We start from the raw sequence: 57,671 nt of genomic DNA, 5'->3' as shown, positions 1-57,671 counted from the left end.
GGCGAATTCTTCTCCAAGATGAGGCAGTTTGAAACTGTAACTGCGAAGATTCTTCTATTAGCCGAGCAGTTACTAACTCTACCTAAGCGAAAAACTTTGAAAACGGAGCGAAACGTTAAGTTTCCCCCTTTTACAAGCGACAAGAATTATAATAATTTATAGAAAGAAGGTTTTGGATGAACATTTCAGCGATTATCAAACTAACTGTATCAATGGCCCTTTTTGGCTCTATTGGATTTTTTACCATTCATACTGGCGTACCTGCTACCGAGCTAGTATTTGTTAGATGTATTTGCGCCACCCTCTTTTTAGGAGGAATGTGGCTGATCACAGGTGGTCATAAAACAGAGATATGGGATAAAAAAGAAATATTACGTACACTTCTATGCGGTGTCTTTATTGTCTTAAACTGGGTATTTTTATTTAAAGCCTTTGAAGAAATGTCAATTTCCATTGCCATTTCAATCTATAATTTAGCACCTATATTCGTATTAATATTTGGCGCATTGTTTTTAAAAGAAAAGATGACTATTCAAGCATTGCTAGCAACAGTAACCTGCTTTATCGGCAGTATGCTCATTATTGGTTTAAATAATTTTATGTCACTCTCTGAATTTATGAAATCAGGTTTTATTTGGGCATTACTGTCTGCATTGTTTTACGCGTTTACGATGCTCACAAGTAAAACAATCACAAAGCTTAGCTCCTATGCCTTAACATATATCCAAACCGCAGTCGGAATTATCATACTATTGCCATTTGTTAATTTTTCATTATTTGAGAGCTTAACGACAACAAACTGGCTATATATTTTAGGAACGGGCTTTATTCATACAGGATTTGTTTACTATTTATTTTTTGATAGTATTCGTAGCCTTTCTACCATTCTAGTTTCAGTATTAGTATTTGTTGACCCGGTTGTGGCTATATTGCTTGATATGCTATTGCTTGATTTTATGCCGAGCTTCATGCAAACAGCTGGTATTGTATTAATTTTTGGTAGCATTTTTTACACAATTTACGTACCGAAGAAAAAGCGTGTGCCTCGTAGCGGAAGCGAAGCGTCAGCTACGGACCCCACCCACCTCTAAAGGTGAAAAGATGGAAAGGTGTAGTTCCTTTTCAGGTGATATCTAAACATCTACTGAAATAAGGAACTCAGTCTAAGTACTTGATGGAACGGTCGTGCTGAGCGACGGATAGAAAGGTCAAAGTGATGGATTGAGCCGCCAAAGTCGTGGATAACCTACCAGAGCGACGGAAAGCCCACGTCCTGTAGCAATTTTTCTGTGCGAAAGCGAAGCGACAGCAACATTTTATTTTAAAGGAGTTTTCCCCGTGAGTAAACTTTATGCAATTGGTGAATTATTAATTGATTTTACACCTACTGAACAAAATGCTTCCCTTGCTACAGTTGAGCAATTTACTAAAAATGCTGGTGGGGCTCCTGCCAATGTTGCCGCTGTTTGTGCAAAACTCGAGCAACAAGCTGCCCTCATTACACAGGTAGGTCAGGATGCTTTCGGAGATTTTCTCGTAGAAACGTTAAAAAAAGCCGATGTCGATACGAACTATATTGTTCAAACAGTTAAGGGTGAAACAAGTCTAGCCTTTGTTTCCCTGACAAGTGATGGAGGTCGTGATTTCTTATTTTATCGTCGCCACGCAGCAGACTTACTTTACAACAAAGAACAACTCCCACCTAATTTATTAACAGATCATGATATTGTTCATTTTTGTTCAGTTAATTTAGTGGAAAGCCCTATGAAACAAGCACATATGGCATTGATTGAACAGGCCCATCAGGTAGGTAGTCTTGTTTCATTTGATCCCAATGTTCGTTTGCCACTATGGAATGATGAGAAGGCATGTCGTCAAACCATTTTGGAATTTTTACCAATGGCCCATATCGTTAAATTGTCCGAGGAGGAACTTGTATTTTTAACAGCGATTGAGGATGAAGAAACAGCAGTCCATTCATTATTTCAAGGGAAAGTACAAGTACTCATAATTACTCGTGGCGCAGAAGGTGCAAGTCTTTATACTAAAAAGCTTCATGTAAAGGTGCCAACTGACAACATTCATGCGATTGATACTACTGGAGCAGGCGATGCCTTTATAGGAGCATTGTTAGCTATTTTTCTTAGCAAGCAGATTACAGCGATCAATCTAGTCGAATTTTGTAAAGAGCAGGCTATTCACCTTCTTACTTTTGCAAATCGATATGCAGGAGCTTCGACCGAAAAACATGGTGCCATTGCATCTTACCTTACTAAGCGTGAAATACTATTTAAAGACAATATGCTATTTTGAACATTTGGGATGAAAATGGGACTAGGCAGACTTCCTCTTAAATTATGAAAATAAATGACTAACCGACTCAATTAGCATATTAGATTACTTGAAAAGTCCAAAAGAAATCGAATAACATAATGGACATCTTCTTCCCCACGATAGCTTCTCAGGCACTGTTGTTAAGGAAATCTAGCAAAAAACAGGCTACTCAAAAAAATAACTTGGGTAGCCTGTTTTATTTGAAGGAGAGGATACACTTGAAATTAGATCATGTTGTTGAAGTTTTACTTGAAAGTCTAAAGAATGATCAATATATTGAAGCTGTATTTTTAAGAGGATCGATGGCTAGAGAGGAGCATGATGAATTTTCAGATATCGATATTTATTGCGTTGTGAATGAAGAAAATGTCGAAGCTTTTTTGCCCAATCGCGTCCAACATATTGAAGCTTATAAGAAAACATGTTTCGTTGATGATATCTATATTATTGCCCCTCAGCTATTAGTCGTATATGAAGATATGATTCATATCGATTTATTTACAGTAACGCTCTCAGAAATAAGTGAAAAAGATGCCATTAAAATATTATTTGATCCAAATGGAATCCTTACAGCTAAACAAAAGAATACTACTTTGTCATTAACTCCACTCGAATTTCAAGATGCTGTAGATGATACTGTCTGGTATTTGTATCAATATTATTGGAGTGCCCAACGTGGAAATGAGATTTGGAGTGTTCATTTACTGCGGAATAGTTTAGAACACTTCGCCAAAGTACTACTGCATAAATATTGTCCTGAGCGAGCTTTACTTGGACTTAAAACGTTACCTAATTCATTACCCACTGACCCATTACATGAAATAGTTGATATCATGAATTGTTTGAGCCTTGTAACTCATGAGGTGGCAGTAAAGAAATTAGTGAACGCCTTCAGCAATGAATCAGATTGGATTTTTGAAAATGTGCCGAATAAAGAAAAAATTAAGCCATTATGGAAAAAAATAAAAGCGCTATTACACTAAAACAAAATAGCAAACTAACATTGGTTTGCTATTTTTTAAAATGAAAAATAAATACCACTACACCCTATTAAATTGTTTTTTTCATTAAAATATGTGGGATGCCACAATCCATAAATTCTTCACCTTCACGCTTATAGCCTAATTTTTCATAAAAGCCCTTTGCATAAGATTGTGCGTTTAATTTATATTTTGTTAAACCTTTTTCAAGTGCTATTTCCTCTAAACTTTGGATAATCACTTTTCCTAAACCGAATTTGCGGAATTCTATTAATATACATATACGCTCTAGTTTGCCATAGCCATCTACAACTCGAAGTCTGCCAGTGCCAACAGGTTGTTCGTTATAGTACACAAGAATATGATCACATGCTGCATCTAGTGTGTCGAATTCATCAAATTCTTCTTCCTCAGGCACCTGTTGCTCCTCTATAAAAATTTTTTGACGAATGGCAAATGCTGTTTGTAAATCTTGTTCATCTGTAATTTTTTTCGTGTTCATCTTTATATTCCTCCCCGTTTTTTTTGCTGTTAGGGACGTACTCTCCGTTGGTAGAACTTTGTTTTCCTCCGCCAGTTAAGCCGTCTACTTCGCCGCTAAAACTGCTTTTTCCGCCGCTAAATTTGGCTATTGCGCCGCTATACTTCTTCTTCCGCCGCTAAATCCGGCTATTGCGCCGCTTAAACTTTTTCTTCCGCCGCTAAAGACGCTTTGCAGAACCTTCACCTGTAGATATGAAGTGAAATTTCCTTGCATGGATGATAATATATAGTATAGAGCATTTTTTATTGCAAATACAATAAATTTTTTCGGAGGCAATAAATGAAGGAAATTTTGCGAGATATCGGTGCGATTGCGCGGGCACTTGATTCCATCAGTAATATAGAGTTTAAAGAACTTGATTTAACAAAGGGACAATATTTGTATGTCACTCGCATCTGCGAAAACCCTGGTATTATTCAGGAAAAGGTAGCTGAACTATTGAAGGTAGATCGCACAACAGCCTCCCGAGCAATTCAAAAGTTGGAGACAAAAGGTTTTATAGAAAAGCGTAATGAAATGGGCAATAAGAAAAACAAACAGCTTTTCCCGACAGAGAAAAGTCTCAAGATTTATTCATTGTTAAAGCGAGAAGAAGACTACTCGAATGCTAGAGCATTAAATGGTTTTTCTCCTAAAGAAATTGACAGTATTCATGACTTATTAATACGTATTCGTCAAAATATTGAAACCGATTGGGAATATGTAAAGAAAGGTCATACACGAAATTATTAAAGGCGATTCCATGCGCTTCTGAGCATTTGGGATCGCCTTCCTTTGCGAAGAATACCTTTTTAGCAATCCATAAATGTCAAATTGTGCTCCCATCTTTTCACCAATATACTGTTGATTGATCAAAAGAATGGTAACGACCTTTATGCTCTGGTGTTTATTTAGAACGAATTGAACGACTAGAAAATATTTTAGGTGCTGATTTTTTGCAGGCCCCACATCGTCTCAATAGGCTTACGATTTATTGAAAAAAAACAGCACCTGATATTTTACGCTTTTGAACGTGGATCCATAAAATCGCGTAACGCATTACTAAGCATATACAAACCTAATACAAGTATTGTAATGGCTCCACCTGGTAATCTGCGATGTAAACCGCTGCTGCCTGCTCAGCTAAAATTTCCTGTGCACGATGATAATAGTCAATTTGTGTTGCCTGATCTCTTTCCTTTAAAACATTTTCCACAATTTTGTCGTATTCAGCATTTTTAAATTTGAAGAAGTTTTCACTTTCATTTGTTGAAATGTAATCATTTAAAATATCATAGGCAGAGGCACGGCCTGTTAAATCGATTGTTGTCATTTGATAGTCGCGACCAAAGTAAACTCGGTCTAGCCAAATGCCCCACTCTACTACTTCAATTTCCACATCAATACCGATTTCCTTTAAATTAGCCGCTACGATTTGCGCGATATTTGAATACATATCATTATGTGAAGACAGGTAATTTTTGTTTTAAAGCCATTAGGATAGCCTGCTTCTGCTATTAACGCTTTTGCTTTTTCCACATCTCGCTTATACTTATTTTCCAAGCCTTTCTTTTGATAGTCCCCCATCGCTGTGAACTGATTAATGGCAAGAAAATCAGAAAGAATATGTCACAGTTATTTCTTTATAATAAATACCAAGAGAAATTGCGCTGTGCAATTTCTCTTGTTGCTTGAACTGAAATTAATTATAACTCATCCTCGGTAACCTCATTATTATTTTTATTACCATTGCCTTTACCGTTGCCGTTACCATTCCCTGGCTTTACAACCAACACATCAAATGTTAGTGTGTGCTCACCATACTTTACCCTAATCGTCGTATTACCTTGACCTTTTCCTTTTACAGCCCCTGCTTTCACAGTAGCTATTTTATCATTCTCTACTTCATAGGTTGCAAGCTTTGTAACATCTTTTTCTGTTGTTTTACCATCAAAAGTAGTTACTTCAGTAATCTTAACTGGAACTTCTTTACCTATTCTAGTTTCAACCTGAACTTGGTCAATTTCTAGTGTTACTATTGGCTCTTTTACAACAGATGCTTTAACTGTAACATTTATAGGTACTTCATTATCACCGTATGAAACAGTAATTGTAGTCGTGCCTTCACCTACTGCAGTTACTAATCCATTTACTATTGTTGCTACATTTTCATTTCCAACAACATAAGTAGCTTTTGAAGTTACGTCTTCCTCTGTTGTATCACCTTTTGCAGGCGTTGACGTTTCTGTTACCGTAAGTTGAGCAGTTTCTCCAGCTGTTAAGTCTAGCTTAGTTGGATTTACAGAAAGTGCTATTACTGGTTCTACTACTTCATTTTCATATATCTTCGCTTCACCAACATTCCCGGCAGCGTCTTTAATGATTACTGATACAGCATTTGTTTCTGCTGTTACCGGGAATGTGAAGCTACCGTCTTGATTTAATTCAAAAGCAACTGGCGCTTGTACTTCGCCTTTTACCGTCGAAATATAGGAAGCTTTTAATTTATCATTTAAATTGTAATTTAAACCGTATAAATATAGCTCTTCATTGTAGTCGATGTACTTATCTTTTATCTGTCCTGTAGCGACACCTTCAGCAACTGAACCAGTAATTTCTGGTTTAGTCGTTTTCACGATAATTGGTCCAACATAATCGGAAACTACTCCTGATGCTGCAAGACCGGTGAAGTCAATTGTATACAGACCATCTGGAATCGTTGTGGCAGGTGCTGTTCCCCATGGTTTATATTGCCCACCAATATTCAGCGTATAAGAGCCTTTTCCTAGCGCAGTACCAGCATGTAGATAACCAATGTAGCCGTCTCCGTATTCTCCACCTTCCGGATTCATAATATCCCAAAGCTCAATATAGTTAGTTGTTACATCTCCAGTTAATGTGAATGACAGTACAGCTGAGTCTTTCACTCCATCTCCGTTAAAGGATAGATCTGTTTCTGTAATTTTAAAATCTTTAAGTTCAGTTACTGCCGCGCCGCCAAAGTCAGCTGCGAATGGCAATGAAATTTCTGTAGCTCCACTGCTGATGTAAATATACCCTAGTATTTCAGAGCCTTTTGGTGCCGTAGCTTGTGAAGCAGTTAATGTAATATTTAATACTTGCTCACCAACTAGATTAAATGTTGGCTGATCGACTGTAACAGTTGCATCACCAAATGTTTTTGTCACATCAATTGATACATTATAATTGCCGCCGTTCCCTTTAATATCTTTTACTAAAACTTGTTTCGTTACAGAAATATCCCGGTCTTTAAGGGATTGGGGACCGAAAGTAACTGTACCTTTCAAGTTTTCTGAAACTGCACCAGTTCCATCTAAAATTGCGCTATCAAGTGCATAGGCAAGAATTTCCGGATGAGCTGCTGCATAAGCATCTACACGTCCTGCACCTTGAGAAAACACATCGTATTTTGTTTTATCTATAACCTTTGCTGTATTAGAAAGCGCCACTTTTACATCGAACGCGTTCCAATCAGGATTTGCTTGTTTAACTAATGCAACAATACCTGTAATATGCGGTGTTGCCATAGAGGTTCCTGTTTTACGAGTATATGCTTCCCTATAATCTGCAGCAGGGAAATCTTTTTTATACATCGGAATCGTTGACATAATGTTTGTTCCAGGTGCACTTACATCTGGTTTAATATCAAAATTTGGTGTAGATGGTCCACGTGAACTTGAAGAGTTTACATCATCTCCCAGTGTCTTTGTGGAAGCAAATTTACTAAAGCTTACTTTTCCAGTTCTGCCTGCTAATGCAGCGCGAATTGCAGCGCCATCCGTTTGTGACATATCAAATGTTGGCAGAAAATCAAATGCATCACCAAGGAATGTGCCTGAAATGTTCGGTGCATTCGTTCCACCAGCAACGTTATGAATAATTGTTGCGACTGCTCCATTGGCCTTTGCATTCGCAATTTTATCAACGAATGCGATACTGCCACGGGAAATCAATGCCACTTTACCTTTTACATTAATTCCTTCGAAGTCTTTTACTTCCCCGTTTCCAGGAACAGCAACTAGGTCAAATTCTCCTTGAAGCTGTGTTGCTAAATTTTTCCCAAAAGTCGTTCCCATTAACGGAAGCTGTTTTGTTAAATTGTAGTTGCCAACTGTAACATTTACTTCCCCGTTATACATTGTTTCAGGATTTGTTGTGTTACCAACAGCAATTCCTAAACGTGCTGTTGCAGGCGTGCCCATTGTTCCGCGATTTGGACCTTCGTTCCCTGTTGCAATTACTCCGATTGTTCCAGCCATCATTGCATTATTAATAGCAAATGAGCCTGCATCCGTTTCAGAGTTAGCTCCCCCGCCAAGTGAAAGGTTGATAACGTCCATTTTTTCTTTTACAGCAGTTTCAATTGCTTTTACAATACCAGATGTAGCTCCACTTCCGTATGCCCCAAGAACACGGTAAGCATAAAGGTCTACTTTTGGAGCAATTCCTTTAATATCGAATTCGTTAGCTCCGATTGCTGCAATTGTTCCAGCAACATGTGTACCGTGAGAAGTATAGAACGAGCTTCCTTTTTCATTAAATTCAGGTGTTCCGACTGGACGCTCCGAAGGCAATGTTTCCGACGCATCGTCATCTGCCCGAGGCTTCGTGTAAGTTGCTGAGTTCGGAATGAAGTTTTTTCCACCTTTGTAAACTCCAACAAACTCGGGGTGCTCTGCATCAATACCAGTATCTAATACTGCTACTTTTATTCCTTGTCCTTCAATTCCTTCCTTCCAAAGCTGTTCGATGCCAAGGAAAGAATTACTTGTATTCATTCGAGCTTCTAATTGATCTTCCTTATTAAGTTCCGATGATTTCATCGACTTATCTTCTGATGCGTAAACAATTGCATCAGGTTCGATTAATGTAATTCCTTCTACTGTAAGCAATTTCGGGAGATCATTTGCTTTCACAGTTGCCGCAAAACCGTTTAAGACAGTATCAAATGTGTATCCTTGAGTCATCTGTACTTTTTTAGTAGCTAACTCTTTTTTAACTTCTGCTTGTTGTGCTTTTACATTTGAACGAACTTCATTTTCTCGGGCATTAGAGAATTTTTGGCCTTTGACTTGGCTCATTCCTTGCTCTAGTGCCACAGGCTTTTCAGATAAATGAACGATGACTGCAACATCTTGATTGCCTGATACATTTTGTAAGCTTTCGTGAAGAGTTGGTCCATCTTTAGACAAGCTTAGCTGTTCAGCGATAGCCGCCTTTAGTTGAATGATACTTTCACTTTGACTATCCTGCTTGAATAGTTTCGATTCTTCAGCACTAGCACTCGACAATGGAACCAATAGAGAAAGCACCATAAAGAAAGCTAGAATACTACTTAAGAACTTCGTAAACTTAAACTTTTTCAAATCTCATTTCCTCCTCTTCCTTTAATTGTCACACTTTTCAGTTTAGTGTGATATTTCCAATTTATCACAAGAGAACTAATCCGAATATATCGATATTTGAATATTCAGAAATATTGATAATTAGTATTAGTTTATCAAATATAGATTAAATCTATCTTCCTAGTAATTTAATAAAAAAGTAGAACTTTCAAACGAAAAAACGACTTACCGTAATTTATTAATTTTTTACTTTAGTCGAAGAAGAAGAAGATAGCCAAACCAGAAGTAACCAACTTTGAGAAAACAACCTAGTTTTAAAAACATTGTGCTACGACATTTGAAGATTTAAGACAAATTGGAACTTACTAAAGAAATGTAGTCATGCAAGCGACTTCCTTTTCGTCATTTTGCCAGCTGGAAAAGTGAAATTTAGGGTAATAAAAAAACCAGCGTCTCTGTTGAACTGCATTCATAACAGAGAGCTGGTTTATTTCTTTTATCCACATTATCGGGTCACTATTAAAATTTCTCTTTATTGCTGGCGAGACTCTGTCATTTGCTTCCAAACAGAACCTTTTGCTTCCTCACCCTGTTCGATGCGGGCAATCGCCATTTTTACTTGTAGCTTCACTTCAAACTCTTTATCTTCTGCAGCAGCCTTTAATGCTGCTAATGAATTATCAGTGCCGACCTCATATAAGTACATAGCTGCACGCCAACGAACAAGTTTATTTTTATCCTGTAATGCTTGTTGCATCACGTCTTCAAATTCCACAAAGCCGAGGTCACTCATACAATCTCCTGCAGTTCGACGGACCGCTGCACTTTTGTCCTGTAATGCCTTTTCCAAATATGGCACGACTACCACATCTTCAATCATTCCTAAATAAACGGTTGCCAGTCGACGGATAGACATTTGCTCATCTTGTAACGCCAAATCTAAAAGCGGTAAATCATCTAGCTCTGGATCTGCCATTTGGTCAAGCAATTGGAAACGTTTTTCCCATTCTGGTTGCTTAAACTGTTCAATTGTAATTTTTAGTTTAGCTGGCTTCTTAATAGTTTTCTCTGAATCATTAATCGTTGCAACAATCTCCGCTAAACGTTCCTCAGAATATGTCACATCGATTTCTTGTTTTACTGCTTCCGCAATTTCCTCAAGCTCTCCATAACGTACGCCATAGTCGATCCATTTACGTTGGAAAATATAATTTTCATCAACTGCTGTCTCAAGAATTTTATTGAAAGCTTCCACAAAGCGCTCACCACAGCTTACACGGTACTCACGTTGATTATCAAATACCTTTACTTGCAGTGGTACTTGCTTATAAAATTGCACATGAACGTACACTTCACCATAAAATTCATTGGCTACTTGTTCTTTGTTTTCTTCCTGTACGTCTTCACCTAACGCTTGGCGAATGCTTGCTAAAATACCTTCCCATGCATACTTTGCGTTACGCTCAACAGCGAAGAAATCTGCTACATGATAAACACCTTTAACACCTTCGATTGCTAAAATCGCTGCTACTTCACCAGTTGCTTCATCTTTATTATCTTTTGTAAAATTATAGCTTTTGCCAAAAGGTAACTCTGTATCAACGACAATCTTCATAGAATTAGGGCTTGGTGTCGGTTCAATTGTCATAATCTTCATGTCTATCGCTCCTTATCCATTTACGATTTCATCTAAATATGACCATCTTTCAATAAGGTGTTCATATTGTGCATTTAGCTCATCTAGCTTCGCCGTTAATTCCTGTAGCTTTGTAAAATCAGCACCAGCGTTGGCGATACCTTCTTCTGTCTTCATAATCGCTGTCTCTGTCTTTTCTATTTCATCAGCAATTGTTTCCCATTCTTTCTGCTCTTTAAAGGATAACTTTTTCTTGTCCGATTTAGGCTTTTCGGTCTTAGTTTTTTCGACTTTTGGCGACTCTACCTTTACAGCGGCTTCCTGTTCACGCTTTTGTAAATATTCACTGTAAATATCAAGCTTCTCATTAACATGCCCAAGACCATCTAAAATCCATAGCTTTTTTGCAATTCGGTCTAAGAAAAAGCGATCGTGGGATATGGTAATAACTACTCCAGGGAAATGCTCAATGAAATCCTCGAGTACACCTAATGTTTCAATATCCAAATCATTTGTAGGCTCATCCAGTAACAGTACGTTTGGTTGCTCCATTAATAATCGTAATAAATGCAGACGTTTACGCTCACCACCCGATAGTTTACCGATAGGTGTACCGTGTGCATGAAGTGGGAATAAGAAACGTTCCAGCATTTGTGCAGCCGAATAACGTACACCCTCCGCATCTGTGATATCATTGGAAGCTTCGCGGATATATTCAATCATGCGTTCATTTTCATTCATTTTTGGTAAAGTTTGTTTGAAATGCGCTAACTTCACTGTCGAACCAACTAGAATTTCACCAACATCAGGTGTAAGCTCTCCTGATAACATGTTCATTAATGTTGATTTTCCTACACCATTTGCTCCGATAATGCCAATACGATCGCCCTGTTGCAGTAAAAATGAAAAGTTTTCGAGAATTTTTTGATGGCCAAAAGCCTTTGAAATATTTTCAGCCTCTAAAACTTTCCGGCCAAGACGAGTTGTTGCTAGGCCCATGTCAAGAGAAATATCCTCCGATTTACGCTCTAAGTTATCCTCTAACTGCTCGAAGCGCTGGATACGTGCCTTTTGCTTCGTAGAACGCGCTTTCGCTCCACGACGAATCCATTTTAATTCTGAGCGATAGCGGTTGCGGTCTTTTTGTGCGGAGGCTGCTTTCATTTCCTCACGAATAGCACGTGCTTCTAGATAATCCCCATAATTCCCAGTATGTCGGTATAATGTTTGATCAGCTAGCTCGTAAATATGAGTAGACAGCTCATCTAAGAAGTAACGATCATGGGTAATAAATATAACTGCTCCCTTTAATCGTAACACCATTTCCTGCAGCCACTCTGTAGACTGCACATCTAAATGGTTGGTAGGCTCGTCCAATAAATATAAATCTGCCGGCTCAATTAATACTTTAGCTAAAGCAACACGCTTTTGCTGACCGCCTGACAGTGTTAAAACCTCTTTATCAAACAGTTCAATGCCAAGCTTCGTAAGCGCCGTCTTAGCAAGTGCATTGACATCCCAGGCCTGCTCCTCATCCATACGATGCTGCAAGCTAAATAGCGTTTTTTGTAAACTTTCTGAAGTCGGATTTAATGCAAGTGCAGCAACGGTTTCCTCATATTCACGATTCAGTTTTAAAATAGGTGAATCCCCTGCAAACACTGCTTGTAACACAGTTTCTCCACTTTGAAAAGTAGGCTCCTGTGGTAAATGGGCAACACGATATTTATTTGGGCGGTCAACTTCCATTGAATCCGCTTCGATTTCACCAGCTAACATAGAAAGCAAAGTGGATTTACCAGTACCATTAATACCAATTAGCCCAGCTCGCTCCCCTTCATAAATCGTAAATTCAATATTTTGAAAGAGCGTTTTATCGCCCACTGTTTTCGTTAAATTTTGTACTATTAAATGACTCATTACACTTGTCCATCTCTTTCATTAGGTGTTGTTTAGTGTCCATACTACTTTTATATGTAGTTTATTATTGATATCCATTTTTATCATAACACCAAATGACAGGTAAACAAAGGACAACAAACTAAATGCCTCCCCATTTACTGACAAATGAAGAAGCGTTAACAACCCCAAAATTAGAAGAGGCTGAGACATAACTAGCTTCAATTAGTGAGAAATCCGACTTTGAATTCATTCAAAGTCGGATTTCTCTATCTTTTATGTTGTTTCCAGATAGCTTTTAGCTAATGGCTGTAAATTTTCTTAAATTCACGGCCATTAATGCGAGGCCCATCTAGTTTTCCACCTTCGATTTTCCTCGTACAGAAAATCGAGTGAAACGCAAATTAGCCTTCAAGAATCCAAAAACTGGTTCCACGTCAATTTTGCGTTGACGATAAAGGGTACTCGTTTTTTCTTCTGAAAGCTTTGCTCTCTCATATTCTTTTTGTTGTTCCCACTTCTCATTCACCATTAACTTACGATTATTTCCTTCTTTTGCTTTTGTACATAATGAACGGAGGGGGCATCCGGAACAGTCTTCACATTCATATACCTTAAACTCACGCGCGAAAACATACTTATCCGTTTTCGTGGTACGATATTTAAATACAAGATGTTGTTGGTTTGGGCATGTGTATCGATCATTTTCTTCATCATAATCCCAGTTCGCTATATTGAATTCGTTTTGCTTATACTTTTTCTTCTGTTCTTTTACATACATGTTGTACGTGATTAAGGCTTCTCGCTTACGATTCGAAAGGATATCATCATAATTTTGTTCACTGCCATATCCAGCATCTGCGACGACGATGTGTTTTGGTAGCTTAAAATAATGTTGTTCGATTTCATCTAAAAATGGGATTAATGTACGTGTACCATATCATGAAATCAGTCCTCCTAGGGTTATTAAGCAACTCCATAGTGTCTAAGCTTTTCACTTAGAAACGTTTCGCACCTGAAAATCTAGACATTCACGTTCGGCATTTACTGTCTCAACAAAAATATGCTTTACACGCTTTTGTCCAGCACGTACAACGGCCCGAACCGTAAAGTTTTTGTATTCTTTACTTTTTGCTGTAGGTTTCCATGATTTAATTTCACATTCCCTAATAGCTCTTGCAAATGCATCTTTAGGAGCTATAGGGTTAGGAGTAACTTAAATCAAGTCCACTATCTTTTAGTGACTTCTCCATTTCATTACGACGATATAACGCCTTACCAACAGAATAGGACACTATATAACCTAATAATTTAGACCCAGCACCCATAGTTTGTGTTGCTACTCCTTTTCCTAAAACGTTTTCGATCTTGCATAATGCATCTCCCTTTCAAGTTTTTTAAATTTTGGTGTACAAAAAAAGCGCATTTTAGCTATGTAGACATAGTAAAATACGCTTAGAACCGAAGTTATATAAAAAATTTATAGTAAAGATTACAATTGATAACTCTACAAATACAATTAAAACATGAAACCTAAACCAGTAATAAGTTTAGTTTCTTTCAAAATGATTTAATAAATATGCTTCTATATTTAACATATTGTATTAGAATTATTCAATTGTAGCTTTAAAAACCAAAAGGAACAAAGATTGAAATGAAAAAATGTTTAAATACTTATTCCTCAACTACAAGTTTTATTATTTTTCCTTCTTCATTAACTACCGCAATCGCTTTTGAAATATCAATGTTATTAATAGCATAAATTTTTGTTCCAACTGGATAAATATTTGAAGATAATTCTTTACTATCTTGCTCATTGTTGAGGCGGTATTTTACTTCCCCTAACTTTTCACCAAGTTGATCATTCTCTAAAACTTCTTCAGTCACAATGTAATGTGCATTATTATATTTTACGAATTGAAACGCCCAAGAAGATGAAGAATTACATCCTATTAACAAGAAAATTAACAAAAAACAACAAAAGTAAAAAGAAAATTTCAAAATCATACCTCCTTTTTAGAAATAATACCATTTTACCAGAAGAAATGAGTAGTTTTTAAGAAAAAAGAGGTTTTTTTATTTTTTCAGAGAAATTATATAACAATCTAAAATAAGGAGGGTATCTTTTGAAAAAATTAATTATTTTCACACTATGTATGTTTCTAACTTTTGCAGTTGCTCAACATGCTTATGCTTATGCCTTATTAGGAGGTAAACACAAAACGAACAACATTACTTACACAACAAGGGACTTTAACGGAACTTATGAAAAGGTTGGAAAACAATTAGGTAATGCTATAGCAGATTGGAATGCAACGAGTACGAAAATTACATTTAGCGCTCATTCAGGTTCAACTACAACTAGACCGCAGATTATAATCAAATCTGATGATTATGGAAAAACTGGTTGGTCAGGACGTGCGACAAATTATCGTGAATGGGTTACTACTGGAGACTATGTTGATTCTATTGTTCAAGGTAATTTATATTACTTAGACGACTATGGTGCTAGTACAGTAAAGGGTGTATGGGCTCATGAATTAGGACATGCTTTAGGTTTGGCTCATGTCAATGGAAGTGATAAATTAATGTACGACAAAGACAGTAGAACAGTTTATAAGCCTACACAGGATGAAATAAATGGAGTTAATTCACTTTATAAATAAGGGGGGATTTTTTCATGCATAAAAAGAAAAAAAGAATCTGGTTTTTAAGTATTGGATTTAGTCTACTTTTATTATCATTTATCATAAAGACAATAAACAATCCATTATTTTCGCAAACTATGAGAGTATCAATAACAAATAAATATGACACAATTAGTGAGATCGAGAATGATTCCTCAATTATAGTTAATGCCACTGTCGAAGGGAACGAATCGTTTATTTTTAAAGATGTACCATTCACTATTTCTGAACTAAAGGTAAATGAAGTTTATAAAGGGGATATTGAAAAAGGGAATAGTATTAATCTTTTGGAGACTGGTGGAGTTATTGATAATGTTGAATATACTGTTGAAACAGATAAGACATTGAAAAGAAATGAGGATGCTATTCTATTTTTAACTGAATATGAAGGTCCTATATTGGAAAACACGAAAAAGTATGTTGTTTCAGGCGTATATCAAGGAAAATTCAGAATGAATGAAGATAATTCTATTATCCCATCTGAACATAATGATGGGGAGTTATCAGAGATTAGATTAGTAGAGGATCTGAAATTAGAAGAAATAAACAATTAGATATTTCCGACTTACCTATAAAAATTTAGTTGTTAAAGTGCTAGAAGAAAGGAACTGCGCCCCGATTGTTAGACACACTCTAACAATTGGAGGTGCAGTTTTCCTATGGGTAAATTTACTGCTGAGGAAAAATTAGAAGCTGTTTTACGCTATTTAAGTGGCAAAGAAAGTTATAGAGAAATCAGGAAATCAATCAGTGTAGATCATAAATCAACCGTTAATTGTTAAACAATACGAACATAACGGCGTAGAAGCTTTTTTGAAACCATATACAAATTGCACACAACAGTTTTAACTAAACGTACTAAATTTTATGATTGAACACGGTACGTCCTTAAACTGCAGCGATCTTTAAAATAACTACTCCTTCTTCGATAAGATCATGGAAAAAACAATATGAAACACAAGGAATGGATGCCCTTCAATCAAAGAAAAAGGAGCGACTATCCATGAAAATAGAATCAAATAAACAAACACCCGTAGAAGGTTCTACAAAGCACTTAAAGCAGAAATCGAATGTTTACGTATGGAAAATGAGTATTTAAAAAAGTTGAATGCCTTAGTTCAAAGCAAGGAAAAGTCACCAAAGAAGATAAATACAAAACAACGTATTAAGGTAAAATTAAAAACCATGAGTCCAATACAATATCGGACTCATGCCTAACCCGCTGCCTAATGAAATAACCGTGTATACTTTTAGGGGTTACTTCAAGCTTTCCGGGCCCCCTCAGATAGCAAGAAGTTTTCAAAAGATATAAAAAAATATCCGGATAGAAATATTTTCTATCCGGATACAGAAGCTAATTATTTCACCAATAACCTAGAAGCTTCCACCATAGTCCTCCTACTATAACAAAAATCAGGATGGTAACTAAGGAAACTACAAATCCAACTGTCCACCATTTCTTTTGGTCAATATAACCTGCACCAAAGAAGACCGGTGCTGGACCAGAACCATAATGAGTAGTGGCGCCAAATAAATTACTAAATGCCGCTAATAATATAGCTGCCAACATAGCAGGTGCTCCCGCTTGCAACATAACAGATAAAAATGCTGCATACATCGCACTAATATGTGCAGTGGAACTCGCAAAGAAATAATGAGAATAGAAATAGACTAAAGCTAATATGACAACAGCCCATATCCAACTATACCCAGATACAAGTCCACCCACTTCATTACTAAACCATGGAATCAGCCCTAGTTTGTTCATAAAAGATGCCATCATAAATAGCGTTGCAAACCAGATTAGTGTATCCCATGCTCCTTCTTCCTTTTTAATATCTGCCCATGTTAATACATCTAACAATAACAGCAAGGAAAGACCTATAAGAGCTGCCGTTGTAGCACTAATGCCTAAGTAATCTCCACCAATCCATAACGACAACACAGCAACAAATACAACGATCATTCGTTTTTCAGAACTTTTCAGTGGTCCAAATTCATCCAGCTTCTTTTTAGCGATCGCTGCTGCCTCTGGTGTTTCTTTGATTTGAGGTGGATAGATTTTATAAATAACATAAGGGACAACGATTAAAGCCGTCAATCCAGGGACAATCATAGCCATTGCCCAACCAAACCAAGTAATAGTTACTCCAGCTGAATCACTTGCTAGCTTAACAATTAAAGGATTCGCTGCCATGGCTGTCATAAACATAGCTGATGTTATTAAATTCCCTTGAAAGCCTACCTTTAAAAGAAAGGCCCCCATCTTACGCTCTGTCCCGTCTTCTGGTTTAGATCCGAAAGTATGAGATAATGACTGGATAATTGGGAATATAACACCACCTGCACGAGCTGTATTACTAGGAATAGCCGGTGCCAATATTAGATCACTCGCTAGTAAAGAGTAAGACAGACTCAAGGTTTTTTTCCCAAAAAGACGAACAAATACATAGGCAATTCGTTCCCCTAGTCCCGTTTTTATAAATCCACGAGAAATAAAGAAGGCAATAACAATTAGCCAAATCGTTGAATTACCAAAACCGCTTAATGTCTCTTCAATTGTTAATGTATTTGTTATGGCAATCATAGCCATAGCAATAAATGATATTGCTCCCATTGGCAACGGTTTCGTTATAAAACCTATAATGGTCGCAACAAAAATAGCGAACAAGTGCCACGCTTTTTCATCTACTCCTGAAGGTACTGGACAAAACCAGATAGCCACACCAACAGCAAGGGATATGAAGAAAGGAATCCATTTGACTGCGCTTTTTGCTTCTTTCATGATGTTAAAACTCCTTTGACTGTTACCCCAATGTATTTAAAAGGAGATTTCTCCCACGATCTACTAATTGAATGAAAAATAGACCTAATTTAAGATCCCCTTTATCGAAAAACATAAGTAATTATATATGCTTTATGTAATGAATGGAAAGATTTTTAACTCATTACTAAGAAAAAAATGATCTCGCTTCAGAAATATTTCCCTTTTCGTTAATATTATTGGGAAAAAGTTACTTTTTTTATCAATTCATTAAAGTTAGCATGTGCACAATCCATTAAAAAGATACACACCGTGTTTATATCAACTTATATGTCGAGAATCAATCCTCTTTCATTTCATACAGTAAAAAAAGTTAATTCATCTCACGGCCTGTCATTAGAATACAATGTAATCTTCTACAAAGCACAATTATCCCTCGTAAGCTCTTGGTGATAGGAATGACTATTTCTCAAAAGATTATTTTGAGGTTCTCCCAGAAATATGCAAGCTTAGTAAAAGTGCTGTACTTTGAAAGAGTATTTCCATCGCTAGGCAAAGAAACCCAAATGTTTAAACATCGTTTAGGTCCTCGTTATGTAAAATTTTTCAAGCTGATTTCTTAGTATAAGAATTGCTGGATTAATACAAACTGATAATATTTATCAATCAGGAAATTATAAAAGGAGTATTCATAGATGCCATTTGTCACCATATTTGGAGGGAAAACCTTTGAAGTAGAGGAAGGAAAAAAATTAGTATTAGCTCTTGAAGATAATAATATAAACATTTTGCATCAGTGTGGCGGAATAGCAAAATGTACAACTTGTAGAGTGGAGGTATTAGCTGGTGAATATAAGGACATTTCAAAAATAGAAAAACACGCCTTCGCTATAAAAAATATTGATGAGCATTTATATGAAGACTGTTTAAGGCTATCTTGTCAAATTCGTGTAATAGGAGACATTACTGTTCGGCCTATTTTAACACTGGAAAATACACAGGGCGATAGAGGTCCAAGACCAGCAGATTAACCAAGTATCGATTAATATAATTCAAAAGGCATGGAAGTGGTCGCGATGCCCGTTAGCTTCCAATGCCTGTTTTTATTTATCTAATATTTTCGTCGCCGTTACTTATCCACAACCTGCTTGGAAAGAAAGGTTTAAAGTCATTCCACCATGAACAAATAGAATGATCCCTGTTCCATAACTAGCTTGGGATGAAGCAAGCCATGTTGCTACAGCTGCAATTTCCCCTGGTTTCCATTTACATTTTTTTCAGTTATCGCTACCCTGTTATGGATTTCTTCGAATGATATTATCTGCCATTCGTATCGCAAGCGCAACCGTTGAGTTTGTCGGGTTTGCTGCAGCAAGAAAAGGTATTACACTGTTGTCTGCTACATACAGACCTGAAACACCATGAATTTCTCCATAGGAATTTGTTGCCGAAGTAGATGGGTCGGTACCCATCCGACATGTACAGGATTCATGAACGTCACTTCCTGGTGGCATTAAGGTAGGCTCACCATCTAATGTAACTCCCATCGCAGTAGCAGATTGAATGATTCCCTCACGCATTTGATTAATAACAACCTTATCCCTTTCACTATAAGAAAAATTAACTTGCCCTAGTGGAACACCATATTCGTCTCGTTGGTTAGGATCTAAGAAAACCCTGTTCTCTCTTCGAGGCTCTACCAAACCGAAAGTTGCATAGACAACACTAATTTGGTCAGGAAGTACCTTATCTTCAAACTGTTGGTAAGAAAAATATTGATTAGGACCTAGTATTTGTATTTGATAAGGAAATTGCCTTGTTTCACGTTTCAAAATTGCTAAATTACCGATATTCTCTGAGAACTGCTTGCGACTTATTTTTCCCGTACCTAATACAAATGAATGATTAGTTAAATAACGCCCTATAGCTGGACCATCAATACCGGAATTTAGCAAAATTCGAGGTGTCTCTAATGTACTTGCAGAAACAACCACATTTTTGGCCCGAATAGTGTAAGTTTTTTTGTCTTGTGTTGATGCAACACTTACCCCAACAGTTCTTCCGTTTTGAACCAATACTCGCGTCGTATAAGCATTTAACGCAAGATCAAATGGTCTATCATTGAAGGCATACGCAAGAAATTTGATTGAACTAAACCATGCGTTAGAGTAAATTTCCCCCATGCGTGGTCCTCTCATATCAATGGCAAGAGGCATATTCGTGGCTTCTAGAATACCACCAGCGTGAAGCCGATTCATAAGAATCCGTTGCATTGAAGAACCATCTGCATAGGATGTTGTACAATTCAAGACACGCTCTGCCATTCTGAAATATACATCTAATTCATCTGGATGAACTGGCCAATTCTGAAGATGAAACTGAGCAGGTCTCGGACAGGCAGCATTCCAAAACAATGTCCTGCCACCCAGTGCAAATGTTAATCTTGCACCTGAAAATTCTGGTAAACTTTCTCCTACAGGAGTAGAATTGTCAGGCCATAGCTGATCGCGCATTCGATCGACATTCATGGTGGGAATATTCAGCGCATGTGAATGAAATAGTTTCGTCCCTTTCTCTAAAATACCGATTCGCTTAGCCCCTTGATGCTTCCACATTTCGCATAAACGGTAAAGCGTTGCCCCACCACCTGCACCACTTCCGACGATTAGAACATCATAGTTCGTATTGGCCATATCCTCCAGCGATTTAGTCGGGATCCAATTATTTGGATAAACCCACATAATACACGTCCTTTCGTGTTAGTCTTTGACATTTAAGTTTATGACTTTCGCTAATTTGATATCACCATTCATTCAAGAACAAAGACCAGTTTCAAAGTGAGTGATGCTCCTTATTATTTTTTTCTCTTTTTCCTAGAAAATAAATAAAGGCATTGGAAAGGGGAAAATGTCTGATAGGTTCCAATGCCAGTTTTTATTTAGGCTATTTTTTAATTAAATCAGCAAATGCAATCCATGAATTTAACTGTACTGAATGCGGGAATTAATTATATTTTCGTTGCTGTTACTTACCCACGACCTGCTTGGAAAGAAGGATATAAAGTCATTCCACCATCAGCAAACAGAGTGATTCCTGTTACGTAACTAGCTTGGGATGAAGCAAGCCATGCTGCTGTTGCTGCAATCTCCTCTGGTTTTCCGATATAACCCATTGGAACCATACTTTCAACATCTGCACGTTTTTCAGGATCGGCAAATTTCTCAGCATTAATAGGCGTATTGATCGCACCAGGTCCGATATTATTGACACGAATTCCTTTTGGGGCAAATTCTAATGCTAATGTTTGTGTCATCAGTTTAATGCCTCCTTTACTAGCTGCATAGTGAACAAACAAAGGCCATGGAATAACTTCGTGAACACTGGACATATTGATCACGGTACCTTTAATATCATGTTCGACGAAGTACTTAATTGCTTCCCTACTTCCTAAAAATGCACCTGTTAAATTCGTATTGATTACTTTATTCCAATCTTCAAGCGGCATTTCATGTGAGGGTACTGGATTTTCTATACCAGCGTTATTAATCATCACATCGAGTGTTCCAAACTTATTTACAGCCGTCTGGACGAGATTGATAACATCGCTTTCGACAGACACATCTCCTTTTACAGCTATCGCTTCCCCTCCTGCTTTTTTCACTCCTTCAACAACAGCATTTGCCTCTTTTTCATTTGAGCGAAAATTTACGATAACTTTTGCTTTCTCCTCGCCAAAGCGTAATGCCATTGCTTTTCCTAATCCTGTTGAAGCACCTGTAATAACAATAACTTTTCCCTCTAAATCTGGATACATCTAAAGACCTCCTCCTTATACTTTCGCCATTCCTACCATAAACCCAGCAGCGACAAAAAAATAATCTCAATTGCTATAAGTTGTCGTTTTTGTTTTTTTCTCACTATGATAAAAAAACTCGGCCCATATTGGTTTCCACTTGCTTAAAACATAATAGTAATATGGAACGAAGCAACACTTTTATACCATTGATATAAAAAACGTTACTTTAAAATAAAGAAGAATCCATGTGAACATTCGTTCAAAATGGATTCTTTTTACATTTTATAAACATTAAAATGAGGTACCGTCAGGAAAATGCGAATTTGCAACGCTCTGCCCATTTCCGAGATGATTCCCCCGTTTTTAACAACGCTTAGAAATCTAGATAAAACGAATTAAACAATAACCAGTCACTGGTTCAATACCGTCAACTGGCTATAAATAGTATTTTCTCACTGTTTAAAAAATGACATAGCAGATAATTATTTGTAAAATTTCACTCGATCTTCAAGTGGTTGGAATTCTTTTTCGCCTGGTGTTACCGTTGGATTGCCAAAGGGCATTTGCGCAATGAGCTTCCAATTTTCAGGGATATTCCATTCTTTTTTCACTTCATCATCAATTAATGGATTATAATGTTGTAAAGAAGCTCCTAATCCCTCTGCTTCCAATGCTGCCCACACAACTAATTGGTGCATACCTGATGCTTGATTTGACCAAATTGGAAAGTTCTCAGCATATGCAGCAAATTGCTCTTGAAGCGATTTAACTACAGCCTCATCTTCTAAGAATAAAACTGTGCCATAACCTGCTTTAAAGGAATCCATTTTTTGTTGAGTGCCAGAAAAATCTCTATCTCCAACGACTTTTCTTAATACTTCAGTCGTAATGTCCCACAGTTTATTATGTGCCTCACCTGATAATACAACAATACGTGCAGTTTGAGAGTTGAATGCTGACGGGGTATATTTCACAGCAAATTCTACAATTTCTTTAATTTTTTCATCCGATATTTTTACCTCTTTATTAATTCCATAGTAAGTACGTCTTTCTTTAAGTGTAGTGTAAAAATCGTTTGTCATCATTTTCTTCTCTTCCTCCTAATTTACTAACATTATTTTTATCCATATTTCATCTGTCGTTTAAAGATTTTTAATGGCTGTTTTATTTTCTAGGATCTCGCCTAATTACACAAGAACACCTGTCCACAATGAACACTGCCATTCGTAATTCCTTTAATCCTTTCGATTTTATTCGCTACTTTTTCTATTTTAAATCAAACTAATTATAATATTATGATAATAATATGTTATCCAAACAAACGGAAGAGTATTCAAAATTCCTTAAATAAAAACCCCCAAATCACAACGTTATCCGCTTACAATTGTTTCGAGGTAGAGGCTGTGATGATGCATCGGCTTTTTATGTAGTATAGGTAACCTAATTTTCACATTTGAATATATCGCAAGTAAAAAAATATACTTACATGTTTTTTATTTTTTCTCCTTCCAAGTAAATGAATCAACATATTGGCCCAAAAAAAATCCGTTATCTATTGAAATAGACAACGGATTTTTTTTGGAGCGTGAGGTATTACTCACCTATTTCATTTTGTAATTGCTCTAAAAACTGTAGCATAAATTGATGGCGCTCTTGAGCCATTTGCTTACCCTTCTCGGTAATCATTAAATCCTTTAGCAATAATAACTTCTCATAAAAATGGGTAACTGAGGATGTATTTTTATTGCGATACTCCTCCTCTGTCATATCATTACGTGCATCCTCTTCCTTATCGTAAAGCTTTCGACCCTTAGCTCCACCATAAGCAAATGTGCGCGCAATACCAATTGCTCCAATCGCATCTAAACGATCTGCATCTCGTACTATTTTTGCTTCCAGAGAAGTTATTTCTAGCTCATTGCCACCATTAAACGATACTTGTGCTACGCAATCTCGAATATGTTGCTTCTTCTTCTCGCTTAATGACAGCTCGGCAATTAGCTTATTCTCTTGCTCCTTACTATCGGTATACTTTTTATCACTAACATCATGCAACAATACAGCAATTTTCACGACCTCTGCATCGGCTTCTGGTTCTGTTTGTAATATCGTTAACGCATTTTGATAAACACGTTCAATATGTTGAAAATCATGACTAGCATCAAATTGCTCGTAAATCCCTCGTACTTTGTTCATTAAATTGTTCATATTTTTAGTTCAGTCCCTTCATCCTTTATTATACGGTATCACTTAGAATAGTTGGTAATTAAGTAACCTCTAGGCTTAAAAAAAATTGGGAAGTTTTTTCAATTGACTGATTTTACAGAATATTGTATGATAAATGTACAGAACATCTATTTTTGTTCTGTAAGTTTACTATTTCAGTGATGTACAAGAACTATGTTTTGACAGATTAAACAACTTCAGCGGGCTTTACAATTGAATACTGCGTTGAAAGATGACGTGCGTATCGTGAAAACCAATCATCTAAACAAATAAAAGTGAACACTTTCCCTTAGAAATTCATTGTTTTAACCCGCATAGTGAATGTACATGACGAGATAAGTGAACAAATAATTATCTTATTTTCACGACCGAGAAAGCTTGGAGCATATGTAGCAAGCGTGTGATATTTTTATCATTAATCGACGTTACCTTCTTCTATTCATTATCTTGAATATGTGTGAACGTAACTCCTCCCATGGCAAATATCATACCAGTTTCTTGCCAACATTTTGCGAAAAGTCAAATCATCAGAGTTGTGCTAACAAGACTAGAGAATTCTTTTTTAGGCAACGATTTTTCTGAATTTTATTGAAGCCGTAAATGAAGTATTAGAAGGAAGTAGGAACGATAGTTATGTTATGTAATACCAACCCGCTGAAGAAACAATAAAAGCTGCCCATCTTATTTATTGTAGATGATGGCAGCTTTTATTGTTTCTTCAATTCCATTTTAAAGACATAGATCTCCTCTCTCCCTTTTTTCCTTGCTACTTATTATCCTGTATTCCCCTTCTAAGACATTCCTAAGGAAGAAATTCTGAACACGGGAGATTTTAGGGTCATGACGAGCCTTATTAACCTTTTTGTTATTTATCTTCACGATTTTGAATTTGCCTCTTTGCTTTCTTCGATACGCTCCACAGATAAATCTGTTATTTTATGAATAAAATCATTATTATTCTTCGGCATAGTTTTTAGCGGATGTAACTGAAAAAGCTGCCCTTTATAATTTAAAGGAGCAGCTTTTGTATTTATATATTCTTTTGTACTTCTTTCACTCTAGAACAACCCTACCGCATGTCCTTCATTATCAACATTCATACGCAAAGCGGCTGGTGCTTTTGGTAAACCTGGCATTGTCATAATATCCCCAGTTAAGCATACAAGGAAGCCTGCACCAAGTTTTGGAATGACTTCGCGAATAGTGATTGTAAAGCCTTCTGGACGTCCTAAAAGACTTGGTTGGTCTGATAATGAATATTGCGTTTTCGCCATACAAATCGGTAGAGAATCCCATCCGAATTTTTCAATTTGGGCAATTTGTTTTTTCGCTTGGTCGGTAAATTGCACATCTTTCCCACCATAAACTTTTTGCACAATTGTACGTACTTTTTCCTCAATAGATTCTGTTACATCATATAAAGGTGAGAAATTGTTTTCTTCATCAAGAACAGCTAGCACTTGTTCAGCTAAACCTAGACCACCTTTTCCGCCTTCCTCCCAGACATTTGTACGCGCGATACGAACATGATTTTCTTGACACCAATTCAGGACTGCTTCTAACTCAGCCTCTGTGTCCGTAATAAAACGATTTAAAGCGATAATCGGCTCAACGCCAAATGTACGAATCGTCTCAACGTGCTTGGCTAAATTTTCAATTCCTTGTAAAAGTGCCTCTACATTTTCGCCAACTAGTTCCGTTTTCGCTACACCGCCATGCATTTTTAATGCACGAATTGTAGCTACGATTACAACTGCACTTGGCTTAAAGCCCCCTTTACGCGCTTTAATATTCATAAATTTTTCAGCACCTAAATCTGAACCAAAGCCCGCTTCAGTCACAACGATATCTGCAAGCTTACGAGCTGTTTGTGTCGCCATAATCGAGTTACAGCCATGTGCGATGTTGGCAAATGGTCCACCGTGAATAATGGCAGGTGTCCCTTCAAGCGTTTGCACTAAGTTTGGTTTGAAGGCATCTTTTAATAACAATGTTAAGGCCCCTTCTACTTGAAGATCACGCACGAATACAGGCTCACGATCAAATGTATAACCGATGACGATACTTGATAAACGTTCCCGTAAATCTTCAATACTTGTAGCTAAACAGAAAACTGCCATAATTTCTGATGCAACAGTAATGTCAAAGCCATCCTCACGTGGCATCCCTTGAACAGGACCACCTAGACCAACAACAACTTTACGAAGGGCGCGATCATTTAAATCCATTACACGCTTCCAGATTATACGGCGAGGATCAATGTTTAAAGCATTTCCTTGATGGATATGATTATCAATAAAGGCTGATAATGCATTATTCGCAGTCGTTATCGCATGAAGGTCACCAGTGAAATGCAAGTTAATATCTTCCATCGGCACAACCTGTGCATATCCACCACCTGTTGCTCCACCTTTTACACCCATTACAGGGCCAAGTGATGGCTCACGTAAAGCAACAACAACATTTTTATTTAATTGGTGAAGTGCATCAGCAAGCCCAACCGTTACAGTTGATTTCCCTTCACCCGCTGGAGTTGGACTAATAGCTGTTACCAATACAACCTTTGCCTCCTCACCATGTGCTGTAATTTTTAATGGATCAATTTTTGCTTTGTAGCGACCATATTGTTCAAGTGAATCCTCTGGAATACCTGCTGCTTTCGCTATTTCAGTAATAGGTTGCATAACCGCTTGATTAGCGATTTCTAGATCTGTCAAAGGTTGTTTTTTCGTTGTCATTTGGCATCCTACTTTCTATGTCGGTCAATTATGCCTCGGCATAATTGCGTCCGGAATCGGCTTTGTGCTTAGGCCTGCATGAGGGCCGACACGATGTCGGTCATTTCGGTAATGCCACAGGACATTTGCAGGTCAGTTAGCCTTTATCGCATGGATGCGATGATTTTAGGCTAACATCCTCTAAGACTTCCTTTCCGATTCTGTGACATCCGCCACGAGGTCTTAACTCCTTTCAGCAGGAATTTGCTGAAAGAAGTTAATTCCATTATAGACTTTATTGTGAATAAAATCATAGTAAGTTATTCAAGTATTTCGACAATCGATTGACAACATTGCACAATTCATGTATGTTCTAAATGAAAATGCATTTTTTCACATTTTCACAATTTATGTCACGACTTAATTGATTTTATTCTACATTCAAGCGCATGGGAGGCGAATGCTTATGCAACAGGGAATCGTAAAGTGGTTCAATAATGAAAAAGGTTATGGCTTTATTGAATGTGATGATGGAGAAGATGTATTTGTACATTTTACGGGAATCCAAGAGGAAGGCTTCCGTACACTTGAAGAAGGTCAAAAGGTATCATTTGAAGTGGTCGAAGGCAATCGAGGGCCACAGGCGTCAAATGTTGTGAAAGTATAAACTCAAAGGAGCTGTTCGATGGATGAACGGCTCCTTTTTTCAAATGCTGAAATTAGCGCTGCTTTATAACATTATAACTTCAGCGATTGATCCAATAAAAAGCTCCGGGAAAAACTAGCGTTTCCTTCGTTCTATTAGTATCCATAAGTGTAACCCCAAACGCCCCTTCATTTAAATGACCTAGTGTCATAGCCGCTGCAGCCACTTCGTCATAAAAATCCAGTCGAATATTTGGTAGATGTAAGGAGATAAACTGCTCTTGTTGGTCAGGCTCTGGTAGTTGTAATACTTCCTTCCATAAATTCACTGTTGCTTGCACATCTTCCACATAAAATTGGACAGATTCCATCGATATTGTTTGATTCGTATCAATGGCTCCATTTGCTTTTAATTGTGCCACACGTTCCTCATCTGTATCAGTCCACTCAATCAAAAATGGAAAATCAATTGCCTGCTCTGGCTTTCCAAAATGCAATAGCTTCCATTCTACTACAGAGCCATCTGGTCTTGTACGACTACAAGCATCAGGCCCATATACTTCAAATCCAAGTGCACGTAAACGTTGTGCCTCTTCTTCAATATTTTTTGTACGTAATGCAATTCTTGAAAAACCATAGCGCTCGTTAGCACGTTTAAACGTATAATGTAGGGAATAAGGTAATTTCACTGCATTTTCAAATAAATTACGATCATAAATCGCTATTTGCTCAATATAGTTTAATCCAAAATAGCTTAACGTATTGTATGTCCCCCACATTGTATGTTGACCACCGTTAACTGTATGGATATTACGTTTATTTAAAAAAACCTTTGTATTTTCTGGTGATTGAACTTGATGAACTAGATGGTCAAAATATAAAGTCATGACTGAACCCCCTTTTTTTCTCTATTATATACTTTACCTGTTAGTTTTGTTGGTTTAGAATAAAATTTAGAATATTATAATTATTAGAAGTTGCTATATTTCAACAAAAGGATTTCGATGCTAGTAGTTCATTAAAAAGATTTTTTATTTTCGTAAATCAATGAAGAGGTGATTAGAATGACAGACAAAGTAGCTGCTTTTAAACTAGCTTTAGGTAATTATCCAACAGGTGTTACCGTTGTCACTGCTTGTAATGACGTAGGTGAACCTATTGGCTTAACTGTCAATTCCTTTGCGTCAGTTTCCATAGACCCACTCCTTATTTTATGGTCGCTCGATAAAAAATCACAGCTACATCCATATTTTACAGCGACTCAAAAGTTTGCTGTCAATATTTTAGCGAGCAATCAAGAACACTTATGTACGCTATTTTCAAGTAAAATCCCAGATCGTTTCGCCCAGGCTAAATGGTCAATCTCTGCTTTAGGTCTACCGGTTTTACATGATACTGCGGCCATTTTACAATGCAAAACATCTCAGCAAATCGATGCTGGAGATCATACGATATTTATCGGGCAGGTCCTAGAAATTGAAAATCCACAGAAGGAACCCTTACTATATCATCGCAGGCATATTGGTGAAATCCCAAATAGTTTTTATGAATAGGCTATTGCAAGAAATTTATACGCAAAAAACAGGATGACTCGTCGTGATCACCCTGTTTTTTTGACGTATTTTTCCGCTCTTTATCGAAATAATAAGTTTGATTGATGAAATAATAATTGATGAGGTGAAGTACAAATGTTAAAAAAATCCCTTTACATGATACCTATTATTTTTTTATTTTCGGCTAATGAATGGGTAACTGCAAATTTTCACACCCCCCCTCCTTCATTTGAAGAAAAATTCGCTGAAGGTGGATATATATCCGTGGAAAAGTCCGTTAAGAAATTTGAATATCATTGTAAGTGCAAGGTAAAGTTACCTCAACTTATGCCACCGATTTCCTTCACACATCAATTTGGGAAATTTTACGAAGATAAAAAATATAACGTGAATGATGCATTGAGTATTATGTTTGTTAATAAAGAAATAAAAGAAAATATTTATAAAATTGAGATTCGATCAATAGAGAATAAAATAAGCTTCAAAGACAAATTGAACTTTAAAGGTAAAGAATATACTCTTCAAGATGATACAAAAGCAATTTATTTTGAAGACCAACTATTTAACTTTTTTGTCTTTGAAAAAAACAATTTGCAATATTTACTAGGTATTTATAAAGAGGTAACTAACACTGATACACCTCATACATTAGTTAAAATAGCTAACTCTTTAAAATAACCTATGCTGTTGCTATGGATAGTGAGCTCAACAGTTCCTAAACATAAAATGGCCAACCTAAACAATGGAAATATCCTCCATACTGTTTATTTTTTCTGCGGAAATCTTTGCTTTTCAAGTCTGTTAATTTGCACAATGACACCATCTTGAATCGTAATGTGTACTTCTCCAAATTCCAAATTTTGAATTGCCTTTGCAATTGCCTCTAGTTTATTGTCATCTACCTTTGCCTGTTGAGTCATCCGATACACCCCTTCTTTTAACATATTTTGAGGCCAAAACATCAATCATAGCCCACTTCCTAAATAGCTCTTTGGATTTGACCTACTATATTATTTATTATCAAAGCTTCTTTTAGGCCAAGTTGTAGGTATTTCGTTTCTTTGGAATAATTCTATAATTCTGAAAACCCGTTGTCAATATAAATATTATAAATCTTATTTGTTTACTAAGGAATTAAAAAATCAATAAGCACCAGCATCGTCCTCATGGAAAAAACACCAAAACAAAAACTGTGCAGATTTATTTACCTCTACACAGTTTTTTTATTAATTATTTTGTAGGCAATCCATTAGTGCTTTCGCTGTCTTTTGCTTGCCCATAACCTTCATCGGTTCGCCTTTAGCCGGTACAATCCAGTGTGGCTCATCTCCACCATATAAAGATTGTGAGCTATTCGCTACCATAAACTGAGCGTTGGCGGATTCCATCCGTAGACGTGCACGGGATAGTAAAAATTCCTCGCCATCTGTTGCCTCGAGTTTAAAGCCTACTAAAGTTACTTTAGGCTGCCACCCTTTTATTTGACCTAATACTTTAGGCGCCTTTTTAAAGTGAATGATAGGTGGCTCATCAGATGGCATTTTACCTACTTCCTCCATTAAATTCCCAGATTGGTCATACACTTTGTCAATGAGCCAATCAGAACCTGCAGCTGCCATAATAACGATATCCACTTGTTCTTCCTGAACAGCATGTCGAACTTTCTCGCCTAAATCTTCAATACCTTCAAATCGAATGGTACACATTTTATCTTTGTTCGCCGGAAGCTGTGCAAAATAACCGTGCATATACAATACGTTTGCCCCAGCCTCTAATGCCGCTTCAGCTAAATAACAGCCCATCGACCCTTTCGATAAATTCGTATGCCCACGCACACGATCCCATTTTTCAAGTGTTCCCCCACTTGTAATGAGTACGGTCTTACCTCGTAATGTCCCCATACACTCACCTTTTTCTAGAAAATATACAATTACTATTTTATCGTAATGCTATGTTATGCTTCAATGTTGTTTTTATAAGGATGGCGTTAAATTAATACTATTTCATATTTTGCTCTTTTAACCAGGAACTTAATATCTCAGCAAATTTCTTGGTCACTGGTGAAGCATGATGTTTCATCGCAATTCCAATTGTGCGATAACCACCTTGTTTTAAAGGTATAGCTTTTATCGTAGGAGGTAAGTTATACGTCACTAATTTCGGTAAAATACTAATTCCAAGCTGGTGAGCAATCATTGAAATGATCCCTACCTCTTCCGATAGTTCAAAACGAATATTTGGCTTCACGTGATATTGCTCTAACAGCACTTTTACATCATTTGTCCCTTTATATGAAGTCATGATAAATGGCATGTTTTCTAGTTCAACAATATCAATTTCGGCTTTATTATAAAGTAGACTTTTATCGGAGACAATACACAGCAATGGATCCTGCTGAAGTTCGGTAAACTGATACTGCTTAGACTTTTGACCATTTAAAAATCCCGCATCAACCTCTCCACTCAATAGCCATTGTTCAATTTCATAATAATCTCCCTCACGCAATTCGACTTGTATACCAGGAAATTGATTGTCCATAATACGAACAATTTCCGGCATCCAGTTTGAAGAAATACTTGAAATTACACCAATTCTTACTTTTCCTCGAGTAACGCCAAGTATGTGTGCGGCTTCTTGCTGTAATAGTTCTTGTGCATCGAGCACATGTCTCATTGCCCTCAGCATTGTATTACCTTCACTCGTTAACGTGACACCTGCTCGACTTCTGTGAATGAGTGCAAAGCCGAACTCCTTTTCTAAGCTTGAAACAGCATGACTTACAGCAGATTGGGTTAATCCCAATGCATCTGCTGCTTTTGTAAAGCTAGCTACCTCAGCCACTTTATTCAAAATCTCATATTTGACTAAACTCATCGCCTTGTCCTCTATATACATGAATTTTTTTAATACCAACCATTATAAACATTCGTTTTACTAATCACAACACAAGATTTATAGTAAATTTTAGAATAAAAACTGTTTTAGTACACAGATTGTAGGTGAGCATAATGAGTATCCAAGGAAAAGCAAATTTATTAATGGTTATTGTGACAATGTTTTGGGGCTTATCTTATACTTTTATGGTAATGGGGCTTGAAACATTGGCTGTTTATAATGTGGTGGCATTGCGTTGTATCATCGCATTTTTCGTAGCTGGTATTATCTTTTATAAACGCATGATTAAAGTCGATGTTAAAACACTAAAATATGCAGCTATACAAGGGTTTCTATTATTCATTGTGTTCGTTCTAAGCTTATTCGGACTAGCAACAACATCGGTATCAAATGCTGGTTTTATTTTAAGTCTAACAGTTATCTTAGTACCTATTTTCAGCAGTTTTATTGAAAAGAAATTACCTTCAAGAGCAGTTAGCTTTGCAATTATTTGCACAATGATTGGGATTACAATTTTAACGGCACATGGCTCATTTACCTTTCAAAAGGGAGATATTCTAATAGCCATTGCTGCACTATGTTATTCGTTTTACTTACTATTAAACAGCTCATTTACACGGAGCGTTGATTCAATTTCTTATGGCATTTACCAGCTCGGTTTTGCTGGACTTTATGCACTTGTATTAACATTTATTTTCGAAACACCAACACTTCCAAATACAACGACTTCTTGGGTTGCTATTATAGGACTTGGTGTCATTTGTAGTGCATTTTGCTTCGTAGGTCAAACTGTTGCACAACAGTTTACCTCTGCTACACATACAGGACTAATATTTTCCTTAGAGCCAATTTTCGCAGCGATGTTTGCCATACTGTTTATTGGTGAAGGAATAACAGTAAAAATAGTTATAGGTGGTAGCTTTATTCTAATTGGTAATCTTGTTGCCCAATTAGAGCATCTCCATGTTTTACGCTTTATTAAAAAACATGAACATGAAAAAGCTATAAATTAATTCAGAGTGGTGCATGTGCACTCACTCTGTTTTTTATTTTATAGTTAGCTCTAGCATTTAAACTCTCCTTGTTAAATGTGAATCAAGACAAATAGCAATTATCATCATAGTATACATTATGTCGTCATGGGTTCAGCTAAATGCTCAGCAAATAATACGATGACACCCTGTTCAACGAGATGAGCATAGTAAGCTGTTTGACCTTCCGTAAGATCAAATCGCTTAAATCCTTCTTTTACAGCCGATTCACCGGTAAACCAAGACTTAATTTGATCAACCCAATTCCCTACCTCATGTGTTTTAACATTAGCATCCCATTTTACACCCTCAAATTTGCTTGGATCCTTTGCAATAACGTAAATATCCTCTATTTGACATGCTTCTAAACGCATACTTTCTAAAATATGGAGCATTTCTTCCCTTGTATGGGCCACTTCAATTTGTGGGTTTTGCTCATTTATCATGCTCAATTCCTCCTAATTTGTATGGCTTACTAAGTATCTTACCTTCCTATTCAAGAAATAAATCCATTTTACCCATTCTTTTAACGAACTTTAATATTTGTAATATCTCTGTGATCCATGTTCACCTTTTGAAACAAAGGTCTAATACTTTTATGAAACATTAAAAAAATAGGCAATGGAAGTACATTAAAGTCCCCTTTGCCTATCAATTACTTGGTTTTCAATGCTCAAGGAATGCCTTCAACATCCATGTATGCTTTTCTAAGGACTGATACATAGCATTTAGTATATCCTCTGTTCGATCGTCTCCTTCTTCTGCCGCAAGCTCCATCGTTGAATTCAAAGCCTTCATAAGTTTTTGGAAATCCGCAATGATTGTTGCTACCATTTCCTCTGTCGTCTCATTCCCTGCCGCTTCCTCTATAAAGGATAGCTCAAGATGTTCTTTTAACGTAGCAACTGGTTTTCCATCTTTCGAAAGAATACGTTCTGCAATTTCATCTAGATTTAACGTTGTTTCATTATATAATTCTTCAAATTTTGCATGTAGTGTAAAGAAAGCTTTCCCCGTCACATACCAATGATAATTGTGCAATTTCGTATAAAGTACAGACCATGTAGCGACAAGTTTATTTAATTGTTTGTTTAAGTTTTGTGACATTATTTCTCCTCCAATGTGCCAGTTATTCTAGTCATTAGTATGCGTTGCAACGTATGCTAGCTATACACACATTTTTCTCATTGGAAAAAATTCTAAGGTCATCTGTAGATAAAAAATACAAAACCAAAACATTTTCCGCTACATAGCCTGTCCTAAAAAATAGATGGATACCATCAATTGGACGTTTAAACATCACAACAAACCGAATAAGAGATTGTCATTTTTGTTCGATTCCTTGCTCAATTCCTTCCTGCCTTTCTAATTCCAAAACTCCAGCAAATGTCGGCGGTAAATCTTTTTTATTTAGATGCAAAATATCTTCCTCCCTTTCTGCTCAGACATAGATTTTGGTAGCTTTAATAAATAATCAACGTAGGAAAAAAGCGCACGTATCTCTGTGCGTTCAACTTTACTTAATAACGAAACTTCTCTTAATAATGCTCTTTTGTAAGCACTACGATAGCTCATTTCGTTTTTTGCTTGATTTAAATAAATTAATGCTAGTAAAGCTTTACTAAACAGCTTCGTAGATTTTTTTAATGCTTCTTCATCAAAATCTGACACGACAAACTTGTTAAATGTATAAGTTATTTCTGTACCATAATATTTTTCATGAAACTGATTCGTGCTTTTGGTACTCGTGTCTGTAAAAATTGCACTTGCCACAATCTTCTTACCATAACGATCATTGATGTCGATAAAAATACTCAAACATTCGCTTCGCAAAGTGCACTTCATCTACCGCTTGTATCTCTGTATGGACAAGGATCCATTGCTCACCCCCACTCTTTAAATGAACTTTCGCAATTTGATCAGCTACCTTGCGCCCTTGACGATGCTCAATAATTTCTTTGAAAAGCTCTTGCTGTAAAAACTCAACTTACTATCAATTATGCCTCGGCATAATTGCGTCCGGAATCGGCTTTGTGCTTGCACAAAGAACTCCTTTCCGATTCCGTGACATCCGCCGGAGGCTTTCAGGGGTGTTTGGACACCCACTGAAAGAAGTTGAAAAATTCACTTCTGCATGTAATTCTGGCAAAAAGAACAACAAAAAATCTTCAAACAAATCCGCAATTAGATTATCTTGATTCACTTGACTAAGCTTATACACATCTGATTTCTCCTAAACTAGCTGCATGATAACTACATCCCCCCTTACCTTAAATACATTATAGCTATTACGAACATACATTTTTAAGAACATTGAAACTATTCTCTATAATTATTTCACTTTCCGAAATAGTTTCGCTATAATGGAATCACTTACTAAAAAGGGGTGTTAATTAATGAAGGTATTACCATTACGAAAAGATGTGCCAGTAGAACAAACATGGGATTTAACAGATTTACTTAAAAATGACGCGGATTTTGAACGTGTTTTAGCACAGCTTGTGGAAGATGCAATAAATTTCGAAAGCACGTATCAAGGTACAATTACGGATGCTCAAAAGGTAATTGATGTTTTAAAAGCTTATGAAGCACTATATGAAAGCATAGTTCCTATTGGTACTTATGCAAGTTTAAATAATCGAGCTGACCATACAGATAACGAAGCTCAAATGCGTGCTGCAAAATATGGTACGGCAGTCGGAAAAATAAGTAGTACAATTTCTTTTGTACGCAGTGAATTACTAGCACTAGATGAGGCTATTTTAGAGGAAGCTGCTACATTAAGCCCTAATTATAAAGTCTATTTAGAGGAATTATTAAAACAAAAGCCGCATCAGCTACATCCAGAGGTAGAAAAAGCACTAGCTGCATTTAGCTCTACTTTTAAAGCACCATATGAAACGTATAATACGACAAAGCTTGTAGATATGCATTTTGGAGAGTTTGATGCCAATGGCGAAAAACATCCACTTAGTTTTGTATTATACGAGAATGATTGGGAGTTTGACGCTGATACAAATGTTCGCCGTGCAGCTTTCCAAGCATTTTCGAATAAGTTGCGCGATTATCAGCACACAACTGCAAAAATTTATAACACACACATTCAACAGGAAAAAACGATGGCTGATTTACGAGGTTTTGATTCTGTCATTGACTATTTATTATTTGATCAAGATGTTGATCGTACGCTTTATAATCGTCAAATAGACCTGATTACGAAAGAGCTTGCTCCACATATGCGCCGTTACGCAAAGCTTATTCAACAAGCAAACGGCATTGAAAAAATGACATTTGCCGATCTAAAGATTGCCCTTGACCCAGACTATGATCCGAAATTAACAATGGCTGAAGCAAAAGAATATGTTGAAAAAGCATTAGATGTTATGGGTGAAGGTTATAAAGAGATGCTCGAAAAGGCCTTTAACGAACGCTGGATTGATTATGCACCTAACAAAGGAAAATCGACTGGGGCATTCTGTTCAAGTCCATATGGTAGTCATCCGTATATTTTAATGTCTTGGAATGAACGTATGAATGAGGTATTCACTTTAATTCATGAGCTTGGGCATGCAGGTCATTTTGTGAATGCACATACCCATCAATCTTATTTTAACTGTCGTCCGTCGTTATACTTTATCGAGGCACCATCAACAATGAATGAAATGCTGCTAGCTAATTATTTATTAACCCATAACGACGATCTTCGCTTCAAACGTTGGGTAATTTCAAATATTGTGTCCAAAACGTATTATCATAACTTCGTCACACACTTACTAGAGGCAGCTTATCAACGAAAAGTATATGAATTAATCGATGCTGGAGAAGCTGTGAATGCTACTGTTTTAAATCACTTAAAACGCACCGTATTAGAAGATTTCTGGGGTGACACCGTCGATATTACGGAGGGAGCAGAGCTTACTTGGATGCGTCAACCACACTATTATATGGGCCTATATCCATACACATATAGCGCTGGCTTAACAATTTCCACACAAGTATCTAAGCGTATCTTAAAAGAAGGTAAGACGGCTGTAGATGAATGGTTAGCAGTCCTTCAAGCTGGAGGTACGAAATCACCTGTAGAGCTAGCTCAAATGGCGGGTGTCGATGTTACAACAGATCAGCCGCTTCGAGATACGATTGCTTATATTGGTCACCTTATTGATGAGCTCGAAAGATTAACGATAGAAATGGAAGCTGTCACAGGCTAAACAAAGCAAGAACCATCTATGCTATTTTTAAAGCGTAGATGGTTTTTTTAGTTCTAAGCAGGAAAATACATACATATACTAGAATCAGGCCGTCCCTCTATGTTTTTTGATATTTCTAAATAGACAATCATTTTTCTTCATACAAATGTACCGTTATTATTAATTGTATGCAATTTATTTAGCAAAATTCTACTAACAATTTTCAAAGGAAGTGTTTCTAATTATGGTAAAACGTAATGATCCATGCCCATGCGGTAGCGGCAAAAAATATAAAAAATGTTGTGAAGGTAAACAACAGGTTACCGTAGAAGCTGTAGCAATCGAAGAATTAGAGCGTGTACTACAAACATTTTACTTAGAATATCCAGAACGTAAAGATGTTCGCGCCTATATAGAGCATGTAGGTACATGGCAGCCTAAATTAGAGAGCGTACTACAAAGAGAGCTGATCGAGGCGATCGCGTTAGACGACTTCTTCTTCCATCAAGAACCATCAATTTGGAAAGGTTACTTAAAGAAAACAAAGAAAAAAACGGTAAGACCTTCTACGGTAAAAGTGTTAGAAGGCTGGTCACAACCTCGTCTATTTATTGGTTCCGTGTCAGTTGTAGAAGAAAAATATTTCAAGGCTACACATGTGTTAACAAATGAAGAGATTCATATTCGTCGTGAAAATGACAAACCAATCCCTGAAGGTATGCATGTCTTTGCATTCATCTTACCAGATGGTACAAAAAAATCAGAGCATTATTTAGCTGTATCAACGCTTATCTTCTTCCCAGAAGATCATGCTAAAGTATTTGAGCAATTTAAGAAAACTTTTGATGCTTCTGAGAAGAAGGCTGGAGCATTCCTAAAAGAAGAACATTTATCCTTCTGGGAATTACTTGTATCAAACGGTTATAAAGGCGAGGAGTTCACGAACTTTGAGAGCAATGTAATCACTCAGGTTAAAGATTTCCTTGAGCAAAATGAGCGTGAAACAGCACCTTTGTTAGAGCTTTTAGAGGACTATTTAATTGAAGGACAACCATCTGCGCGCAAAGAGGCTGCTATTGCTGCCGGCGCGATTCGATATGGTCAAGAAAAAGAGCTATTCGAGCCGTTATCACTGACTGTAAAAGAAATTGCGGCGACGTTCGATATTTCAGCTTCCTCTCTCACAAAATACTATCAAGACTTAAGTAGCTATGCTGCAACTAAATAATGCTTAAAATAGCGCCACACATTCTAAGGAATTTTAGAGTGTGTGGCGCATTTTAGTTACCATAGAAAAAAGCTACTTTTATTATCGGCAATGAGCCAACACCAAAGTAGCTTTCTCTATGGTAACCAACCAATACTATTATTTCCGAACATATTGTTATTTATGCATCGAAATTAGTAAATATGATTATTTAATGAGCAAAAATGAAATAAGCTTTATTTTATTTAAACATAGTCTGTTTAGTTCCTATGATTACTTTTATAGTTGTAAGACATTTCTGTACTGGTTTAAAAACATTATTTACTATACACCTTCAAGAGCTCTTCTCCAAGAAATTGTAGTCGCTCTCCTACGGTGCACGCCTCTATACAGAAGCGGTGAGCTCCAGGTTTACCACGATCTTTTCGTAATTGCTTTATCACTAAGCAATCAGCACAATACGTATCATGTAGTTCATCAATATCTTTCATAACCGTCACTTTATCCAAATTGAACTCTCGCTCCTTTCACGTCCAAATTTCGCTTCCTACTATTATGAAGTGAACATTTTGAACAAGCAACTATTTTGTTTATCCATTTAACATCTTTCTGCAAAGCTCTTTTGTATCGACAGGCACAAATGCTTTTTGTAACGTAAGTGAAACGGCAGTTACAAATGTCTTTTGTACCGAAAGCATAGCGACAGGTACAGATTTTTCCCATCTCTTTAGGTAGTGAGATAAAAGCGGATTTGAGCTACTTTCTTTTCAGCAGGTTTCTAAGCCTCGCTGAAAGACGTTAAAGCCTCCGGCGGATGCCACGGAATTATGCCAAGGCATAATCGATCATCATCTACTTAAATATTGTGAAAAAGCACTATTGATGTACAATTAATGTATAATCTAAATCAAAAAGTAGGGATTTTATGTTAGAAGTATATATTGATGCTGCTAGTGCAGGAAATCCTGGCCCCAGTGGTATTGGGATATTTATTAAAGGAGAAGGCCATCATATACAAATCAGTGAGTATATAGGGCAAACCAATAACCACATTGCCGAGTTTACTGCCTTAGTACGCGGTCTTGAGGAAGCACGAAAGCTTGGTTCAAACCTAGTCTCAGTGCGCTCCGATTCAAAAATTGTTGTGGCCTCTATGGAAAAAGAATATGTGAAAAATGAGGAATTTAAACCTTATCTTGAGCAGGCACTTACACTTGCAAATAGCTTCGATTTATTTTTCATCAAATGGGTTTCAGATACGCAAAATAAAGCAGCAGATGCACTTGCACGTAAAGCGATTCAAAAAGAAAAAAATTAAACTACGGGGACTGTCCCTTGCCTTATCAAGAGTCGGTCTCCTCCCTTCACTTCATTTAGATAATTAATATCCCCCAATATTTCATTTTTATCATTTTTCATATATAAACAAAATATATGCCATGCTCATAAGCAATCGCATAGGGATCGCCAAGTCCTCATCCAATTAACTTACATACATGGCATATATATATAAATATCACCCCTAATTTTTGATGATGAGCCATAAATCAATATATTTCCCAATTATTATCAGTATAATTTGTCTCTTTAATGTTATTTTATTGACATACCATTGTAATATTACAATGGTAATATCATATATATATTAAGCTTTTAAAGTTTTCAGGAGGATACATATTATGAAAAAGAATAAAAAGTATAGATGGGGATTGAAATTAGCTACATTGGCTTTAAGTTCATCTGTACTTTTTTCAACAATTGACACAGCATCAGCAGCAACTTATACAGTAAAATCTGGTGATTCTTTATGGAAGATTGCCAATCAGTACGGTGTTACTTATCAAACATTGATGAAATGGAATAACTTATCTTCTACGACAATTCGCGTTGGACAAAAGTTAAACCTCAATACCCCACTCACATCAGCAACAATATCAACACCTACACCTAAGCCAACAGCTGCATCTAAACCAACAGTTACAGTTACACCTAAACCAACAACTAACCTAGTGCAAGTTGCTAAAAAACAATTGGGCGTAAAATATACATTTGGTGGAAGTAAGCCGAGTACAGGTTTTGATTGCTCAGGCTACGTCACTTATGTATATAATAATGCTGGTATTTCGACAGCTCGTAAGTCTGCAGCAGGTTTTTACAGTTCAGCTAAAAAAGTAAGTTCACCTCAAGTAGGTGATTTAGTATTCTTCGCTAATACATATAAAGCTGGTATTTCTCATGTAGGCATTTATATTGGAAATAGTCAAATGATTAGTGCAAGTGACGGTGGTGTTTCTGTTGCTAACATAAATAGCTCTTATTGGAAAACACACTTTGCTGGATATGGTCGTATATAGTGAATAAAAAAACAGTTGGGATGCCCCAACTGTTTTTTCTTTATACATGTGCTACTTTTTTCGATTTTATTTTTGCTAACCGTATTAAATAAATGATAAAGACTACAACTAGCGAGCCTGCTCCAGTTAGATATACAGAAGAATAGCCTACTCGCACGGCCACCATTCCTAAAATATAAGAGCCAAGCGCAATACCAATGTCAAACATCGTAAAGAACGTTGCTGTTGCATAACCACTGCGTGTATGTGATGTAGACTGTATAGCTAATGCTTGTAAGCTTGTAGTTACTGCCCCATAGCCAAATCCAATAAAAATGGCTGCCAATAAAAATAATGCTGGTCCTGAGACAAATGCGAGCATAACAAGACCGATAGCAAAGAGTATAATACCAGGTATAATAACGAACTGCGGCCCTTTCGTATCATAAAGTTTACCTGTATATGGACGTGTAATAAGCATTGCTGCTGCAAAAACTGCATAAAATAGACTCGCTACAGCCATTAAATCTTTTTGCTGAGCGTAGACTGATAAAAACGATAAAACACTCGAATATGAAAAAGCTACTAAACTAGCAATCGCCGCAACTGGAAGTGCACGACATTCAAATAAATCATCAAATTTAAATGTCAATTTACCCTGATGTTCTGGCTTAGATAAATCATCCGTATTTATCGTTACAGCTAGGATGCCCCCTGCTAATATACAAATACTCATCACAATAAATAGTACATTGAAGCTACTATATTGAATAAGCAGCAAACCGATAAATGGTCCAATAACTACTGCTAAGTTAGTAGACATTGCGAAATACCCTAGCCCTGCACCTTTTCGATTGGCTGGCACTATATCTGCGGCTAAAGAGCCAGCTGCTGTTGTAATAACACTAAAGAATATCCCTTGAATAAAACGTAATCCTAGTAAAAGTCCAAAAGGATGAATAAATAAATATAAAACTGTACATAAAAAATAGCCTATTATTGATATAACTAAAAGCTTTTTCTTCCCAAAAACATCTAATAATTTACCCGAAAAAGGACGAACTATAATGGCTGATAATAAAAATCCTGATATTAACAATCCCGCTTCCTTGTCTGTCTGATGCAACTCACCAATCGCATATAACGGCAAAGTCGTTACCAATCCATAAAAAACAAAAAATACCGAGATATTTGTTAAAAAGAGACTAATAAACCGTTTCGTCCATATTTTTGTATTTCCCTCTTGCTGCACGTCTATCAACCTTCCATTTTTTCCAATAAAATTATAAATTGCTGTTGTTCCTCAACAGTCAATGCCCCTACCATTTCTTCCTCAAAAGCTAAGATGGTTTCAGTGATAGCAGGCAAATGTTCCTCTGCATATGGTGATAAAGTAACGATTTTTTCACGTTTATCTTCACCATCCATTCTAAGCACCCAACCTAAAGCCTCAAGTCGAGTAATTGCTCTAGTTATACTCGGTGCTTCAACATTTAAATACTTCCAAATTTGTGTTAATGTCATTGGCCCATGATTATGTAAGCAATATAAAATAGCCCATTGTGAGCTATACAAGTTGTGCTGTTTCAGTACTTCATTTAAACAATTCGTTAAATAACGACTTTTTTGGAATAAAGCATGAAAAATAGGATTCATGTTAGCGACCTCCTTGTTTATTTACCTAGCTAAATAAATACTATACGCTTCATTTTTTTCGCTGTAAAGTGTTTGAAGTTTTGATGGCGTATAACCATAGCGACTTACGTATTTGTTCATCAGTGATTAGCTTGCATTTTATCAGCGATTTTCTCCGACGCACTACTATCAGAAGGGAATTTTTTGAAAGTGTCGAATTAAGCTAATAGATTACAAATAAAAGGAGATGGAAGCATGGAGAAAAAGGTATTAATACTTGCAGGAGACGCAGTTGAAGCTTTAGAAATTTTTTATCCTTATTACCGTTGTCTTGAGGCTGGCTATGATGTAACGATTGCAGCACCATCCGTAAAAAAATTACAGACTGTATTGCACGATTTTGTCGATGGTGTCGATACATACATCGAGCGTACAGCATATGGCATAGAAGCACACGCATCCTTTGCAGAAGTTGATCCAGCACAATTTGACGGACTCATCATTCCTGGTGGACGAGCGCCAGAATACATTCGTTTAAATGAACATGTTCCGGCACTAGTGAGCCATTTCTTTGAAAAAAATAAACCAATCGCTGCAGTATGTCACGCAGCTCAAATATTCGGGACCATTCCAGAAATATTGAAAGGACGTGAACTAACAGCCTATATTGCCTGCAAGCCCGAAGTTCAAGTAGCAGGTGCAACGTATATCGATTCTAATCTTCATACAGACGATAATTTAATTAGTGGTCATGCATGGCCAGATTTACCTGGCTTAATGCGAGAATTTATTCAACAGCTAGAAAGCTAACAGAATGAGGATGCCTGAAAGAAGGCATCCTCTTATTTTATGGAGTGGTTTCTTGGAATTCAATTTTCACTACTTTCTTTGTATTGGTTTCATATTTGATTCGAACATGTACACCGAATTCCTTGTCACTTTGTTTTAGCAAAAGTTTAAATTTTTCAATAGTGGCATTCTCAACAACCTCGCTTCCCTCATACAAATAATCGAGGATTTTTGCTTGAGGGTATTTTGCATGTGTCTCTTTTATCGCTACTTTTCCCCATTGAGCATGGGCAGGAATTCCCTGTTGAGCATAAGTAATCGTTGGAGTGATGAATACAGTAAACAATACAAGAAAAATGCCAAGTTTCACACAAAATTTTCGCAAGTTCATCAACCTCTCCTATTTCTTTGGTATAAAGTAGCCAAAATAGCAAAAAATAAGTGCTCCTTAAGTATTCTCAACCTTAAGGAGCAGTTTTCATTATCTTTTACTGGATTGTTTTGGTTGTTGAGGATTGTTATGAATTACTTGATTAAATTCTGCTGAATATTCTTCACGATCATTTCTTTTATGTGTATCTTCTTTCTTTTTCTTTTTGAAGCTCGTTTTATTCTTCTTTGCCATTATTTAAGCCCCCATATTTCGGTTATTTATTTTTGTTGGACTGCTGATTTTTCTTATGGTTCGTTTTATTATCTTTATTTTTGGCTTTCGCATCAAATTCTGCAGCGAATTCTTCATTGAGATTGTCATTCGGGTTATTGTTATTACTATTTGAGTTATCGAGGTCTATTTTTTTGTAGGTATCAAAAGGATTATGCGTTCTAACATTCATTGTTTTATTGTTGTTTTTGTTGTTTCTATTGGTGTTTCTATTGGCCACGGATATTCACCTCCTACATGTAATGTGCTCAGGATAAAAGGTTTTATGCTTTGGGGATAACTGCAGGCATTACTAAAAGGTTTCCAGTCCAATCAATTTCGCCTTAGCATAATTGCGTCCGGATGTTGAATTGTGCCCGCACAATTCCTTCCTTTCAAATTCGTGACATCCGCCGGAGGCTTTGGGCCAACAGATGTTTTTTACGCGAAAGCGTAGCGTTAGCGGCATGATATTGGTCACTCAGTCGTGTGTTGTTGTTGCTGTCGCTTCGCTTTCGCACAGACAAAACCGTGTTGCTGTCGCTTCGCTTTCGCACAGACAAATTGCCACAGGATGTGGCGTCTTATTTCAGTAGGTGTTTGGAAAAAAGAACCACATCTGTATTCTTTCAGCTCTTCTTTCCGTCGCTTTGATTTTCATCCGTCTTATAGGTAGAACTTTTCTACTGAATAAAAATAAAAAAAATGTACATCACTAACCTTAATTAGTAATGCACATTGTATTTAGACAATCGTATATTCAGTTATATTTAATAATGCACCAACTGCACCTGAAAAACCGTGGTCATTAATAAAGACTGGTGTATGCTTTTTCGTACGTGTGTAATTGGCAATAACACGTGTAAGATGATCATTATTACTTAAAGTTGAACCAATATAAACGATATGTTGAGCATTTTTTTCTTCAGCATATTGAATACTAAGTGTGGTAATAACCTCACCTACTAGTCCTTGTACAGTTGCAATAATATCTTCTGTTGGATGTTTGATAGATTCCGTAATACCAACTTTCCCAAAATTACTAGCTGTCAGTTGTCCATCAATAGGTGTGTCCATCCCTTGATAAATATCCTTTACTAGTAAATCAATTTCTTCTCGATTACCCTTAGAGGCCAGTTCTCTTATTTCATTATAATCCGTGATGCCAGTTGTAAGCGCTGACAATCCAATCAATGTTCCACCACCAACGCCTGTACCACCAACACGAACATGCGTATTATCTTCCATATAATGAATTGAAGTACCAGTACCAATATTAGTAATCATACTTCTCTCGAAGAAGTAACCCTCTTTATGCAATAAAAATCGAACGCCCTTCAATGTGGCTTCAAACTCTACTATATAATGAATCGATTTCATTGTTTTGATGACATCAAGTAATTGTTCTGTACGCCCTCCCGTAACACCAATATCCTCAATATCTGGATGATTAATAATCCAATTTTGCACTGCTAGCAAATCATTTGACGGGAAAGTTATTAAAACGAGCTCATTATGCTCATCTAAATAAGCAACTTTTGTCAATGTTCCGCCTGCATCAATACCTATAGCCTTTGGCATACCATTCTCCTTTGACTTTACGTACAATCTCTATTTCAGATGGTGAGATATATACTAGATTTTGCTTGTATTCAAGAGGCGATTAGAAGCCAGTTGAATAACGTTCATGCCTCCACAAATGTCACGGATTTTGCAAGGAGTTATTGTGCCAAAATCCGATGTATTGTATTTCAGTACCGAAAGCAAATCAACTGCTACAATTACTCGAAAAGTGAAGTTGTATCTCTGTCCTTCCTAAACTTTAACGCTGTTGAAATAAATGTGCAATAACTTAGCAAACTTTCATGAAAAAAAGATGAAAAATATCAATTTTTTTCTATTAATCACACGATTTTCGTCGCATTTTTATAACTTTAACATTATTCTACTATAAAAACACAAAAGAACTGAAAATGCAATGACACTCGATGCATTATCGATTCTAGCAACGTTGAGCGCTAATCCCTGAAAGTGTTCCGATAAAAGTAAAAATGTCATTTTGTTAAAACGTATGTCATATGAACTAGTTGATGGCGACTCCTAGGGGGATTAGCTGATATCCTCCAACAATCACTAGTTCGCTTCTCGAAATCAATTTTGCCATTGCCGTGCCTACCTATAAAAATTGCAATCTCGTTATTCGTTATTTATCCCCACTTTGTCTTAATCTATACCATTTGAAAATAGTTGATTATAAATTGAACAATCTGTTTTATCTTTCATCACTTTTACGATACGATATACTATAGATGTGTTACCATTTGAACGGAGGAATACAAGTGAAAGATCAAAAAAAACTTTATAAAGAAGCGATGCAAGTTTTAAAGGAAACTAGTCGCACTTTTTATATACCGATTACTTTTTTAAAAAATGATTTAAAATTGTCTGTGGCAGCCGCGTATTTAGCAATGCGTGCTATAGATGAAATTGAGGATCATGAAAACCTTTCTAATGACGTAAAATTCGATTTACTTAATGCAACAAGTGAGTTATTAAAGGAATCATTTAATGCTGAAGCCTATGAAGCATTATTAGCGCCATATGTAGATCAGCTACCTGAAGTATCTCTTCGTTTAGCAGATTGGCTAACGTTTTGTCCTGAAGGCTCACGTAAAATTGTCCAAGCTTCAACAAGTGAAATGGCGTTTGGGATGGCAAAATGGGCAAAAGCAAACTGGCAGGTGCATACGCGAGAGGATTTAGATGATTATACATACTACGTTGCAGGGCTTGTTGGGACAATGCTGTCCGAGCTTTGGGCGTGGGGTGCTGACATTCAAACAGATCGCGATTTAGCAATTGGCTATGGCCGTGGTCTCCAAGCAGTCAATATTTTACGCAATCAGCATGAGGATATGGACGAGCGCGGAGTAAGTTTCGTTCCTGATGGCTGGACTCGTGAAGATTTATTTGCATATGCGGAGGAAAATCTCGCGAAAGCGGATCTTTATATGAAAGATATTAATAAACGTACTGTATTATTATTCTGTCGTCTACCACTTGCATTAGCCCATAAAACATTGAAGGCAATGCAAGAAGGTCGTGAAAAAATGTCACGAGCAGAAGTAGAACAAACAGTCGAAGAGGTACAGGTTGACTAAAACTTTCACCATAAAAAAACCTCAGTATGAGAAACTCTCGTACTGGGGCTGCTTTAGTTATACGGACTGAACTAGATTAACAATCATTTCATAACTAAAAAAGACTGAAAGCATCGTTAACAACATAAATACTACCTTTTCAGCTTTACTACCCGTTTTTATAGTAATAGGTAGACGTACTGAAATGGATACTGGGAAGAACAGCTTAATACCCTTCTTAGTTCCCATATCAAGGAAAACATGACTTGCCATCCCTAATAAAATACCTAGTGAAATGGATTCGTAAGGTATAAATGTATGTAGTAACATCCCTACTAGAAATAAAAAAAGCAAACTATGTGTAAATGAACGATGTCCAAACAACGTATTGACAATCTTTGAAATGACGGGAAACTTCCTCCCGATTTTGCTACCTCCATGGCAAATATCTGGAAGTAATGCACCAATAACGCCCGCTCCTACTAAAACAAGTGGATTATCATTAGAAATTTGTGCAAAAGCAAGGCTTGCAGTGATGCCCCCGATAATATGTGTATTCCCTTGCATTATTTACTTCTGCTCCTTATATCTCTATATTTTTACCCTTCTTAATTTAACACACTCCAGCGCAAAACGGAACATATATTCCGAACGTATAATCCCTTTTTTTATTGGCGCAATTAACTTTCATATCAAATTAAAAATATCAGAAACATTTCAGGTTCTTATTGTATATATAGGATATTTAGAGATAAAAATGAATATTGGAGGTTATTTATGAAATCTATCAAAGGAATTTTGTTTATCATACTAATAATGAGTAGTAGTGCTTTACTGTGGTCTTTCGCTACACCTATAGAACCTATCCAGTCAGTTAACAGGCTCAGCCACATCATTGGAGGCATGGCCATTACAGGCTTCTTTCTTGTTTTTTTATTAGCAACAAGAATGAAAATTTTTGAGCGTTGGTTCCATGGTCTAGAAAATGTTTATTTTTATCATAAATCTTTAGCCATTCTTTCACTAGTATTAGTGGTTATTCATGGTCAATTACAAGGTTTAGTCCCCCACTGGGATAAAGTACAAAGAACTTCACTCAGCGAATTTGCGAAAGAACTAGGATCACTTGGGCAATATGGTTTCATAGCGTTAATTGTCATTGCGCTTTTTGCTAAATTTCTAAAATATGAGCACTGGCGAATCTTTCATCGGTTAATGCTTATCCCTTATACATTTGGAATTTATCATGCCTATTTTTCAAGCAGATACGATTTATTGCAGCCTACACCTTTAGGAATTTTTACAGCGATAACTACAACTATTGGATTTATGTCAGCATTATATATGTTGACAATGTATCAGGATATGTTTTTTAAATATGAAGGCAACATTACGGGAATCAAGAAAATGGGCTCCAATGTTATTGAACTAGAGTTAACTCTTGAAAGAAGCATCCCATTTCGTCATGGACAATTTATTTTTATCAAAATTTTGCAAGATGGCATAGAAAAGGCGCCTCATCCCTTTTCAATTTCAGGTGGCGATGGAAAAAAATTATTTGTCACTATAAAGGCGGTTGGTGATTTCACAAAAGTAGTATATGATTCTGTTCAACTGAATACACCAATCACACTTGATGGTCCTTATGGTCATTTAAACTTTGAAAATGGAACACAACAACAAGTTTGGATAGCTGGCGGTATTGGTATTACTCCATTTTTATCTTATTTGCAATCACAACCCTTGGATCGTGATATTGAGTTATTTTACACTTATCATGGTCAAAACAATGCTATCTATAAAGATTTTTTACAGGAGTATGCAATAACTAATCAACAATTCAAAGTGAACTTTATTGATACTACCCAAATGGACAGGCTTTCATTTGAAAATTTTTCAGTGCCACCGCATACAAGTATTTTTATGTGTGGCCCTGAAAAAATGCTAAAACATTTTGCCAAGCAATTGAAATCCCGCAATAAAGATATAAACGTTGACTTCGAGACATTTAAATTTAAGTAATAATTATCAATTATGCCCCGGCATCATCGCGTCCGAAATCCGCGGAGGCTTTAGGCCAATGCATGTTTTTTTGCGCGAAAGCGAAGCGTCAGCGGCACATGTTTTTGATAAATTACCACAGGACGTGGTGTTCTTAGACTGAGTTCCTCTATTTCAGGGGATGACTTTTGTACCGAAAGCGTAGCGCAGCTGTTTGGACACCCGCTGAAAGAAGTTAATCAAATTCGAGCAATTTACTTGGAATTTCAAAAAGTATATCGTATAGTAAAATCTCATCAAAAATAAAGGAGATTTTTTACCTTGACTACAATAAGTTATTTAAATAAAGTAATGCATGATCGTAAATCTGTTCGTAAATATGAAGCTAATTATAAAATTCCTCAATCAGATTTAGAGGAATTACTTGTGAAGGCAACAACCGCTCCATCATCAAGTAATTTACAACCTTGGCGCTTTTTAGTGATCCAAGATGAGGAAGTAAAAAAGGAACTACGTTTAATTGCAAATAACCAGGAGCAAGTAGAAACTGCGTCTGCCATCATTGCGGTATTAGGCGATACTGTAATGTACAATAATGTTGAAGACATCTATACAAAAAACTTCGAGCTTGGCTATATGGATGAAGCAACAAAAAACATGATGATTGAAAATTCATTAAAGATTTATTCAAACCTTCCTACAGAAGTTCTAAAAAATATAGCTACATTTGATACAGGCTTAATTTCTATGCAAATCATGCTTTTAGCAAAAGATATGGGCTATGATACGGTTACAATGGGTGGCTTCAATAAAGAGGCTTTTGCGAAGCGCTTTGCATTAACAGATAATCTAGTGCCAATTGTCTTAATCGCTATCGGAAAAGCAGCAGCACCAGCTTACGGCTCATCTCGTTTAGCGCTAAATGACATCGCAAAATTCATTTAATCCAAGAGAAAGACTGTATCAATTACGCTTGGTTTGATGTGCTCGCTGAATGAAGAAAAATGTTCTTTTTCGAATAAATATGATACACTAAATATAGAATAAAAAAGACTGGATGCGTCAACATCCAGTCAATGCAACAATCATGCCTCAACCATAGCGGCTGACCAAGTTAAAGTTATAGCAATAGCCACCTTACTTAGCCGGCAGGGTGGCTATTTCTTTTTATTTTGAGAGAACCAGTGTCAGTACAGCAATTAGCAAAAGGCTACACTGCACAATCAAACTGAATGCTTCAAATACTGTCATTGGTTATCTTAAGTAAAGTGTATATAACAAGTAATAAACCCTATAAAATCAACTGCATTTTTTATTATATTCTTTTAAATATCTAATACGTAATTTAAAAAACTCTACTGCCGATTCCCTTAAAAGCCATCCTCTTTTAATAACCTTGGAGGATGATTTTTTTATTATCGTATCCCATTCTTGAAAAGAGGTAATAAGAAAAAGCTATCCTCAAAGAGATAGCTTTTCTTCAACTAAATCAATTGTTTTTTTGCTCCTTGTTCAACTAAGGCACCCCGTTAGTTTAATAAGGACAGCTACGCTTCCGCCCGATTGCTGAATTAGTGAAAACTACTTTTCAATTGTAAATTCTTGACTATGAGTGCTACCATACCCCGATGACGAGTCAATAGCGATTTCATAGTTTCCTTTTAAGAATCTCATTTGTATTACTTTCATGTCTTTGAATATTCATAATTGCACCTCCATTATATTTGTATATAACATGTGACTAATTATGATCTTTATGAATAAGTTAACCATATTTTCCCAATATTTTTAGGAGCATCTTATTTCGCCTTGTTACATTTCACTAATTGAATTTAAAACACATCCGTATGCTATTTGGTGGAATTTACCATTCGAGACGTAATTATTGCAGTAATTAAGATAATAATAGCGGTTATCAAACCAGATTCTCCAATCCAAATCTCAGTTTGATATCCTGTACTTGCACGTGCAAAAGGTCCTTGAATAATGGCATTCCAAGTAGTATGGATGATAACCGAAGGCCAAATGCTACCTGTGATAAGTCGTAAATAGGCTGTAATATAACTAAATGGCACAATACAAAAATAGATGCCAAGTACTGAAAGAAGGACAGATGGTCCCTCTACATATAGACCAGCAATAACTATTGGAACATGCCACGTTGCCCAAATCAATCCACTAATAAGGATGGGCCGTGAAAACTCTGCATCGACTAGCCTTGTGAGCATATAACCTCGCCAACCCATTTCTTCTCCCAAAACTGGGATTAAGCTAAGCAAACTTCCGAAAATGCCGCTCAATACTACTAGATAAATGAAACTGAATGGGGCCGTTAGATACTGAAGCCCAAGTATATTGTAGATTGGTTCTAACATACCACCTTCGGGATTCTGAAACCCCGCAATTCCGCTCAACCAGGCGATAGAATAAGTAATTCCACAAATAATCATAGGGATTAGCAGAGCAAAACCAATCCCCTTCCATATCTTTAAGTTACCGAGACTAAAAGATACATCTTTAAACCCTTCTTTCAGTATTATGCGAGTCAAAACAGAAGAAAATGCTGGGGTAAACATATATACCACAATAAGCGGCATACTTTTCGTAATTATTACTACTACATTTAGGATGATAGAAGTAATGATTAAAATACTCAGAAAGAGTTGAAGTCCTATTTTAGCACGTTGGATTTTATCTTTATTGTGGAACGATTTTGCGTGTAATATCATTGTAATCCGCCCTTCCCCTTTAATTCATTTGTTTATCATATTTACTTCCTGTCATTTCCACAGACACAACTTAGAATAAAAATATTTTGGCATACAGATTAATTCATCTTTAAAATCCCTCTCAAATTTATAATCTAGTCTTACTTGCGACTCATCAATGTAATTATTATTTATAAGTTGTCATAGCCGATAGTACAAAAGTGTAATGATTTTCCTATGACCTGTGTCAATTAACCTTATGACAATATGTAACTAGAAAATATGATATGGGATAGATAACAATTGAATTAAGGCAATTGATTCGTGCAAGTACATGAATCAATCTTGCTTTTACAAATAATTCAATTGAGGTGGAAAAAAATGAATAAGAAAAGAATAATTGCAATGGTTAGTACAGCTTTATTAGTCACAGGATGTGGAGAAGTAGGAAAGGCTCAAACAGTAGCAGTCGAAAAAGTAGCAGTCGAAAATTCAGGCCAATCAATCCAAAAAAATATAGTTAAATCAATACAATCACAGGCTTATCCATTAAAAACAATAGAGCCGTCAAAATCATTTGAGGATTTAAAACCACTTAAGAAAATGATTGGGAGTGCACAATATGTAGGATTAGGAGAGAATACTCATGGAAGCTCTGAAATTTTCACTATGAAGTTTCGCCTTGTGAAATATTTAGTTACTGAGATGGGTTTTACAAATTTCACAATGGAAGAAGATTGGGGAAACGGCTTAAAACTAAATGAATATATACAAACAGGAAAAGGAAACCCTAGGGAATTTTTAAATTATTTATATCCTACCGATGAAATTATAGCCATGATTGAGTGGATGAAAGATTATAATGCTGATCCATCCAATAAAAAAAAGATCCAATTTATTGGGCTCGACTTAAAGGAGTTGGACCAAGGTTGCTTTAATAAAGTAATTGATTATGTAAGGCTGCATCGACCAGATTTGCTGGCAGAAGTAGAAGAAAATTATAAAGAATTGTCGGCTTTTAATGGAAGTACACAGGAATATATGGACCTTGCTCCTGAAATAAAAGAAAAGTTCAAGGCAAACGCTGAGAGAGTAGCTCGATTATTAAAAGATGAGAATAAGCAAGCCAACACAGAAATAGCTTCACCCGAGTACATCTGGGCGAAAGCAACGGCAAGTGCAATAGAGAAATTTACCACAATGCTAATTCCTAACGACTATCCAAGTATGTTAAAGCTACATGAGCAATACTTGGCCGATCATGCAATGTGGGCACAAGAGACATTGGGTGGTAAAACGATGGTATGGGGACACAATATTCATATAGCTAAAGGAATTATCGATGAGAAATTATACCCTTATGTTGCAGGGCAGTATTTGAAGGAACGTTTAGACAATAATTATGTCACAATTGGCAGTACAACCACGGAGGGGAATTTCACCTTATACAACGACACCCAAGATAAGATTATAACGGATCCTATTCCACAAGATGTAAATAGTTTCAATTATACCCTTGGGAAAGTACCCTATAAAATGTTTTTATTGGATAACCGTCACCTTAAAGGACCAGCAGAGAAATGGGTTAAAACAAAAAGACCATTACTAAGTATAGGAGGACGACTCTTACCGAACGAATCGGCATACTTTGATAAGTCATTGCTTGAGCAATTTGATATTATTTTTCATATTCGAAAAACAAGTCCATCTCATATTCAATAAAAGTACAAAACAATCCCTTCTTGCATCTGCAAGAACGGGATTATTTTATGGTGATTGATATAAGCATCTTTTTTAACCAGAAGTAGGTTACTCTCCCCTTTTTAGCATCGTTTAGAATTGTCATATGACACTTTTACACTAGTGAGAATGACAAAAAAAGCAGTACAATTCGGTTATTACATAGATAGGAGCGAGAACTTTATGAAATCAAGATTCATCCAGAATGGTTATTTTTTATTGCTAACTTTCGTTACAGGATTGTTTTATTTTTGTTTTTATCTAATAGCTCTGCTATTCAGCTTCACCCTTTCATTTTCGGTAATTGGGATTCCACTAGTTATACGCGTACTACAGACTACTACACCTTTTATCCAATTCGAGCGCATACAGACGAAAATTTATACAGATATTTCAACAGACTCTTATGATAGAAGTATAACAATAGATACATCGAACTGGACTCAGGTGAAATTAGTGCTTACCGATCGTCGCAATTGGTCTGCTGTCTATTGGTTAATGCAGAAATTTGTGATTGGCATTTTTAGTCTCATTTGTGCAACCATTTTTTATATAATGCCACTTATGTTGCTGTTCGCACCGCTACTGTATCGCTACATCGAAATGAATATTATATTCATACAGATAGATACTTTTGCCAAGTCACTCTTTGTAATGTCTATGGGTATAGTATTTATCGCCATAAGTAGTAGAATAGTAGATCGTTTGACAAAGAAAATTGGGGGCTATACACGTAGCATGATCCGGCAACTAAATCAATAGAATTTTACCTTCTATGAGAGAATTGCAGTGTGAAATTAAAAAGTACAACAACAATGTATGAAGGATTAATTTATAATATAGGAAGTAAAAAGGTAGGCTATTTAGGGGGTAAATGACTTGTTAGATATGGTTAAGTATTGGTTTTGGTACGATTGGATTATGTTAGGAGTCCGTATACTTGTTAGTGTCTCTATCGCCATAACCACATTCGATTTTCAGGATAGTTTAACATTGCCACTTTGGATTATTATTCTTTGGGAAATTATTGCCTTCTCGATTCCATGGGTAGCCTTATTGTTCAATTACAAATATTACTTGTTCACAGAAATACTGCTATTTGGGGGACTGTGTATATATTTAACTTCTTTATTTCCGGGAGCTAACGTTACATTTCTTATATCGGTTTTTCTAATTGCTGCGAATAGTCAGCATCCTTCCTATTATTGGACCGCTCCAACAACAGTTTTTATAACAACTGGAATTTTCTATGCGGTTGCGCCAAGTAATAGCTACTGGATTATGGTTACCTACCATGGACTTGCTTATGTAATGGGCTTCGCTTTCCATTTATTAATTGTCAATCATAAGCAAAATGAAGCGATTCGTAAACAAAACGCGGTACTTGAGCAATATATGTCTCAGATTGAACGTATTACACTCGCAGAAGAACGGAACAGGCTGTCGAGCGAGCTTCATGATACAGTTGGTCACGCTTATACTTCTATTATTATGGGGATGGAAACGTTGCGTACCGAACTTGCTACTGAAATGGGTATACAGAGGCTAGATTCTTTGCTTGAAATGGGACGTAAAAGCATCGAGGACGTGAGAGGTTACCTACATCAAATGGATTCTCCGTGTCAATCGCCTTCCTTGATTCAATCTCTACAAAATCTTGGAGCCGAATTTCAGGAGCACGCTCAGGTAAATGTAAGTTTTAGGACATTCGGAGAGGAATATCAACTGTCTCAGCAAGCGAAGATCGCATTCATTCGTTGCTTACAAGAATCTCTTACAAATGCAGTACGTCATGGTCAGGGGACTGAAATTATAGTTTCATTGCAGTTTGAACAACAATATACGAGGTTAGAAGTTCAAGATAACGGAAAAGGAAATGTAGAATGGCAGGAAGGCTTCGGTATGAATGCGATGAAAGAACGGGCAATGAATTTGCAGGGGCAATTGTCTGTATATACAAAGCCAGAGGAAGGAATGCTTGTTACATGTACCATACCGCGACAAATTGAAATAAAAGATGGACTTATTCGTTTGTTAATTGTAGACGACCAGCCATTTGTTCGAGAAAGTTTGAGGACACTACTCGATAGATATGAAGATTTAAATGTAGTCGGTTTGGCTGAGGATGGCAATCAAGCCATCGATTTGTGTGGGCGTCTTCAACCCCACGTTATACTTATGGATTTAGATATGCAGCACATGGATGGAATCGAAGCAACCAAAAAGATTAAGCAACAATGGCCACATATCCGCGTATTGATTTTTACAACGTTTCAAGATACCGAACAGGCGTTAGAATCGCTTCGCAACGGTGCGGATGGTTTTTTACTCAAATCTATTGAAACGTTGGAGCTAGCTAATACGATCCGACTTATTCACAAAGGTGGGACACTGATTGATCAGGGGATGTCTCACAAAATATTTGAGAAGTTTGATGAGCAAAAAGAGACACCACAATCAAAAGCAACCGCTTATGAGCTAACAGCTAGGGAGATAGAAATATTGCAGCTAGTAGCAAAAGGACTTCGATACAATACGATAGCTTCAAGGCTATATTTATCGAATGGTACGGTCAGGAACTATGCTTCAACAGCTTACTCAAAGTTAGGAGTGCGTAACAAGGAAGAAGCTGTCCACAAGGCTCTAGAAATTGGAATTATTGATTGAACTACCCCCACTTTCACTTCGTTTAGAAGTGGGGGATTCCTAAGTAAAGAGTTCTATCGAACTCTAATTTAGTAGGCTAGCTCCACTGTCCTTGAGGTTAGAAGCCTGATCGCTTCATTTTTTAGATTGATACTTGCGTTAATATCTCTATGATGTGTATAACAAGAAGGGCAATACCATTTGAAAAAGAAAACTCTAATATTATTGATAAAATTTATGAGGTCATTGCTAGTTTGAACAGTAAATTAAATGAAAAAAATATTAACATATATTTAAAAAACAATGGAAAAACGTTATTTGATATGTAAAAAAATGGGTTTTTTGAATATGTTTTCTTATTAAAATTGTAACTAAACATTTTTATGAGATGATATTTAAACTTTTGACTATCCTTATACAAGAGATGCCTTTTTGGTAATATAAAAGTAAGCGTCAAATATTCCCCACCTACTATTTGACGCTTACTTTTAAAAGAAAACAATTCAAAAAAGTGAAACCCGCTAGGGTTTATTTCGTATGCAAATCTTTCAATCAACTACACTTGCCCCTTAAAAAAAAGAAACAATCTTGTCTAAAATTAACTTTGCATAAGCTTGGCCAGATAGCGATGTGGCGGTACCCCATCGCCATCAAGTTAAGGTTCTGAAGCCCCCTAAATGAAAATTTCATTTCTCTGTAGTTATTTATTTCAGGAGTAAGCTCACAGTTAACTATGAATCTTGTTTTGTTAAATAATAGAACCACCTCCCGAATTTCGAGGGTAGTGACCCCTTAAAGTTAGAGTTTTTATTATGCAGCTAATTGGCTGGCTTGAGTTCGGTATTTTACTGGACTCATGCCAGCCAGTTTTTGTTTAATACGTTCATTGTTATAGTAGTCGATATATCGTTCGATTTTCTTCTTCAATTCTTCATATGAGAATAATATCTCACCGTAATACATCTCTTGTTTGAGTATGCCAAAGAAGTTTTCCATCGCCGCATTGTCTGCACATGTCGCTTTGCGAGACATGCTTTGGAAAATTTTATTTTGCCGTAATGTTTTCACCCATGAATTATGTTGATAATGCCAGCCTTGAACCGAATGAATCGTTGTACGATATGTAGCTTGGTTCTGAATGATTGGCAGAACTTGGTATAGCGATTCTAATACGAAATCCAATGTTGGGCGTTTAGACATACTAAACCCAATAATTTCGCCATTATAGAGATCCATAATTGGACTTAAATAAAGTTTTTCATCTTCTGTACACTTGAATTCTGTTACGTCTGTAACCAGTTTTTGTAAAGTGTTTGGCGTATTGAAACGGCGGTTTAATCGATTATGTGCGACCATTCAATCCCAAACTAATCATAACAAATGATAATTTTATACTTTTAATCTTCGGTAATCCAGCCGACCAAAATAAAATTTGGAAATTTCAATATTATATAGCTTCAGTAAGCCTTTTTGTAAAGATAATGCGTAATACAATCGAGTAGGAGACTAGCCATTATTTGGCTAGTCGACCTCTCACACCACCGTACATACGGTCCCGTATACGGCGGTTCAACCTCTTAAGTATCT

Annotated in this window: 53 protein-coding genes and 3 pseudogenes; 23 read left to right on the top strand and 33 right to left on the bottom strand. The window is 36.5% G+C overall.

Going from position 1 to position 57,671, the window contains the following annotated elements; genetic code table 11:
* The first annotated feature begins 176 nt into the window (after positions 1 to 176).
* The 3 genes from ACIQZA_RS19150 (at position 177) to ACIQZA_RS19140 (ending at position 3,317) form a co-directional block, all read left to right on the top strand.
* Complete coding sequence (locus tag ACIQZA_RS19150; RefSeq protein WP_402883434.1) at positions 177 to 1,091, top strand: DMT family transporter; 915 nt, start codon at positions 177 to 179, stop codon at positions 1,089 to 1,091.
* A gap of 247 nt (positions 1,092 to 1,338) precedes the next feature.
* The gene (locus ACIQZA_RS19145; RefSeq protein WP_402883435.1) at positions 1,339 to 2,313 is read left to right on the top strand and encodes a carbohydrate kinase family protein; all 975 of its coding nucleotides are present in this window, start codon (positions 1,339 to 1,341) and stop codon (positions 2,311 to 2,313) included.
* Positions 2,314 to 2,552: 239 nt separating this feature from the next.
* Positions 2,553 to 3,317, top strand: coding sequence for an aminoglycoside 6-adenylyltransferase (locus ACIQZA_RS19140; protein WP_400935819.1), 765 nt, complete (start codon positions 2,553 to 2,555; stop codon positions 3,315 to 3,317).
* A gap of 67 nt (positions 3,318 to 3,384) precedes the next feature.
* Here ACIQZA_RS19140 and ACIQZA_RS19135 read toward each other — a convergent pair whose 3' ends face one another.
* Positions 3,385 to 3,816 (bottom strand): GNAT family N-acetyltransferase, encoded by a 432-nt coding sequence (locus ACIQZA_RS19135; RefSeq protein ID WP_400935821.1) that lies wholly within the window; start codon positions 3,814 to 3,816, stop codon positions 3,385 to 3,387.
* 321 nt (positions 3,817 to 4,137) lie between these two features.
* Between ACIQZA_RS19135 and ACIQZA_RS19130 the strand changes: the two genes are divergently transcribed.
* Complete coding sequence (locus ACIQZA_RS19130) at positions 4,138 to 4,590, top strand: MarR family winged helix-turn-helix transcriptional regulator (protein ID WP_142510828.1); 453 nt, start codon at positions 4,138 to 4,140, stop codon at positions 4,588 to 4,590.
* Between the two features lie 325 nt (positions 4,591 to 4,915).
* Here ACIQZA_RS19130 and ACIQZA_RS19125 read toward each other — a convergent pair whose 3' ends face one another.
* The 7 genes and pseudogenes from ACIQZA_RS19125 to ACIQZA_RS19095 all read right to left on the bottom strand — a co-directional run bounded on the left by ACIQZA_RS19125 (position 4,916) and on the right by ACIQZA_RS19095 (position 14,739).
* Entirely contained in the window at positions 4,916 to 5,293 is a 378-nt protein-coding gene (locus ACIQZA_RS19125; RefSeq protein ID WP_400935823.1) for a periplasmic substrate-binding domain-containing protein, read from the bottom strand.
* A 250-nt stretch (positions 5,294 to 5,543) separates the two neighbouring features.
* Complete coding sequence (locus ACIQZA_RS19120; RefSeq protein WP_402883437.1) at positions 5,544 to 9,224, bottom strand: S8 family serine peptidase; 3,681 nt, start codon at positions 9,222 to 9,224, stop codon at positions 5,544 to 5,546.
* Between the two features lie 511 nt (positions 9,225 to 9,735).
* Complete coding sequence (locus ACIQZA_RS19115) at positions 9,736 to 10,860, bottom strand: conserved virulence factor C family protein (protein ID WP_402883439.1); 1,125 nt, start codon at positions 10,858 to 10,860, stop codon at positions 9,736 to 9,738.
* A 12-nt stretch (positions 10,861 to 10,872) separates the two neighbouring features.
* On the bottom strand, positions 10,873 to 12,759 hold the full coding sequence (locus ACIQZA_RS19110; RefSeq protein WP_400935829.1) for an ABC-F family ATP-binding cassette domain-containing protein: 1,887 nt from the start codon (positions 12,757 to 12,759) through the stop codon (positions 10,873 to 10,875).
* A gap of 331 nt (positions 12,760 to 13,090) precedes the next feature.
* Positions 13,091 to 13,672: pseudogene (locus ACIQZA_RS19105) on the bottom strand (transposase); the annotation flags it as partial.
* Positions 13,673 to 13,943: 271 nt separating this feature from the next.
* On the bottom strand, positions 13,944 to 14,066 hold the full coding sequence (locus ACIQZA_RS19100) for a hypothetical protein (protein WP_402883440.1): 123 nt from the start codon (positions 14,064 to 14,066) through the stop codon (positions 13,944 to 13,946).
* A 346-nt stretch (positions 14,067 to 14,412) separates the two neighbouring features.
* The gene (locus ACIQZA_RS19095; protein WP_402883442.1) at positions 14,413 to 14,739 is read right to left on the bottom strand and encodes a hypothetical protein; all 327 of its coding nucleotides are present in this window, start codon (positions 14,737 to 14,739) and stop codon (positions 14,413 to 14,415) included.
* Between the two features lie 125 nt (positions 14,740 to 14,864).
* On the opposite strand from ACIQZA_RS19095, the gene ACIQZA_RS19090 reads away from it, so the two are divergent.
* The 3 genes and pseudogenes from ACIQZA_RS19090 to ACIQZA_RS19080 form a co-directional block, all read left to right on the top strand.
* Positions 14,865 to 15,404: a M57 family metalloprotease gene (locus ACIQZA_RS19090; RefSeq protein ID WP_402883444.1), complete on the top strand. Its 540-nt coding sequence runs from the start codon at positions 14,865 to 14,867 to the stop codon at positions 15,402 to 15,404.
* A 14-nt stretch (positions 15,405 to 15,418) separates the two neighbouring features.
* Positions 15,419 to 15,979 (top strand): hypothetical protein, encoded by a 561-nt coding sequence (locus ACIQZA_RS19085; RefSeq protein ID WP_402883445.1) that lies wholly within the window; start codon positions 15,419 to 15,421, stop codon positions 15,977 to 15,979.
* 105 nt (positions 15,980 to 16,084) lie between these two features.
* Positions 16,085 to 16,591: pseudogene (locus ACIQZA_RS19080) on the top strand (transposase); the annotation flags it as partial.
* A 197-nt stretch (positions 16,592 to 16,788) separates the two neighbouring features.
* On the opposite strand, the gene ACIQZA_RS19075 reads toward ACIQZA_RS19080, so the two are convergent.
* The gene (locus tag ACIQZA_RS19075) at positions 16,789 to 18,210 is read right to left on the bottom strand and encodes an anion permease (RefSeq protein ID WP_142510824.1); all 1,422 of its coding nucleotides are present in this window, start codon (positions 18,208 to 18,210) and stop codon (positions 16,789 to 16,791) included.
* Between the two features lie 674 nt (positions 18,211 to 18,884).
* On the opposite strand from ACIQZA_RS19075, the gene ACIQZA_RS19070 reads away from it, so the two are divergent.
* The gene (locus tag ACIQZA_RS19070) at positions 18,885 to 19,220 is read left to right on the top strand and encodes a 2Fe-2S iron-sulfur cluster-binding protein (protein ID WP_400935832.1); all 336 of its coding nucleotides are present in this window, start codon (positions 18,885 to 18,887) and stop codon (positions 19,218 to 19,220) included.
* A 102-nt stretch (positions 19,221 to 19,322) separates the two neighbouring features.
* Here ACIQZA_RS19070 and ACIQZA_RS19065 read toward each other — a convergent pair.
* The 6 genes and pseudogenes from ACIQZA_RS19065 to ACIQZA_RS19040 form a co-directional block, all read right to left on the bottom strand.
* Positions 19,323 to 19,451, bottom strand: a pseudogene (locus tag ACIQZA_RS19065) (glucose-1-dehydrogenase); the annotation flags it as partial.
* Between the two features lie 33 nt (positions 19,452 to 19,484).
* Positions 19,485 to 20,930, bottom strand: a complete 1,446-nt coding sequence (locus ACIQZA_RS19060; RefSeq protein WP_400935834.1) for a GMC oxidoreductase — start codon at positions 20,928 to 20,930, stop codon at positions 19,485 to 19,487.
* A gap of 287 nt (positions 20,931 to 21,217) precedes the next feature.
* Positions 21,218 to 22,003, bottom strand: a complete 786-nt coding sequence (gene gdh, locus ACIQZA_RS19055; protein WP_402883448.1) for a glucose 1-dehydrogenase — start codon at positions 22,001 to 22,003, stop codon at positions 21,218 to 21,220.
* A gap of 464 nt (positions 22,004 to 22,467) precedes the next feature.
* A complete protein-coding gene (locus ACIQZA_RS19050) occupies positions 22,468 to 23,067 on the bottom strand; it encodes a nitroreductase family protein (protein WP_400935898.1) in 600 nt (199 codons plus the stop codon).
* A gap of 511 nt (positions 23,068 to 23,578) precedes the next feature.
* Positions 23,579 to 24,193 (bottom strand): HD domain-containing protein, encoded by a 615-nt coding sequence (locus ACIQZA_RS19045; protein ID WP_402883450.1) that lies wholly within the window; start codon positions 24,191 to 24,193, stop codon positions 23,579 to 23,581.
* Positions 24,194 to 25,269: 1,076 nt separating this feature from the next.
* On the bottom strand, positions 25,270 to 26,949 hold the full coding sequence (locus ACIQZA_RS19040) for a formate--tetrahydrofolate ligase (protein WP_142508223.1): 1,680 nt from the start codon (positions 26,947 to 26,949) through the stop codon (positions 25,270 to 25,272).
* A 445-nt stretch (positions 26,950 to 27,394) separates the two neighbouring features.
* Between ACIQZA_RS19040 and ACIQZA_RS19035 the strand changes: the two genes are divergently transcribed.
* Entirely contained in the window at positions 27,395 to 27,595 is a 201-nt protein-coding gene (locus ACIQZA_RS19035) for a cold-shock protein (RefSeq protein WP_132358884.1), read from the top strand.
* A 79-nt stretch (positions 27,596 to 27,674) separates the two neighbouring features.
* Here ACIQZA_RS19035 and ACIQZA_RS19030 read toward each other — a convergent pair whose 3' ends face one another.
* On the bottom strand, positions 27,675 to 28,460 hold the full coding sequence (locus ACIQZA_RS19030; RefSeq protein WP_402883451.1) for a VOC family protein: 786 nt from the start codon (positions 28,458 to 28,460) through the stop codon (positions 27,675 to 27,677).
* 177 nt (positions 28,461 to 28,637) lie between these two features.
* Here ACIQZA_RS19030 and ACIQZA_RS19025 point away from each other — a divergent pair, with 177 nt between their 5' ends.
* Positions 28,638 to 29,126 carry a flavin reductase family protein gene (locus ACIQZA_RS19025; protein ID WP_402883453.1) on the top strand — a complete coding sequence of 163 codons (489 nt, stop codon included), beginning with the start codon at positions 28,638 to 28,640 and terminating at the stop codon, positions 29,124 to 29,126.
* A 135-nt stretch (positions 29,127 to 29,261) separates the two neighbouring features.
* Complete coding sequence (locus tag ACIQZA_RS19020) at positions 29,262 to 29,804, top strand: carbon monoxide dehydrogenase (RefSeq protein WP_402883454.1); 543 nt, start codon at positions 29,262 to 29,264, stop codon at positions 29,802 to 29,804.
* Positions 29,805 to 29,890: 86 nt separating this feature from the next.
* On the opposite strand, the gene ACIQZA_RS19015 is transcribed toward ACIQZA_RS19020, so the two are convergent.
* The 3 genes from ACIQZA_RS19015 to ACIQZA_RS19005 form a co-directional block, all read right to left on the bottom strand.
* Positions 29,891 to 30,046: a YezD family protein gene (locus ACIQZA_RS19015; protein WP_400935847.1), complete on the bottom strand. Its 156-nt coding sequence runs from the start codon at positions 30,044 to 30,046 to the stop codon at positions 29,891 to 29,893.
* 306 nt (positions 30,047 to 30,352) lie between these two features.
* Entirely contained in the window at positions 30,353 to 31,027 is a 675-nt protein-coding gene (locus tag ACIQZA_RS19010; RefSeq protein WP_402883456.1) for a phosphopantothenoylcysteine decarboxylase domain-containing protein, read from the bottom strand.
* 97 nt (positions 31,028 to 31,124) lie between these two features.
* On the bottom strand, positions 31,125 to 32,000 hold the full coding sequence (locus ACIQZA_RS19005) for a LysR family transcriptional regulator (RefSeq protein WP_400935851.1): 876 nt from the start codon (positions 31,998 to 32,000) through the stop codon (positions 31,125 to 31,127).
* A 134-nt stretch (positions 32,001 to 32,134) separates the two neighbouring features.
* Here ACIQZA_RS19005 and ACIQZA_RS19000 point away from each other — a divergent pair, with 134 nt between their 5' ends.
* Entirely contained in the window at positions 32,135 to 33,034 is a 900-nt protein-coding gene (locus ACIQZA_RS19000; RefSeq protein ID WP_400935853.1) for a DMT family transporter, read from the top strand.
* A gap of 116 nt (positions 33,035 to 33,150) precedes the next feature.
* Here the strand turns inward: ACIQZA_RS19000 and ACIQZA_RS18995 are convergent, their stop codons facing one another.
* From ACIQZA_RS18995 to ACIQZA_RS18985, 3 genes are all read right to left on the bottom strand, one after another.
* A complete protein-coding gene (locus tag ACIQZA_RS18995; RefSeq protein ID WP_400935855.1) occupies positions 33,151 to 33,498 on the bottom strand; it encodes a general stress protein in 348 nt (115 codons plus the stop codon).
* Between the two features lie 220 nt (positions 33,499 to 33,718).
* Complete coding sequence (locus ACIQZA_RS18990; RefSeq protein WP_142508232.1) at positions 33,719 to 34,159, bottom strand: Dps family protein; 441 nt, start codon at positions 34,157 to 34,159, stop codon at positions 33,719 to 33,721.
* Positions 34,160 to 34,462: 303 nt separating this feature from the next.
* Complete coding sequence (locus ACIQZA_RS18985) at positions 34,463 to 34,870, bottom strand: hypothetical protein (RefSeq protein WP_402883458.1); 408 nt, start codon at positions 34,868 to 34,870, stop codon at positions 34,463 to 34,465.
* 578 nt (positions 34,871 to 35,448) lie between these two features.
* Between ACIQZA_RS18985 and pepF the strand changes: the two genes are divergently transcribed.
* Both pepF and ACIQZA_RS18975 read left to right on the top strand, forming a co-directional pair.
* On the top strand, positions 35,449 to 37,263 hold the full coding sequence (pepF, locus tag ACIQZA_RS18980) for an oligoendopeptidase F (RefSeq protein WP_400935860.1): 1,815 nt from the start codon (positions 35,449 to 35,451) through the stop codon (positions 37,261 to 37,263).
* A 223-nt stretch (positions 37,264 to 37,486) separates the two neighbouring features.
* On the top strand, positions 37,487 to 38,470 hold the full coding sequence (locus ACIQZA_RS18975) for an SEC-C domain-containing protein (RefSeq protein WP_132358907.1): 984 nt from the start codon (positions 37,487 to 37,489) through the stop codon (positions 38,468 to 38,470).
* A gap of 296 nt (positions 38,471 to 38,766) precedes the next feature.
* On the opposite strand, the gene ACIQZA_RS18970 is transcribed toward ACIQZA_RS18975, so the two are convergent.
* Positions 38,767 to 38,958 carry a zinc-finger domain-containing protein gene (locus ACIQZA_RS18970; protein WP_132358910.1) on the bottom strand — a complete coding sequence of 64 codons (192 nt, stop codon included), beginning with the start codon at positions 38,956 to 38,958 and terminating at the stop codon, positions 38,767 to 38,769.
* 416 nt (positions 38,959 to 39,374) lie between these two features.
* On the opposite strand from ACIQZA_RS18970, the gene ACIQZA_RS18965 reads away from it, so the two are divergent.
* On the top strand, positions 39,375 to 39,767 hold the full coding sequence (locus ACIQZA_RS18965) for a ribonuclease HI family protein (protein WP_400935863.1): 393 nt from the start codon (positions 39,375 to 39,377) through the stop codon (positions 39,765 to 39,767).
* Between the two features lie 361 nt (positions 39,768 to 40,128).
* Positions 40,129 to 40,803, top strand: coding sequence for a C40 family peptidase (locus ACIQZA_RS18960; RefSeq protein WP_400935865.1), 675 nt, complete (start codon positions 40,129 to 40,131; stop codon positions 40,801 to 40,803).
* A 40-nt stretch (positions 40,804 to 40,843) separates the two neighbouring features.
* Here ACIQZA_RS18960 and ACIQZA_RS18955 read toward each other — a convergent pair whose 3' ends face one another.
* Together ACIQZA_RS18955 and ACIQZA_RS18950 are read right to left on the bottom strand one after the other, a co-directional pair.
* On the bottom strand, positions 40,844 to 42,040 hold the full coding sequence (locus tag ACIQZA_RS18955) for an MFS transporter (protein WP_402883469.1): 1,197 nt from the start codon (positions 42,038 to 42,040) through the stop codon (positions 40,844 to 40,846).
* Positions 42,040 to 42,438, bottom strand: a complete 399-nt coding sequence (locus tag ACIQZA_RS18950) for a MarR family winged helix-turn-helix transcriptional regulator (RefSeq protein WP_400935875.1) — start codon at positions 42,436 to 42,438, stop codon at positions 42,040 to 42,042. The genes ACIQZA_RS18955 and ACIQZA_RS18950 overlap by 1 nt, the downstream gene beginning before the upstream one ends.
* A gap of 234 nt (positions 42,439 to 42,672) precedes the next feature.
* On the opposite strand from ACIQZA_RS18950, the gene ACIQZA_RS18945 reads away from it, so the two are divergent.
* Complete coding sequence (locus ACIQZA_RS18945; protein ID WP_402883460.1) at positions 42,673 to 43,227, top strand: DJ-1/PfpI family protein; 555 nt, start codon at positions 42,673 to 42,675, stop codon at positions 43,225 to 43,227.
* Positions 43,228 to 43,264: 37 nt separating this feature from the next.
* Here the strand turns inward: ACIQZA_RS18945 and ACIQZA_RS18940 are convergent, their stop codons facing one another.
* The 4 genes from ACIQZA_RS18940 to coaW form a co-directional block, all read right to left on the bottom strand.
* Positions 43,265 to 43,597 (bottom strand): DUF3889 domain-containing protein, encoded by a 333-nt coding sequence (locus tag ACIQZA_RS18940; RefSeq protein WP_402883462.1) that lies wholly within the window; start codon positions 43,595 to 43,597, stop codon positions 43,265 to 43,267.
* A gap of 90 nt (positions 43,598 to 43,687) precedes the next feature.
* Positions 43,688 to 43,831: a hypothetical protein gene (locus tag ACIQZA_RS18935; protein ID WP_185903432.1), complete on the bottom strand. Its 144-nt coding sequence runs from the start codon at positions 43,829 to 43,831 to the stop codon at positions 43,688 to 43,690.
* A 22-nt stretch (positions 43,832 to 43,853) separates the two neighbouring features.
* Positions 43,854 to 44,090, bottom strand: a complete 237-nt coding sequence (locus ACIQZA_RS18930; protein ID WP_400935877.1) for a hypothetical protein — start codon at positions 44,088 to 44,090, stop codon at positions 43,854 to 43,856.
* A 503-nt stretch (positions 44,091 to 44,593) separates the two neighbouring features.
* A complete protein-coding gene (gene coaW / locus ACIQZA_RS18925) occupies positions 44,594 to 45,430 on the bottom strand; it encodes a type II pantothenate kinase (RefSeq protein WP_142508241.1) in 837 nt (278 codons plus the stop codon).
* 758 nt (positions 45,431 to 46,188) lie between these two features.
* Here coaW and ACIQZA_RS18920 point away from each other — a divergent pair.
* Positions 46,189 to 47,010, top strand: a complete 822-nt coding sequence (locus ACIQZA_RS18920; protein WP_142508242.1) for a squalene/phytoene synthase family protein — start codon at positions 46,189 to 46,191, stop codon at positions 47,008 to 47,010.
* Between the two features lie 57 nt (positions 47,011 to 47,067).
* Here ACIQZA_RS18920 and ACIQZA_RS18915 read toward each other — a convergent pair whose 3' ends face one another.
* Entirely contained in the window at positions 47,068 to 47,556 is a 489-nt protein-coding gene (locus ACIQZA_RS18915) for a metal-dependent hydrolase (RefSeq protein ID WP_402883463.1), read from the bottom strand.
* Between the two features lie 210 nt (positions 47,557 to 47,766).
* Here ACIQZA_RS18915 and ACIQZA_RS18910 point away from each other — a divergent pair, with 210 nt between their 5' ends.
* Complete coding sequence (locus ACIQZA_RS18910; protein WP_400935883.1) at positions 47,767 to 49,011, top strand: ferredoxin reductase family protein; 1,245 nt, start codon at positions 47,767 to 47,769, stop codon at positions 49,009 to 49,011.
* Between the two features lie 330 nt (positions 49,012 to 49,341).
* Complete coding sequence (locus ACIQZA_RS18905) at positions 49,342 to 49,935, top strand: nitroreductase family protein (protein WP_402883471.1); 594 nt, start codon at positions 49,342 to 49,344, stop codon at positions 49,933 to 49,935.
* A 222-nt stretch (positions 49,936 to 50,157) separates the two neighbouring features.
* Here ACIQZA_RS18905 and ACIQZA_RS18900 read toward each other — a convergent pair whose 3' ends face one another.
* Positions 50,158 to 50,241 carry a putative holin-like toxin gene (locus ACIQZA_RS18900; RefSeq protein ID WP_400935907.1) on the bottom strand — a complete coding sequence of 28 codons (84 nt, stop codon included), beginning with the start codon at positions 50,239 to 50,241 and terminating at the stop codon, positions 50,158 to 50,160.
* A 599-nt stretch (positions 50,242 to 50,840) separates the two neighbouring features.
* Positions 50,841 to 51,719, bottom strand: coding sequence for a CPBP family intramembrane glutamic endopeptidase (locus tag ACIQZA_RS18895; protein WP_402883465.1), 879 nt, complete (start codon positions 51,717 to 51,719; stop codon positions 50,841 to 50,843).
* Between the two features lie 360 nt (positions 51,720 to 52,079).
* Here ACIQZA_RS18895 and ACIQZA_RS18890 point away from each other — a divergent pair, with 360 nt between their 5' ends.
* The 3 genes from ACIQZA_RS18890 (at position 52,080) to ACIQZA_RS18880 (ending at position 56,105) form a co-directional block, all read left to right on the top strand.
* Entirely contained in the window at positions 52,080 to 53,420 is a 1,341-nt protein-coding gene (locus ACIQZA_RS18890) for an erythromycin esterase family protein (protein WP_400939214.1), read from the top strand.
* 201 nt (positions 53,421 to 53,621) lie between these two features.
* Positions 53,622 to 54,200, top strand: coding sequence for a sensor domain-containing protein (locus ACIQZA_RS18885; RefSeq protein ID WP_402883466.1), 579 nt, complete (start codon positions 53,622 to 53,624; stop codon positions 54,198 to 54,200).
* A 117-nt stretch (positions 54,201 to 54,317) separates the two neighbouring features.
* A complete protein-coding gene (locus ACIQZA_RS18880; RefSeq protein WP_402883467.1) occupies positions 54,318 to 56,105 on the top strand; it encodes a response regulator in 1,788 nt (595 codons plus the stop codon).
* 789 nt (positions 56,106 to 56,894) lie between these two features.
* Here the strand turns inward: ACIQZA_RS18880 and ACIQZA_RS18875 are convergent.
* Positions 56,895 to 57,440 (bottom strand): IS3 family transposase, encoded by a 546-nt coding sequence (locus tag ACIQZA_RS18875; protein WP_400939222.1) that lies wholly within the window; start codon positions 57,438 to 57,440, stop codon positions 56,895 to 56,897.
* Positions 57,441 to 57,671 lie beyond the last annotated feature (231 nt).

The sequence above is a fragment of the Lysinibacillus sp. NPDC096382 genome (genome assembly GCF_044762845.1).
Taxonomy (GTDB): Bacteria; Bacillota; Bacilli; order Bacillales_A; family Planococcaceae; genus Lysinibacillus.
Note: the sequence above shows the minus strand (reverse complement) of the source record. Positions and strands in the feature narration are given on the sequence as shown.

Bases quoted from the DNA above. Each gene is read 5' to 3' on its own strand.
- ACIQZA_RS19150 (WP_402883434.1), top strand. From the start codon at position 177: ATGAACATTTCAGCGATTATCAAACTAACTGTATCAATGGCCCTTTTT.
- ACIQZA_RS19135 (WP_400935821.1), bottom strand. From the start codon at position 3,816: ATGAACACGAAAAAAATTACAGATGAACAAGATTTACAAACAGCATTT.
- ACIQZA_RS19130 (WP_142510828.1), top strand. From the start codon at position 4,138: ATGAAGGAAATTTTGCGAGATATCGGTGCGATTGCGCGGGCACTTGAT.
- ACIQZA_RS19125 (WP_400935823.1), bottom strand. From the start codon at position 5,293: ATGTATTCAAATATCGCGCAAATCGTAGCGGCTAATTTAAAGGAAATC.
- ACIQZA_RS19115 (WP_402883439.1), bottom strand. From the start codon at position 10,860: ATGAAGATTATGACAATTGAACCGACACCAAGCCCTAATTCTATGAAG.
- ACIQZA_RS19110 (WP_400935829.1), bottom strand. From the start codon at position 12,759: ATGAGTCATTTAATAGTACAAAATTTAACGAAAACAGTGGGCGATAAA.
- ACIQZA_RS19100 (WP_402883440.1), bottom strand. From the start codon at position 14,066: ATGGGTGCTGGGTCTAAATTATTAGGTTATATAGTGTCCTATTCTGTT.
- ACIQZA_RS19085 (WP_402883445.1), top strand. From the start codon at position 15,419: ATGCATAAAAAGAAAAAAAGAATCTGGTTTTTAAGTATTGGATTTAGT.
- ACIQZA_RS19075 (WP_142510824.1), bottom strand. From the start codon at position 18,210: ATGAAAGAAGCAAAAAGCGCAGTCAAATGGATTCCTTTCTTCATATCC.
- ACIQZA_RS19070 (WP_400935832.1), top strand. From the start codon at position 18,885: ATGCCATTTGTCACCATATTTGGAGGGAAAACCTTTGAAGTAGAGGAA.
- ACIQZA_RS19060 (WP_400935834.1), bottom strand. From the start codon at position 20,930: ATGTGGGTTTATCCAAATAATTGGATCCCGACTAAATCGCTGGAGGAT.
- gdh (WP_402883448.1), bottom strand. From the start codon at position 22,003: ATGTATCCAGATTTAGAGGGAAAAGTTATTGTTATTACAGGTGCTTCA.
- ACIQZA_RS19050 (WP_400935898.1), bottom strand. From the start codon at position 23,067: ATGACAAACGATTTTTACACTACACTTAAAGAAAGACGTACTTACTAT.
- ACIQZA_RS19045 (WP_402883450.1), bottom strand. From the start codon at position 24,193: ATGAACAATTTAATGAACAAAGTACGAGGGATTTACGAGCAATTTGAT.
- ACIQZA_RS19040 (WP_142508223.1), bottom strand. From the start codon at position 26,949: ATGACAACGAAAAAACAACCTTTGACAGATCTAGAAATCGCTAATCAA.
- ACIQZA_RS19035 (WP_132358884.1), top strand. From the start codon at position 27,395: ATGCAACAGGGAATCGTAAAGTGGTTCAATAATGAAAAAGGTTATGGC.
- ACIQZA_RS19030 (WP_402883451.1), bottom strand. From the start codon at position 28,460: ATGACTTTATATTTTGACCATCTAGTTCATCAAGTTCAATCACCAGAA.
- ACIQZA_RS19025 (WP_402883453.1), top strand. From the start codon at position 28,638: ATGACAGACAAAGTAGCTGCTTTTAAACTAGCTTTAGGTAATTATCCA.
- ACIQZA_RS19020 (WP_402883454.1), top strand. From the start codon at position 29,262: ATGTTAAAAAAATCCCTTTACATGATACCTATTATTTTTTTATTTTCG.
- ACIQZA_RS19015 (WP_400935847.1), bottom strand. From the start codon at position 30,046: ATGACTCAACAGGCAAAGGTAGATGACAATAAACTAGAGGCAATTGCA.
- ACIQZA_RS19010 (WP_402883456.1), bottom strand. From the start codon at position 31,027: ATGGGGACATTACGAGGTAAGACCGTACTCATTACAAGTGGGGGAACA.
- ACIQZA_RS19005 (WP_400935851.1), bottom strand. From the start codon at position 32,000: ATGAGTTTAGTCAAATATGAGATTTTGAATAAAGTGGCTGAGGTAGCT.
- ACIQZA_RS19000 (WP_400935853.1), top strand. From the start codon at position 32,135: ATGAGTATCCAAGGAAAAGCAAATTTATTAATGGTTATTGTGACAATG.
- ACIQZA_RS18995 (WP_400935855.1), bottom strand. From the start codon at position 33,498: ATGATAAATGAGCAAAACCCACAAATTGAAGTGGCCCATACAAGGGAA.
- ACIQZA_RS18990 (WP_142508232.1), bottom strand. From the start codon at position 34,159: ATGTCACAAAACTTAAACAAACAATTAAATAAACTTGTCGCTACATGG.
- pepF (WP_400935860.1), top strand. From the start codon at position 35,449: ATGAAGGTATTACCATTACGAAAAGATGTGCCAGTAGAACAAACATGG.
- ACIQZA_RS18975 (WP_132358907.1), top strand. From the start codon at position 37,487: ATGGTAAAACGTAATGATCCATGCCCATGCGGTAGCGGCAAAAAATAT.
- ACIQZA_RS18965 (WP_400935863.1), top strand. From the start codon at position 39,375: ATGTTAGAAGTATATATTGATGCTGCTAGTGCAGGAAATCCTGGCCCC.
- ACIQZA_RS18960 (WP_400935865.1), top strand. From the start codon at position 40,129: ATGAAAAAGAATAAAAAGTATAGATGGGGATTGAAATTAGCTACATTG.
- ACIQZA_RS18950 (WP_400935875.1), bottom strand. From the start codon at position 42,438: ATGAATCCTATTTTTCATGCTTTATTCCAAAAAAGTCGTTATTTAACG.
- ACIQZA_RS18945 (WP_402883460.1), top strand. From the start codon at position 42,673: ATGGAGAAAAAGGTATTAATACTTGCAGGAGACGCAGTTGAAGCTTTA.
- ACIQZA_RS18940 (WP_402883462.1), bottom strand. From the start codon at position 43,597: ATGAACTTGCGAAAATTTTGTGTGAAACTTGGCATTTTTCTTGTATTG.
- ACIQZA_RS18935 (WP_185903432.1), bottom strand. From the start codon at position 43,831: ATGGCAAAGAAGAATAAAACGAGCTTCAAAAAGAAAAAGAAAGAAGAT.
- coaW (WP_142508241.1), bottom strand. From the start codon at position 45,430: ATGCCAAAGGCTATAGGTATTGATGCAGGCGGAACATTGACAAAAGTT.
- ACIQZA_RS18915 (WP_402883463.1), bottom strand. From the start codon at position 47,556: ATGCAAGGGAATACACATATTATCGGGGGCATCACTGCAAGCCTTGCT.
- ACIQZA_RS18910 (WP_400935883.1), top strand. From the start codon at position 47,767: ATGAAATCTATCAAAGGAATTTTGTTTATCATACTAATAATGAGTAGT.
- ACIQZA_RS18905 (WP_402883471.1), top strand. From the start codon at position 49,342: ATGCATGATCGTAAATCTGTTCGTAAATATGAAGCTAATTATAAAATT.
- ACIQZA_RS18900 (WP_400935907.1), bottom strand. From the start codon at position 50,241: ATGACAGTATTTGAAGCATTCAGTTTGATTGTGCAGTGTAGCCTTTTG.
- ACIQZA_RS18895 (WP_402883465.1), bottom strand. From the start codon at position 51,719: ATGATATTACACGCAAAATCGTTCCACAATAAAGATAAAATCCAACGT.
- ACIQZA_RS18890 (WP_400939214.1), top strand. From the start codon at position 52,080: ATGAATAAGAAAAGAATAATTGCAATGGTTAGTACAGCTTTATTAGTC.
- ACIQZA_RS18885 (WP_402883466.1), top strand. From the start codon at position 53,622: ATGAAATCAAGATTCATCCAGAATGGTTATTTTTTATTGCTAACTTTC.
- ACIQZA_RS18875 (WP_400939222.1), bottom strand. From the start codon at position 57,440: ATGGTCGCACATAATCGATTAAACCGCCGTTTCAATACGCCAAACACT.